This window comes from Armatimonadota bacterium (assembly GCA_016869025.1).
GTDB lineage: Bacteria > Sysuimicrobiota > Sysuimicrobiia > Sysuimicrobiales > Humicultoraceae > VGFA01.
In genome coordinates, this window is sequence record VGFA01000017.1 from 1 (window position 1) to 55,385 (window position 55,385).

Here is a 55,385-nt window from a genome sequence, read left to right on the forward strand (position 1 = left end):
AGATACAGGTGAAGGCCGGCGAGGTCGTCAACCTGAGTCTGGTCAACAAGGATGACGATTCCGTGCACGACATCGTGGTACCGGGCCTGCGCGTCCGGCTCCTGGCGCCGCCCGGTCAGAAGGTTACAGGCGCCATCCGAGCCACCCGTCCGGGCACGTATGAGTTCTTCTGCAGCATCCCCGGCCACCGCGAATCCGGCATGGTCGGGCGGATCATCGTGACGCCGTAGGGCGTACTGGAAACGCACGGGAGGGGTCTGCGCGAAGATGAGCCGCCGCACGATCCTCGTCGTGGACGACGAGCCCGAGATCACGGACGTCGTCCGCAAGTATCTCGATCGTGACGGCTACCACGTCGTGAGCGCCGCCGACGGCCGGGCGGCGCTTGCGGCCTTCAACCGCGAGAAACCCAATCTCGTGATCCTCGACCTGATGCTGCCCGAGGTGGACGGCTGGGAGGTCGCCCGCCAGATCCGCGCGGCCGGGGGCACGCCGATCATCATGCTCACCGCGCGCGGAGAAGAGGTGCACCGGCTGATCGGCCTGGGGCTCGGAGCAGATGACTACATCACGAAGCCCTTCAGCCCGCGGGAGGTCGTCGCCAGGGTGCGGGCCGTGCTGCGACGCGCCGGCGGCGAGCCGTCCTCCGACGTCTTGACAGTGGGCGACCTGGAGATTGACCAGGGGCGCATGGAGGTCCGGCGGGGCGGCACGGTCGTGACGCTTACGCCGACCGAGTTCAAGCTGCTGGCAGCACTCGCGCGCGCGCCCGGCCGGGTCTTCACCCGGCTGCAGCTGATTGACCTGACTCAGGGCCACGCCTTCGAGGGCTACGAGCGCACGATTGACGCCCATGTCAAGAACCTGCGGCACAAGCTCGAGCCGGATCCTCGGCGTCCCAGGTACGTGCTCACCGTGCACGGTGTCGGGTACCGGCTCGCGGAGCCCGATCGTGACTAGTCTCCAGGGGCGGTTGATCCTAGCTTTCGTGACCGTGGCCCTGGTTTCCGTTGCGGCGGCGGGCATAATCACGAGCGCAACGATCCGGGCCGAGTTCGACCACTACTTCCTGGGCGGCCCGATGATGCTGCCCCCGCCTGGCGCCGTTGGGCGACCCCGCATGCCCCACATGACCGACCCCGGAGAGATGCGCCGGATGATGCGGCGCATGATGGGGCCAGAGGAGTTGCACTTCCTCGCGCAGTTGCGCCGGACGACGTGGCTGGCTGCGCTGGCCGGAGGCCTGGCCGCGGTGCTGCTGGGGATACTCATGGCCCGCTACCTGACGACCCCGCTGCGCCGGATGTCGCACGCCGCGGCGCGCATAGGCCAGGGCGACCTGGCTCAAGAGGTGCCCGTGCCGTCCGACGACGATCTGGGCAACCTGGCGCGCGCGTTCAACACCATGGCCGTTGACCTGAGACGGTTGGAGGAGAGCCGGCGCAACCTCGTCGCCGACATCGCGCACGAACTGGGCACGCCTCTGTCGGTACTGCAGGCCAACCTGGAAGGCATGCTGGACGGCGTGGTAGAGTCCGCTCCTGACCGCCTGGCCGCGCTTCACACGCAGGTGCGCCTGCTGGCGCGGCTCGTCGAGGATCTGCGGGACCTATCGCTGGCGCAGGCCGGACGGCTACCGCTTCACCGCGCGCCGACCGACCTAGCCGCGCTGGTGGTTGACGCGGCCGCGGCGGTAGGCCCGCACGCCGCGGACAAGGCCGTCACCGTGCAGAGCCGGATAGCAACCGGGCTTCCGGCGGTCAGCGTGGACCGCGAGCGCATGATGCAGGTTGTTCACAACCTGCTCGACAACGCGATCCGCAACACGCCCGCGGGCGGAGCCGTGACCGTGGGGCTGGAAGCCGACCCGGCCGAGCTCCGGTTCTGGGTGTCCGACACCGGGCCGGGCATTCCTCCACAGGAGGCCGAGCGGATCTTCGACCGGTTCTATCGGCTGGACGCCTCGCGGTCTCGTGCAAGCGGCGGCTCAGGGCTTGGGCTCGCCATCGTGAAGTCGCTCGTCGAGGCGCACGGTGGGCGGGTGTGGGTGGAGAGCCAGGAGGGGGAGGGGAGTAGGTTCACGGTGGCGCTGCCGCTAGGCACTCGCGGGGTCGGTTGAGCCGGGATCACGGCGGCTCGCAGCGTACAAGGAGATCGTGCCGCTCATCGGCACCCTTCCCCCAAGGGATTCCCGCCCTGCCCGAAGAATCGGGAGGGAAGGCAGTCGCCTGCCAGGGGAGGCCGCGATTTCCTGTGCCGGAGCAGGGCGCAAGCGCCGTCAGCGACATACGCAGAGACCTCGCCAAGACATACTCCGAGGCCCTGCGAGAGAGCATCGGTGACTCTCTGGTTTCGGTTGTTCTCTTTGGCTCCGTCGCCAGGGGGGAGGCGACGGAGCACTCCGATATCGACCTGCTGGTCGTTGCCGAAGGCCTGCCCGTCTCCCGTCTTGTGCGCCAGGAGGTGCTGCGCGATGCGGATGCGCGGGTCGATGCTGATCTCCGCCGGCTCATGCGTGCGGGGGACCTTGTGGAGATTCGTCCCATCCTGAAGACACCGGAAGAGGCACAGCAAACGACGGCACTGTACCTGGACATGGTGGAAGACGCGCTCCTCCTGTTCGACCGTGACGGCTTCTTCGCGGGCGTCCTGGCGGGGCTCCGCCAATCTCTGGAGCGACTGGGAGCCCGGCGGATCCGGCGCGGCGCGCTCCGCTATTGGGACCTCAAGCCCGACTATCGGCCAGGCGATGTGTTCCACATATGACGAACCGGGAACTGGCCGAAGCGCACCTGCGTCAGGCTGAGGAGATCCTGATCGAGGCAGAAGGCCTGCTGGGCCGAGGGGCATGGAACCTAGTAGTTCGTCGGGCGCAAGAGGTTGTGGAGATCGCCCTGAAGTCGGCCCTGCGCGTGGTCGGGGTCGAGGTGCCCAGGGTGCACGACGTGGGTGTCATTCTGATTGATTGCGCAGCGCGCTTTCCGGAAGCACTGCGAGGCGAGAGCGACCGGATGGCCTCGATCTCCCGGCGGCTGAGCCGGGAGCGGGAGTTGAGCTTCTATGGGGATGAACGGACGGGCATGGCGCCTCAACGCTTGTATGCGCATGAAGACGCACAGCAGGCCCTGGCGGATGCGCAGACCGTCCTCGGATGGACCCGAAGCTTGCTATCCGCCGAACGGTAGGTCTCCGTCCCGGCCTCGGCCCCTGTACGAGACCTCGTTCACATCGAGGGAGCGAGGAGGGCGGACTGGGGGGGGTATCACAACTGCGCCTCGCGTCTACCCCGCAAGAGCCACGCCGTTGACATCCGTTACCAGCGCCACGACGCTCCCGCCGAAGCCGGCTCCGGTCAGGCGCGCGCCCAGCGCCCCGTGCTCCATTGCCAGCTCCACGAGACGGTCCAGCTCAGGGGTAGACACTTCGTAGTCTTCCACCAGTGACCGGTGGGACCCGACCATCAACCGCCCGAACGTCCGTGCATCTCCCGCCCGAAGCGCCTCGACACCAGCCAGCACACGCGCGTTCTCTGTGACCACATGCCTGGCCCGCCGGTTGAGCGGCTCAGGCAATCGGGCAATCCGCTCCATATCGCCGGGAGTGAGGTCGCGCAGCGCCCGGGCGCCCAGGCGCGCTGCCGCCTCCTCGCACTCGGCGCGCCGCCGGTTGTAGCCGGCCTCGGCGAGCTTGCGGGGGTGGCCGGAGTCCACGATCTTGAACCGATACCCCGCGGGGATGGGTACCCACTCACACTGTAGACTGCGCGTGTCCAGGAACAGGGCCTGACCTGCTCTGCCCAGCGAAGCGACGATCTGGTCCATCACGCCGCAGCGCACGCCGACATACTCCACCTCGGCCCGGTGGGCGATCAGCGCAAGCCGCAGGTCGTCCAGCGGGATCTCGTACAAGGCCCGCAGCGCGCGCAGGACCGCGACCTCGAGAGCGGCCGAGCTGGCCAGCCCGGCTCCGGGCGGCACCCCGCGCTGGATGCGGAACCTTGCGCCTGGCACCTCGATCCCTTCCTGGGCGAGCGCCCACACGCAGCCGGCGATGTAGTCCAGCCAGGTGCCATCACGCGGCCCTCCGAGCTTCCGCGCCATCCGCTCATCGAAGATCTCGGCATGCGCTTCCACCACGCCGTCGGCCCGCGCGGCGAAGACGCGGGTGACCTGCGAAAGCGGCATCGGCAGAACGAACCCCTCGTTGTAGTCGGTGTGCTCGCCCAGCAGGTTGACGCGTCCCGGGGCCTGCGCGCAGACCCCGTACGATCCGGCGGCCCCGGAAGGCTCGCTCACGGCTGGATGCGCCGCAACGCGCGCGCCGCGTCCTCCGGCAGGATGTCCGCTGTAAACGTACCGGCTCCGAGCTCGGTTCCTGCCAGATACTTCAGCCGGTCCGGGCCGCGCATGACGGGATAGAACTCCACATGGAAGTGGAAGTGGGCCTCCTCGCCCTTCGGCGCGGCGTGGAGCACCATCACATAGGGGAAGGGCCGCGCGAATAGCGCGTCGTACCGCGACACGACTCTTCCCAGCGCGTGCGCCAAGGCGCTAACCTCGGTGTTGTCGAGGGTCCACGGCCCTGGTTGAGCGCGCTTCGGGATCGCCCAGGTTTCGTACGGGAAGCGGGCGAACGGCGGGACGATCACCGCCGCGGCATCGTCCTCCTCCACGATGCACCTGTTGCCAGCCCTCGCCAGGAGATTCCGCAATACCGGCTCCCGGCGGAACGCGGCGGCCTCTACCTGAAGCACGGGCGGGACGAAGGGATACGCGTAGATCTGCCCGTGCGGATGATGGAGCGTGACGCCCACGGCCTCACCGCGGTTCTCGAAGGGCATCACAAACCGGACGTCCTCCCGCTCGTACAGGTCGTGATACCGCTGGGCCCACACTCGCACCAGCAGTTCGCGCCGTTCCTGGCCCAACGTGCCGAGACTCCCGATGTGCTCCGGTGTGTAGACGACGACCTCGCACGCCCCCAGGGCAGGCGCGGTTTCCACAGGCTCCGCATGGATCTCCGGCAGCGGGCCCGGCTGGTCCGCGAACGCGGGAAACCGGTTCTCGAAGACCGCGATCTCGAAATCCTCGAATGGGATCTCCGTCGGCGGTCCTCCAGGATGCGTGGGGCAGAGCGGGCAGAACTCCGCGGGCGGCAGGAAGGTACGCTCCTGGCGGCCGGCGGCATAGGCCACCCACTCCTCCCGCAGCGGATGCCAGCGTAGGTGAGAAGGATTCTCACTTGCGCTCGACCCCTCGGACTGCTGCCGGAGCGTGTGGGCGGCAGTACCGTAGAGTATCAGGCGGCGGCCGTCGGCCTTGCGGAAGGCCCGCGTGTGCACGGTCAGTCCAGGTCCAGGTGATCCCGAATGGCCTGCTGCACTCGGTGACGCAACGTAGGATCTCGCAGGTACCCTGTTAGCCCCTTCAACCGCGCCTTGGAAATGGTCCTCATCTGATGGGCCATAATGATGGAATCCTGGGACTGCCCTGCCTCGCCGCCAGGAAGGAGGACTTCAGCCGGGTATAGGCGCCGGTGCGTTGAGGTCAGCGGGAGAACGGTCACATTGGGCATCGCCTGGTTGAAAGCCTCGCTGCTCACGATGAGCACCGGGCGTGTCCCCCGCTGTCCTGATCCGCGCGCAGGATTGAGATCGGCTTCTGCGACTGCCCACTGAAGCGGGCTGATCACGCATTCCCCCCGGAGGTTTCGGCGTCGGCATCTATGAATGCATCCTCAATCTCTCCCAGGTCTCGCATGAACAGGGGGTCTTGCGCGGCCTCTCTCCAGGAAGCCGCCAATAACTGCCGCTGCAGTTCCTTGAGCTCCCTTCTCAGCGCCCTATCCACCAGGGCGTTCTTGCTCGGAGTGGCACCGCGCGCAACCACCTCGGCCAATGCCGCGAGCACGTCCTCATGGAGATTGAAAGTGGCCTTTCTGGACTTCCCTGCCATGGGATCACCCACCAGTGAAAGGTTGCCTTCCTTTATGGTAAATCAGACTTCCATAGGAAGCAACCGTTTCACCCCACCCGGAACCGCTCCACCGCCTCCCGGTTCAACTCGACGCCCAAGCCCGGCGCCTCGGGGACCCGTACGCAGCCGTCGGCTTCCACTCGGATCGGCTCGACCAGTAGCGCCTGGAACGCCTCCGTGGTGAAGTGCGGGGGATCGTAAGGGAACTCCAGGTAGCCGCAGTTCGGCACCGAGGCCGCCAGCTGCAGGTTCGCGGCCATTCCGATGCCGTCGGCCCAGGTGTGCGGGATGAACCGCAGCCCGTGCGCCTCGGCCATTCCGGCGATCTTGCGCAGCTGGAAGAGTCCTTCCGACAGAGTGGCGTCGGGCTGCAGGATGTCGTAGCAGCGTCGCTCTATCAGCCACCGGAACTCGTGCAGGCCGGCGTTGGCCTCACCGCCGGCGATGGGGATGTCCACCTCGGCGGACAGGCGCGCGATGCCGTCGAAGTCAAATCGCGGCAGCGGCTCTTCCAGCCAGACGACGCCCATCTGTCCCAGCTCGCGCGCCACGAAGCGCGCGGTCTCGTACGACCAGCGCGGTCCCATCGTGTGGTAGGGCAGAATCGTTCCCTGATTGGCGTCGGCCATGATCTCGACCTCGCCGCCGCCGGCGGCCACCGCTGCCTCCACAACGCGGAGATCGTCCCGAGGGTCGTCGTGGTGCAGCCGTAGCTTGACCGCGCGGAAGCCGTCGTCGCGGTAGCGGCGGACGTCGTCGGCCCGCCGCGCAGGGGGCCGGACCTCGGCGGTGCTGGCGTACGCCTTGACCCGGTCGGTGTACCCACCCCACAGCCGGTACAGCGGCAACCCTGCGGCCTTGCCGATGATGTCCCAGAGTGCGATATCCACCAGCCACGGCTTGGCGCCGAACATGCCGGCGGTCCGCAAAAGGTGGATGTGGCGCTCGACCGCAAATGGGTCCTTGCCGACAAGGTAGGGCTTCACCATGTGCTCGACGGTCTCGATCATCTCGCGGCGGCCGTGGGCAAAGGCGGTGCCGACGCCGGTGATTCCGGCGTCCGTGTCAATCTCGAGGACGGTGGCCAGCGTGCCTTCCTGGACGCCGCCGGCGCGCCAGGCCGGGTAGACCGGGCCCGGGAACGGAACGAAGACCGGCGCCATGCGGAGATCCGTGATCTTCACAGCGACGCGCCCGTGCCGGATGGCGATGCGCCCGCAACTGGCGGCGTCCCGCTGCCAGATGCCTGAGGTGGCTCCAGCACGATGACCCGGTCGGCGATGGCGTCGCATTCGGGCGAGCAGGTGAACAGGACCACCTGACGGTCCTTCGCCGCCGCAACCAGCAGCGTGAGCATGGCACGACGCCGCTCCGCATCGAGGTGGGCGAACGGCTCGTCCAGGAACACCGGGGGCCGGCGATCCTCGGTGATGACGTCGAGCAGTGCCAGGCGCAGGCAGAGGTAGAGCTGATCGCTCATTCCCTGGCTGAGGTCGCCCGCCTCTTTCCAGTCACCGGCCGAGGGCGCCCACACCTGCGTCCGGAGCGTGCGCTCGTCAATCGCCACCCGGTTGTACGCTCCGCCGGTGGCCGTTGAGAGGTACTGCCCGGCCCGGCGCTCCAGCAGTTCCCGTGCCGGGTACACGCTCTGCGATCGGGCCTCCTCGAGCATCCGCGCGGTCAGGGCGATCACTTCCGCAGACTGCGCGGCCCGCGCGGCCCGCGCCTGCAGGCCGGCGACCTCTTCGGTCAGGCGAGGGCCCTCGCCGCCATGATGGCGCAGCTCTTCCAGGACGCCTTCCAGGCGTGCGCGCCGCACACGCAAATCCTCCAGCACGCCCGCGGCCTCCCGACCCTCCCGTTCGAGTTGCTCCACACCCCCGGCCGGCAGCCGCCTGGCGCCCCTGGGCAGCGTGCCGATGGTGGCGCGCACGCTGGAGAGCTCCTCTGCGATCTCGCGCAGCCGGCCTTCCAGCGCCGCCCTTGGATCGCTACCGCGGATCTGCCGCAGCGATGCCCGAATCTCCTCGCGCTCGCGCAGGAGGTCCATGTAGCTTGAGAATCGGCGCTCGACCTCCTCGATCTCCGTGCTTCCTACGGCGCGAAGACGGTCCGCCACCAATTCCCCGGCCTGGGCCAACTGGCGCTGCAGCATCTCAAGGCGGCGGCGCAGCTCCAGCACCCGCTGCTCTTGCGCCCGGTAGACGGCCCCGGCCTCGGTGGTCCGGCCACGGTAGCGCAGCGCGGCGATCGCTATGCCCGCGCCGGAGGCCAGCAGCACCCCGCCGATCCAGTGCTGCAGGAGCGCCGCGATGAGCGCGCCTCCTGTGATGAGGATCCCGCTGCTGCCGGCCAGCGTCCACCCCATGGCGCTCACCCTCGCCGTGTTGTGGTGGCGCGTGGCCAGGTGCTCCAGCAGACGCTCTTCGCGGACGGCCTGCTCGCGCGCATCGCTGAGACCGGACTCCGCCAGGAGGTACTGACGGCGGGCCTGGAACAGCTCGGCAATCAGCGCTTCCTGCTGCGACGAGAACTCCGCCAGCCCTGCCTCGATCTCAGCCAGGCGGTTCAGCAACCCCTCCGCGCGTTTGAGGTGCTCGCTGGTCGCGGCTTCTTCTTCGATGAGCGCCTGCTCCCGGCGATGAAGATCGGTCACCCACCGCGCAACGCGCGCGAGTTCGGCCCGCTCGGCGGCCTCGCGCTCCACCCCCTCCAGTTTCTGCGCGACCTCGCGTAGCTCCAGACGGTGGAGCTGCGCGCGCTCCTCGCGCTGCCGCAGCGCGGCCTGCCGCTCCAGCAACTCGGAGGCACGATCGGATGCGCCCCCTCCGCCCGGAAGATCCGCAACAAGCCGGGGACGCTGCTCCGCCAGCCACCGCAGCGCGCCCTGGACGCCCTCGGAACCGGCGCCGCTGAGGATGCGCGATAGGTGTGTGCTGAGCAGGCGGCGGTCCTCGCCAACGCGCGCGATGTCGCCCTGCGCAACGAACGCCGTGGCCCGGTAGGCGCCCTCGGTGGCCAGGCCGATCCACTCCAGCAGACGCCGCTGGACTTCGCGCAGGGACTCGACGCGGTCTCCGCCGCCTTCCCGCTGGAGGAGGATCGTACCGGCCTCCAGGTCCTTTCTCAGCAGGTAACAACCGCCTCCGACCCGCATCCCGACCGTGATCTCGCCCAGGCGCGACTCGCCCCAGGAACGCAGCCGCGCGACGGCCTCACCGCGTGCCGGGTTGCCGAACAGCCCCTCGAAGATCGCTTCCATGAGTGTGGTCTTGCCGGCTTCGTTGGGGCCTCGCACGACGGTCAGCCCGGGTCCGAAGTCCGCCTGCCAGTCGGTGAACCGCTTGAACCGGCGCAGCCGGATCCGTGTGATCGTCATGAGGGACGCCGTCCTTCGAGTAGCCAGAGCCCCAGGCGCAGCGCGGCGCCCACACGGCGCTTCACCTCCGGGTCCGAGGCCCGTGCCATCTCAGCCCGCGCTACCCCAACGAACCTGCCGGCCACCGAAAGATCTGGATATGTGGCCGCTTCCAGGTCTGCGGGAGACGGCAGCGAATCGTCCACGATCTCCAGCGAGAGGAAGCCGCCGGCCAGGCGGTTGCGCAGATCGTCCACATCAATGAACTGGTTGATGCGGGAGGTCCCACGCAGATGGATGATGGCGGCATGGTTGGGATCGGCCAGCGCCTGGATCGCTTCGACCAGTTCCTCGGTCGAGTTGAACGCCGCCGGCTCGAAGACGTACCGCACGAACCGCCGCTTCGTCACCGGGACGGGCTGCACCACCGGGACGGGCTGCACCGCGGTCCCCTCTTCGAACCGCACGAGCAGGGGCGAGCCCTCGCCCTCCTCTGGCACCACCATCTCCGGGGCTCCCGGACACCAGGCCGTGACAGCTTCGGTCGAGAGGTCGCGCCGGACCGGCGATCCTCCCAGGGCCAGGTAGCCGGCTCCCGATGCCGCGATCTGGCGGCGCAGGGCTCGTAGGCCCTCTTCGGACTCGGGGATCTCCATGTGCAGCGCGCCCACCAGATAGCGCTGGCGCCTGTGGACGCTGATGGCCGCAAGTGCCTCGGCGTGCACCGGCGCCGCGCCCCAGGACACGCCCACGACGGTCAGGTCGAGGTCGCGCATCTCCACGGCCCTAGGCGTCTCCGGGAAGACAATGACGCGATCGAGATCGGAGAACGCACCTTGGGCGTAGACCTTCTCGTAGCAGGCGTCAAGCGGCCCGGCCGCTATGAGCACCGGTATGCCGCGCTTTGAGAAGCGCTCGATCTGCGAACACGCGAACTCCGCCAGATCCCGCGGGGGAAACGGCGTCCCAAATAGGTTCCCGGTGATCAGCACCAGAGCGGGGGCAAGATCCAGGCCTTGATCCACGGCCCGCACGAAGGTATCGCGCACCTGAAGGCGGTGGGCGGAACCCGCATCCCCCAGGAACGGGAATGCGCCCCCCAGGCGAACGTCGGCCAGGTGGTAGATCGCCGGCCCGCCTCCGGGCTGGATCTCTGCCGGTTCGGTGATGGCCATGGTCTCTAGAGTCATTCTTCCCGACATTGCCCTGCCTCAGGCGCCCTGCTTCAGCCGCCCTGCTTCAGGCCGCCTGCCTACCGCGGCCGGATACTAGCCAGTGATGCCGAAGATCCGCCGCGCGTTTCCGGCCAGGATCAGGGCCCGCTCGTCATCGCCCAGGCCTAGCTGCTCCAGGATCGCAACCTGTTCGTTCACGAGTTCCTGCCGGTAGCCACTGAAGTAGGTCGAGTCGGTGCCGAACAAGATGCGCGACGGCCCGAAGGTACGCAGCGCATCCCTGAAGACCTGCTCGAGAGACGGCTCGCCGGGGACGTAGGTGCGCCAGTTGTTGGTGCCGGAGGTGTCCACGCAGATGTTCTCCGTGTGATAGGCAAGCAGGAGCATCTCGCGCAGGAAGCCGGCACCGAAGTGGGCCACGATGAAGGTGACCTCGGGGAACTCCCGCCCCGGGCCCGACAGCGCCAGCGGATTGGCGAAGGTCAGGTCGTAGAACATCCCAACCGTGATGCCAAAGTGGATGATTATCGGCAGGTTGCACTCGGCGGCCGCCTCGTATACCGGATAGACCAGGCGGTCGTTGAGCGCTACCCGGTAGGCCGGTGCGTAGAGTTTGAGCGCGCGGATCCCCATCGAGGGGAACTGCCGTACGGTCCTCGCCGCGTCCGGGTGCGTGGGGTCCATGAGCGAGCCGCAGCCGTAGAGCCGATCGGGCCGCAGCCTGACGAACTCGGCCAGGTCGTCGTGGGCCTCGCCCATGGCGATGAAGACCCCAGAGGAGACTCCCGCCTTGTCGAAACCGTCCAGCCACATCTGCGCCTGCTGTTCCAGCGTGACCCCTTCGAGATGAGCAATCCGCTCCTGGAAGGTCTGCCCGCGGGATCGGGCACGCTCCCGTGCGACCGCGCGGTTCGACGATGCCCGGTCACGCTGGCGCCTGTACATCGCGGCCGTGGTGAGGTGCAGGTGGGCGTCAATGATCTCCGTGGGTTTCCGTTGCATGCCTACTGGTGCAGGATCTTGGACAGGAAAATCCTGGTGCGCTCCTCCTTTGGGTTTGTGAAGAAGTGCTCGGGCGTGCCGTCCTCGACGATTGCGCCTTCGTCCATGAAGACCAGTCGGTCGGCGACCTCGCGGGCGAACCCCATCTCGTGGGTGACCACGATCATCGTCATCCCGCCACGCGCCAGGTCGCGCATGACGTCCAGCACCTCCTGAATCATCTCCGGGTCGAGCGCCGAGGTGGGCTCGTCGAAGAGCATGATCTTGGGCTGCATCGCCAGCGCCCGCGCGATGGCCACCCGCTGCTGCTGGCCGCCCGAGAGGTGTGAAGGGTGGGAATCGGCCTTCTCCGGAATGCCGACGCGGACCAGCAGATCGTGGGCGATCTTCTCGGCCCGCTCGCGCGGCCACCTTCTCGCCTGGATGGGCGCCAGCGTGATGTTCTGCAGCGCCGTCAGGTGCGGGAACAGATTGAACGACTGAAAGACCATGCCTACCTCACTGCGCACGGCGTCCACGTTGCGCAGGTCATCCGTCAGCTCGGTCCCGTCCACCACGATGCGTCCCTGGCTGTGAGCCTCGAGGCGGTTGATGCAGCGGATCATGGTGGACTTCCCGGATCCCGACGGTCCGGCAACCACGACTACCTCGCCGGCGCCCACGGCCAGGTTGATGCCGCGCAGGACGTGCAGCTTCCCGAACCACTTGTGGACGTCCTCCAGGATGATGATCGGCTGCCCATTCGCCACAACCAGCATCTTTCGGCATGTTCGCCGGGCTTCCTGTCCGGAGGACTCCAGGCGCGATCTACGAACCATTCAGGCATGCTTCTACTCCTGCTCGTTGCCGCGGCCGCCGCGGTCTACTCCTCGGTGGGCCACGGCGGGGCCTCCGCGTATCTCGGCATGCTGAGTCTCTACGGCGTGCCCCCCCGCGAGATGTCCACCAGCGCGCTGCTGCTCAACGTGCTGGTGGCCGGGATCGCGACGGTCACCTACGCGCGCGCCGGCCATCTCTCGGCCCGACTGGCATGGCCGTTCATGGTTACCTCGGTTCCGTTGGCGTACCTGGGCGGGCTGCTGCACGTCGCCCCGCGCGCCTATACTCTGCTTCTGGGTGTTGCGCTGCTGGGGGCGGCCCTGCGGCTGTGGTGGACTCCGTCAGAGCGGCCTCCGAAAACGCTTGCCCTTCCTGTGGCGCTTGTCTCCGGCGCCGGCATCGGGATCTTGTCGGGGATCGTCGGGGTCGGAGGCGGCATCTTCCTGAGCCCGTTGATGATCCTCGCGGGATGGGCCGGCGCAAAGCAGACCGCGGCGGTCTCGGCCGCGTTCATCGTGGTCAACTCGATCGCAGGACTGGCCGGCCGCGCGGCGCGCGGCGCCCTGGTCGTCGGCGATCTGGGGCCGCTCGTTATCGCGGCGTTCCTGGGCGGCCTGGTCGGTTCCCGGCTCGGCGCGCACCGGCTTCTGCCAGTTCACATCCGTCGCGTGCTGGCGGTGACCCTGCTCTTCGTCGCGTTCAAGAATCTCTGGATCTGGCTGGGGAGCCTGTAGCGCCGGGCCGGAATCAGGCCCTGTCTACAGCTCCAGCCAGGTCCCAATCCCGCGCTCGACCGCGCGGCGGTAGACGATGGGCGCGGTGGCCACGTCGTCCAGGGCCAGCCCCAGGTTGCAGGTCATGGTGCGCTCCAAGGGGTCTTGGCGCCCGGGCTTCTTCCCTGCCACCAGCTCCCCAACCGTGGCATGTACCGGCGGAATGTCCTGGAAGTACCCGACCCCGCGATAGTGCTCAAGTTGAGGAATGTCGTCCGTGCAGAACTTGTCCGTCTCTTTCATGGCCGGGCCGTCCCAGTAAGTGTCGAAATCTACGAGCGACGCGAACGCGCCTTTGTTCAGCCAGCCGGCCTTGATCGTCGCGTGCGGCCTGCGCAGAATCGGTCCCGCGGTGACGACCATATCGCAGCCGTCAACGGCCTCCCGGGGCTGTTTCGCCTTGACGACCCGCAGGCCCCAGCGCTCCTCCACCTCGGCGGCGAACCGGTCGGTCTGCTCGGGCACGATATCGTACGCGGTCACGCGCTCGAGCGGGAACAACACCTTGAGGGCTTCCAGGTTGCTGCGCCCCTGGACACCGCAGCCAAGGATCCCGACGGTGCTGGAGTCGGGCCGGGCCAGGCGCTTGGCCGCAACCGCGGTGGCCGCGCCGGTTCGCATCGCTGTTATCCACGCGCAATCCATGACCGAGAGCGGCATGCCCGTATCATCGTCGTTGAGGATTACCAGGCCGCTGATGTACGGCAGCCCGCGGCCCTGGTTCTCCGGATACCCGCTCACCCATTTCATTCCGACCGCCCGCAGCGCGGGAACGTACGCTGGCATCGCGTGAATGAACGCGTCGGGCCGCGTGTGCACGCCCGGCTTGGGCGGCATCTCGACGCGGCCCTCGCCGTGCTCGCGGAATGCCACTTCCAGGGCTTCTATGATCTCTTTCATCGTGACGCCGGTAGACGCAACGTCCGACTGCGAGAGGTAGAGGATCCTCTGTTCAGGCATGGCCTCTCTCCTTGATGCTAACTTGAGGGATACCCGGCCTCGCCGTGGGGAGGCCTGGCTCCGCGGGTAGGATTCGAACCTACAACCCTCCGGTTAACAGCCGGACGCTCTACCATTGAGCTACCGCGGAACGCGGGACGAGCAGGACCAGCGCACTCATTCTAGGAAACGCTCACAGGGGCGTCAAGCCGCGGCACCGGCCCAGGCGCGGGCGAGGTGAACCGCGAATCCTCCTAGAAGCTGCCTGACCGTGGCATCTTCACCTGACCGCGAGGGGGTGGCCGCGCTGGCAACTCGTTCCGAACTGGTCATCAATACGTCCATCGTCGTCCTCACGGTGCTCGCCGTCGTGGGCGCCGTCCGCCTGCTCCTCGAGGTCGGCGAGATCCTTGTCGTGGTTCTCATCGCCGCGATACTGGCAACCGGACTCAGCCCGGTGGTGGAGAGGCTGGCCCACCGTACCTGGACCCGGCGCCGGCGGCGCCTGCCGCGTTCGGCTGCGATCGCCTTGGTGTACCTGGGCGTACTGGTGGCGCTGGTGCTCGCCGGCGGCCTGCTTATCACGCCGATCGTGGCGGAGTCGCGGCAGTTCGTGGAGACGGCGCCCGAGTTCTACCAGGGGTTGCGGGCGATGCTGGCGGGGTTCCAGCAGCGCTACGCCTGGCTTCCGGATCTGACCGCCCTGCTGGATCGCCTTCCCCACGAAGCCGGCCGCCTCACCGCGTATGTCGGCGCGGCTACCGGCGTGGCGTTCCGCGTCTTCGGCGTCGTCGTTTCAGCCATCACGGCCCTGATCCTCAGCATCTACATGCTGCTGGAGGGGCCGACGATCAAGCAGGGCTTCCTTTGGCTCTTCCCACGGCAGCGCAGGGGGCAGATCGAGGCGGTGCTGGGGCATGTCGGACTGAAGTTCGGCGGCTGGCTGCGCGGTCAGCTCCTGCTCGGTCTCATCATCGGCGCGGCCGCCGGCCTGGGCACCTGGGCGATCGGGCTCCCTTATCCGCTCCTGCTGGGGCTGGCCGCCGGTGTCACCGAGTTGATCCCCATGATCGGGCCGGTGCTGGGCGCGGTCCCCGCGGTGCTGGTGGCGCTGTTCGGGTCAACCTGGCAGGTGGTGGCTGTGGTCGTCTTCTTCACGGTGATCCAGCAGATCGAGGGCAACATCCTGGTGCCGCGCGTGATGAAGAAGGCCGTGGGGCTCTCACCGCTGCTGACGATCGTGGCGATCATGATCGGCGCCAAACTCATGGGGGTTCTCGGCGCGTTGCTGGCGGTCCCGGTGGCGGCGGCGTTGCAGGTTATGGCCGGAGAGGTGATTCGGACCTTGCGCGGGCCGGATTAGGGCTCGTCCGCCTCGATGGCGGAAAGCGCCAGTGACAGTGCCGCGGTGAAGAAGGCGGTGGCCTCGTGCTCGCAGAGATCGTTGAAACCCCGACGATCGAGGAACGACCGGAGGGGCGGAATCAGTTTCGAGAGCTTGCGCGAAGTATAGGAGAACAGGTCCCAGTACGCTTCCTCCGCTGCCGGATGGCCCATGCCGGTGCGCTCGGTCAGCGAGAGATACCTGCTGTGCAGATCGCGATACTGCGCGTCCTCCTCGTGCTCGGCCTGGGTCCGGTCCAGTAGCCGCGACACCTCGGGGTCGTCCAATGCCTCCTGCGCCAGGAAGCTCATGTCCAACAGAAGCTCGGCCAACTCCTCGGTCGGATGACCCAGGTAGAGATCCTGCTTGTGGCTCTCGGCGCCGATCAGGCGCCGCAGCTCGCGACTCATCTCGTCGTCGGCCTTGGGAAGGCGCGGGGGCTTCAGCGAGGGGCCGTTCACGCGCTCGCGAATCGTGATCCGTTCGAGCAGGTCGGGACCAAACCGCTCGGTGAGAAATGCCTCGATCAGCACCCGGCCCGGCGCGTGTGTGTGCGCCAGGGTAACGGTCTCTCCCTTGAAGGCGGTGTATCGCCATCCGGAACCGGCCAGGGCGTCGAGCACGCCGGCTATGCGGCTCAGAAGAGGACCGGACCCGCCGACCTCGCGCCGTAGCGCCGCCGACAGCGCGCGCAGCGACCGGCCGCGAAATGCGAACGCGCGCGGGCGGTCGAAGATCTGGATGTCTATCTCGGTGATGGTCCTGGATTTGGGCATGCGTGGAAGAGTTCCATCCTCCGGCTCGTCCCTATCGTCGGGGATGCGCCGGTGGTTGTCAACCTGTAAGGGCCCGAGGCGTGGGCTCCCCTGCTACGGCTGCTCGCGCCAGGAGGTCAGGGTGTTGAACGCCCCGCCGCCGATCGCGAAGCCGGTGGTGTTGTAGCTGAACTGCGTGTCCTGGTCGAACTGGACCGTCCTCGACTGGATGGCGCCGTTGGAGAGGCTCGCCTGGTCAAGCTGCACCCTGCCGTTGGGCGCCAGGATGATGGCGTTGATCCCCCCGGTCTGGTGGAACTCCACCGCGTAGATGTCGGGTGCCACGTCGCTGGCGCAACTCTGGAGCACGAAGCGGCCCGGGTTGATGTTGGCATTCGCTTCGTCCACTCCAAAGAACGTTCCCTGGCCTATCTCCATGCGCCCGGCCATGTGGAGGACGACCTTCCCGGGACCGGTGACCCTCACCCGGCTGGTCTTCCCGACGATCAACGTGTTCAGATGTACCGTGAGGATCTCGCTGGCGCTGGTGGTGGCGAAGGTCAGGGTCGAGTTCGCCTCCATCTCCACGTTGCGGAGGACCGTGTTGGCGTTGGCAGCGCTGATGGTGAGATTGGACTGGTTGAGACGGTCACCTGATGCTCCGGCCGCCGGGCTGCATGTGAAAGCCGGCAGCACCGGGCAGACCTGCCCGCCCGGGTAGTTGCTGGTGGTCACCCCGGCCACCTGGCTGTAAGGCGGCCCGCACGAACCCGAACAGGTCACGGTGCCGCCGGCAGTGGCATTGCCAGGCTGGCCGCCGTAAGCGGCGGTGCGGGCGAGCGAGCCCGGCGTCTTGGGCGGCCCGAAGAGCGCGATGTTCTGGTTGCTGCCCACATTGCCGCGCGTGATCGTGTCGCGGTCGAGCGTGACCCCATCACGGCCGCAGACCGCGAAGTCCAGGTCCGTCAGCATCGCCTGGCGCAACACGATGACCACGGTACGCCGGCCAAGAGACCGCGTGCTGTCCGGGACAAACCCGGTGGCCGTTACGATGCGTTCGTTCGGTCGGGGCGCGACGGCGCAGGGATCAGGACTGCCTGGCACCGTGCCGTCCGAGCACCGGACGGCCACATCGAATACACCCAGGACGCCCTGGGTAGGGTGCACCATCTGCCTGTTGCTCTCGCCCGGGTAGGTCCCGCCGGTCTCGTTGACCCTGGCGACCGCATAGTGGATGCCTGCCTCGGCCACAGCCAGTGCCTGCACGCCGTGGCGGTAGGAGAACCCGCCCTGAATCTCTCCGAGCAGGCTGCTGAGCAGGCCGACCGAGAGTACTCCGGCCGAGATGAGAAAAAGCAGGATCATCAGCAGGACGTTGCCGCGCTCGTTACCGCAGGCGCCGGTCCTCCGCTGTCGCCCCCGTGGATCCTGCGGGACAGGCGGGTTCACAGCGTGCGCGGGTCTGGATTCCTGAGGTTTACCAGAACCGTCCATGTCTGCTCCCTCGATCCCAGTGCGCCTGCCGCCGCCCGCTCGACCATCGTGACGCGGACCATGCGGATTGATCGTATGTCGTCAGGAGTTGTCGGGTTGACAATGACGACGCCGCTTGAGTCGTAGTACTCAAACGTGAGAGAGGCGATCGCCACCGAGGTGGGGTCGGTGATACTGGCCACCCGTTCCATCGCGCCGCTCACGCAGTTGGTGACCAATTCCTGCACCACGTTCACGGAGGTCCCGCCGACGATTTCCGTGCCCAGGCCGAACCCGATCGTTTGCGTAGGGTTGCCTACGCCTGCGCCGTCCAGGTCCGTGTTGAAGTAGAGGCGCGTCGCCGTCGGCGTCAGCGCGCCGTCCTCGGCCACGATCGCGTCGCGGCACCTGGGGATCGTGCTGGCCGGGCTGACCGCGTAGCCGGCCTGTCGCAGGCGGTCGGCGATCCACTGGATGACAAGGCGCCCGTGCTGCTGGTTGTGGACGGTGCTCTCCACGAGCAGGCGCGCTCGGATCGCGGTGCCCAGCGCAAGGTAGATCGTGGCCATCACCAGCGACCCGATGGCCAGGGCGGCAAGCACCTCGACCAGCGTCATTCCACGCTCTGCGTGCTTCATCACGGGAACCTGATGTCGGTGAAATACGTGGACAGTGCGAGGAACGGTGCCACAACGCCTTTGCGGTAGAGCGTGACGTTGACCTGTTTGAGGAGTGGTACGGCCGTGTCCGCCACCGCGATCTCCGCGCGGCTGAACACAATGGGAAGGCAGGGCTCCGGCGATGCGCAGGTCGCCGCTGTTTCCGTCCAGGAGCCGCTGACCCCGGCATAGCCGGTATTGCGCAGGTGATCCACCATGGCCTGCATCCAGGCGGCCCCGGTCGAGTGATCGCCGATCTCCCCGGCCCGGCTGATCGCGGCCATGTATCCCTGGCTGAGCATTATGACGATCGCCGAGATGAGCAGCATGCCGACCATGACCTCAAGCAGTGTGAACCCCTGCTGGCCGCCCCGGCAGCCGCGTCCCCTCACCCTCGCCGTGGCAACGGATGCCATCAGTCAATCCTCACGCGGCCGGTTGCGGCCGCGACCGAGATCTGCCGCGTCCGGTTGGTCACCTGGTTGCGCAGCGTGATCGTGCTGGCGGCTGCCGTCGTCCCCAGGGTCTCGAAGATGACCGTCTGTGGAGTGTCGGTGACAGTGATATCGGGAGGCAGGTGGCCCGTCTTTATCACTGCGCTCTCGGCAGTGATGGTGTAGAGGTTACTGTCGAACACGGCCACGACAGTCCGGCGCTGAGAGACGCTTACCTGCTGGCCGGCCCGCAGGTCGGTGGCGATCGTTTCCGCCCAGGTGTGAAGGCGCTGGTTGCTCACGAACTCCTGGTACTGGCCCAGCGAAGCCGCGACGAGCACCGCCGCGACGGCGCCGACGATCACGAGTTCTATGAGCGTGAAACCAGATTGAGATCTGTGGTACATCAACGATACGCCTCCAGACCCATCCGGCGTGGGAAGTGGCCCGTGGCGCTCCAGACCCCTGGTATAGGCTCCATACCCATCATGCCTCCTGGCTAGACCCCGATCATACGACGGGCGGTCGCAGCAGCGCCTCCCGCGTCGCCCGGGCCAGGGCCCGCAGATCAGGCATGGGAAGATTCTCGATCTGCATCAGCACCTCCCCCGCCTGCAGGATGGTGCGCTGCAGGTCGCCTTCCTCGGCCTCGGCCGCGGCCACCAGTCGGGTCCACTCCGCGCCCCGCGCCCACGCCTCGGTAGCATCGGCACGGCGCTCGGCCGGCGACGGCACAAGCCGCCGGCGCGTGCGGTGCCACTCCGCCTTGAACTCTCCGGCCACAGGGTCGGGTTCGAGCCCGAACTGCCGTTCCAGGCGCGCGATCTCGTCCACGATGTGTGCGACCGCCGCCAGGCGCGCCTTGCCCCCGCCGCCACGGGGTGGCCGTTCCGTGCCCAAGGCGGCTGCGACCGCGGCCAGCCGCGGGCCGGTAGGGGGGACCTGCTTGCGCCGCACGAGTTCTGCGAGGATCAGCAGGCGTGCGTGCCGCAGCCGCATCGCCCACCTGCCGTTCTCAGTCAGGCAGGCGTTGCGGTCAAGGTATCCCAACGACTGCAGCACGCCGGCCCGCAGCAGGAACTCGGTGCTCAAGCCGTCGCGCGCCCGGGCGGCCGCCTCCGCGATCTCTCCATCGGGCAGCTTTCGCGGCTGCCGCATCCGGCGGCCCAGCAGGCCCTGGTAGGCGGCGAACGACCTGCCGATCTCGGCGAGCGCGGTGCGGAGATCCCTCCGCGACAGCAGGTTCAGCACCTGCGAGTAGGTGGGGGTGAACGCGGAGGTCACCGGCTCTGCCTCTGCTCCGGATAGGGCCAGGCCGAGCTGGGCCTCGGCCCGATCAGAAGCCGGGACAACCACCACGCCGACGCGGTCGCGACCCCTGCGGCCGGCCCGTCCAGACATCTGTTGGAACTCGGTTGCCGAGAGCGAGACCGGCCCTTCCGGGCTGTTGCGTACGAGCGTTGACAGCGCCACGGTGCGCGCGGGCACGTCCAGCCCGCTCGCCAGCGTCGTCGTGGCCGCGACCGCGCGCACCAGGCCGAGGGACAGCAGGTCCTCAACCGCAAGGCGCCAAGCCATCAGGTGGCCTGCGTGGTGGGGCGCGATCCCGCACTGGATCAACGTGTGCCGGTAGGCGTGGCCCAGCAGCGTGGGGTACTCCGACTCCCACCTGCCGAGCGCCCTGGCTCGCTCCTCCGCCCCGGGCAGCCGAAGCGCGGATAGCTCGCGGACCGCCACGTCGCACTCGCGGCGTGAGGGGAAGAAGAGGATCGCGGGCAGCAGGTTGCCGGCATCCAGCTGGCGCACCAGTTCGGTCAGCCAGCCCCGGCGACGCTCCTCGCGCCGCACCTTTCCGGCCAGAGACGGCGGCAGGAGGCCGCCGCCGCCGTCGGCCAGGAGCAGCCGCAGTGGAACCGGACGCCGATCCTCCAGCACTACCGCCGGTGGCCGGCCGCGGATCTCGGTCATCCACCCCGCCAGTTCGTCCACGTTGGGAATCGAGGCGGACAGCAGCAGGAGCCGCGCATTGGAGGGTGAGAGGAGCAGGATCTCCTCCCAGGCCGTGCCGCGCTCCGTATCTCCGATGTAGTGCGCTTCGTCGAGGACGATGAACGCGATGCCGGCGCCCCCGGCATAGAGGATGTTGCGAAGGATCTCGGTGGTGCCCACGATGACCGGCGCGCGGGGGTTGATGCGCCGCTCCCCGGTCACCAGGCCGACCGCTTCTTCCCCAAACAGCCGCTGGAACTGGCGGAACTTCTGGTTCGAGAGCGCCTTCAGCGGCGTGGTGTACCAGCTCTGGCCTCCGGCCGTCAGCCAGGCGCGGATCGCCTCCTGCGCGATCCAGGTCTTGCCGCTGCCGGTCGGCGCCGAGACCAGGACGTCTCTCGATCCCAGAGCGGCCAGGGCCTCCTGCTGGAACCGGGCCGGGATGAACTCGCCGGGGGGCGCCTCGCCCACCTCGGCCAGGGTGGGGCGGATGCCCGGATGCAGGGTGACCTGGCTCACCGTGTCAGTATAGCGCAGTCAGCATGGCGCAGGATGCCGCAGGGTTTCCCGCCGAACTCCCAGTCCACAATGCGCACGCGGGCGACCAGGGTTCTGGATGAGCTGGGCATCCACTACGACCTGTTGGAGTTTGAGGCCGAGGAGCACACGGCTGCGGAGGCCGTCGAGCGTCTTGGAATCGCGCCGGGGCAGCTCTTCAAGACGCTGGTCGTGCGCTCCAGCGAGGGCGCGGTCCTGTTGGCGTGCGTCCCGGCCAGTCACGAGCTGGACCTCCGGGCGCTGGCGCGGTGCGCGGGTGCCCGCCGCGCCGAGCTGGTGGACGCGGGCGAGTTGATGCGGCTGGTCGGCTACGTCAAAGGGGGCGTATCGCCCCTGGCGACACGGCGGCCCTGCCTGACGTTCATTGACGCCTCAGCCCTTCAACACCCCCGGATAAGCATCAGCGCGGGCGTGCGGGGGCTGCAGATCTGGATTGACCCGCGCGACCTTGTGCGCGCTACGGATGCCCGGGTGGAACAAATGCACGGCAAGATCGGTTGAAGGAAGAGTGGAGGCGCCGGGGGGTTCCCCGGACATCCTCCGGGAACTGACTGAGACACTGATTGAAAGGGGGTCCTAGTCATGAGTGCGGGCTGCTGCGGTCTGAGGGTTGGGCAGAATGTGCCGGATTTCCGACTCGAAACCTTTGAGCCGTCCAAGAGCGATTTCGGAGAGGTTAGTCTCGCGGCGCTGCGCGCCGGCGGAAAGTGGACGGTCCTGTTCTTCTACCCTGCCGATTTCACCTTTGTCTGAGCAACCGAGTTCGCTGCTCTGGCAGAGCAGCATGAGGCGTTCAGTCGGCTCGGAGCCGAGGTCGTAACCATCAGCACGGACACGAAGTACGTCCACCTAGCATGGCAACGGAACGAGAAGATGCTGAGAGACGTCAGGTATACGATGGCGGCGGACCCTACCGGCAACGTCTCTAGGCTGTTCGGCGTCTACGATGAGGACACAGGGCTCGCGTTGAGGGGGACGTTCATCATCAGTCCCAGCGGGACGCTCCTGAACTCAGAGGTCAACCACTACAACCTGGGCAGGAACGTCGAAGAGCTGCTCCGGAAGCTCAAGGCCAACCTGCGCCTGGCCAGACACGCCGGCGAGGGCACTCCCGCGAAGTGGAAGGATGAGGGGGACAAGACCCTCAAGCCATCGGCGAAGATGGTGGGCAGGGTGTACGAGGAGTACGCCGATGAGGGGCGCGGAGGGCAGGCCTGAGGGCCGCGTGCTGGCTGGGATTGGGTCGGGCTGGTGGAGACGAGGGGATTCGAACCCCTGACCCCCTGCGTGCAAAGCAGGTGCTCTCCCGCTGAGCTACGTCCCCGCGTGGGTTGCGCCTCCCATGATAGCGGTTCTTGCGGGGTGGTCGCAACCGGTACCCCCTGCCTTCCGCGCAACCCCTGCGACTCCCCTTTGCGCGGCAGGCCCCAGGACAACAAGGAAGCGAGCCGGGGGGCCTCCCCGGCTCGCGCCTCCGTGACAACCTCGCCTTCGCCCTTACGGCATGGCAATGTTCAGCCCGACGTACCAGCCGCCCCACTTGACGCCGCAGCTGGTCGACCCTCCGCACATGATCGTGGGGTCGTACCGCCAGTCTATGGCCCTGTATCCTGCCTCGGCACCCACCGTTGGGCTGAAGTTGTACCCCAACGCGACCTTGTAGTCCAGTAGCGAAGCAGGCGCCTGCACGACACCCCCGAGGTTCCAGTTCAACTGAGAGCCGGTCTGTCGCGGGGTGTACCCCAGGTCGCCCGTGAGGTACCAGTTCCCGCCGAAGTTGACCCTTGCATCTGCTCCGAAGCGGAAGCCGTTCAGCCGGACGTACCAGGGAAAGGCCGGGTCCTCAAACGCGCTGCCGCCGTACCCCGCGTAGAAACCCGCCCGGCCGTTAGCCATGGGGAAGTTCCGGTGCACGTTGAGGTTCCAGAAGCGGTTGAACGATCCGGGATCACCGCCACCGCCCGTCCAGTTGTTCACCGAGCCGGAATCAAAGTTGAAGCTGAGGGCCCAGGCCCCACCCATGACGTCCCGGCGCAGCGAGAAGCCGAGCAACGGTGAACTCCAAGTGTTCCCTGACTCGTAGCTGCTGTTGCTGGTGGACCAGTACCGCAACTGAATCCACGTCTGTCTGGTGGCCATTCGCGGGATTCAGCCCGATTCCTGCATGCCCCGGCCCGGTCCCAGGGCCAGGTGCCCGGCGGTAACAGGCAGCGATGTGGGCCGCACACCCGTCGCGTCCGCGATGGCGTTCACGATCGCCGCCGCGCCTGGTATCACCGGCGGTTCGCCCACGCCCTTGGCGCCGAACGGCCCCTCGTCCGAGGGGACCTCGATCAGCACCACGTCCACCGGCGGCACCGCTGGTGCTCTGGGCAGCGCGTAGTCGGCGAGGGTTCCGGTCAGCAGGCCGCCGTTCTCGTCGTAGACAACCTGCTCCAACAGGGCCCAACCGATTCCCTGCGCCACGGCCCCGTGGACCTGTCCTTCCACTTCAGGCGGGTTGATCGCGAACCCGACGTCCTGCGCGACCACGTAGTCCAGGATCTCCACCGCGCCGGTCTCGCGGTCCACACGCACGCGCACGAGATGCCCAGCGAAGCCCGGAGCCTGCCGGGTGATCGCGGTGGAGCCCTGCCCGAACACCGGAGGGTACCTGGCGCCGAACTTCATGCTCAACGTGGCGATCTCAGCCAGCGACAGGGCTGCCGTGGGCGAGCCCTTGACCCGCACCCGGCCCTCCTCGACCACCAAGTCTTCCAGGCGGGCCTCCAGGTGGTCGGAGGCGATCGCCAGGATCTGTCGGCGCGCGTCCAGGGCAGCGCGCCGGACAGCGGCCCCGACCGTGTGCGTGATCTTGCTGCCGCCCGACATCCCGGCATAGGGCGCCTGATTGGTGTCGGCCGTGATCACCTGCACCTTGCCTGGCTCGACTCCCAGGATCTCCGCGGCGATCAGGCCCATGGTGGTGGCCGTGCCGGTGATATCCACCGCGCCCGTGACGATCTGGAACGTGCCGTCGGTGTTCGCGCGCACGCATGCGGTCGCCGATTCGAGCCCGCCGGGCCAGCCCCCGATCGCCACGCCGATCCCCTCGTCCGCCCGCCGGGGGCGACGGCGTACCGGGTGGGTGTCCAGCGCCTCGAGCACCTGCCGGAGCCCCATGTTGGGCCACGGCCGTCCGTGGGGCATCGGGTCGCCCGGACCTGAGGCGTGGCGCAACCGAAATGCGATAGGATCCACACCCAGCAGTGAGGCCAGTTCGCTCATAGCCGACTCGATGGCAAAGGTTGCCTGCGGCACACCCGGCGCGCGATAGGCGCCTGCCGCGGGCTTGTTGGTGAGCACGTCCACGGCTTCCACCGCCAGGTTGGGGATGCGGTAGTATCCCCCCAGCATGAGACTGGCGACCGTGAGGGGCGCGCCGGGTTCGCACCCGGAGTCGAACTCGATCCTGGCCCGCAGGGCGGTCAGGGCGCCTTCCCGTGTTGCCCCCAGCTCGACCGTGATGCGGCTGGCCGGGGCAGGCTCAGTTGCCAGGAAGTCCTCGTGTCGAGTGAGGACGATGCGCACCGGCCGGCGCGTGAGCATCGCCAGCGCGGCAGCCAGGGGCTGGAAGTTCACGATCTTGCCGCCGAACGCCCCGCCCACGGTCATCGGCACGATCCTAACCTGCTGCTGGGACAGGCCGAGCCGCTTCGCGGTCTCCGCGCGCAGGTAGAACTGGCCCTGCGTGGAGGTGTAGATCGTTACCCCGCCGGCTACCGGATCCACGGCGGCAACCGCGGCCTGTGGCTCCAGATAGCCCTGGTGGATGCGCGAGGTGGTGTAGGCACGGCGCAGGATCACATCGGCCTGCCGCAGGCCGTCCTCGATGCTGCCGCGCGTGAACGCCACCCGGTTGGCCACGTTGCTGGGGCGCTCGGCCCTCTTCTCCTGCAGGACCACCGTCGCGTGCGCCTCGGCGTCATCCTCCTCGGTCTCGGCCGACTCGCGCACCAGGGGGGCGTCCTCGCGCAACGCTTCGTCCATGGTCAGCACCGCGGTCAGCGGCTCGAACTCCACCGACGCACGGAGTGCATCGAGCCCGTCGGATGCGGCGGTCTCGCTTTCGCCCAGCACCACCGCGACCGGCTCGCCCGTGTACCTGATCAGGGATCCGGCCAGCAGGCGGGAGGCGCCCTCCCCGAGCCCGGCCAGGTCGTCCGCGGTCACCACGGCAACGACGCCTGGAGTCGCCAGCGCAGGGCCGCGGTCCAGCCGCACGATGCGCGCCCGCGGAAAAGGGCAGAGCAGCAGCCGCGTGTGCAGCATCCCGGGCAGGCGCAGGTCCTCGGTGTATCCGGCCGCACCCGTGACCTTCTCGAGGCCGTCGGTGCGCCTGTGGGCCTTCCCGATTACCGGCATTCTCGTCCCTCCGTTGTTGTTGCGGTGCTCTTCGTCACCACGCGCCCGGATGCCTTGCGCGCGGGTGGCGTTGCCGGCTGCGCTGCCTTGCGGCCTGGGAGCCGCCGCGCGTATGATGCTGGCCAGGGAGGAGGGTTCCATGGATCAAGAGGGTTACGAGCGCATCAACCCCGCTTTGCTGGAGACCTTCCCCTACGAGTACCCCGGCAGCGACGCCGTCGTGGAGATAGCGACCGACGAGTTCACGGCGGTCTGCCCGTGGTCCGGCCTGCCCGACTTCGGCCGGCTGACCGTGCGCTACGTTCCACGCGAGCGCGTGCTGGAGCTGAAGTCGTTCAAGTACTACCTTCACTCCTACCGCAACGTCGGTATCTACCAGGAGCACGCAGCCAACCGCATTCTGGCCGACCTGGTGACCGCAGCCGCGCCGAAGTGGATGGAGCTGGTGCTCGACTACAACGTCCGCGGCGGGGTCCACACGACCGTCCGGGCCCGCTGGCCGCAGGAGTAGTCCGGGTGGCATCGCACCGCGGCAGCCAGCGGATCCTCGCCGAGGTTTGCGTCATCGCCGCCGCGTACGCGGCGCTGACCGTGGCGTTCGGCCCGATCAGCTACGGTCCGGTTCAATTTCGGATTCCCGAGGCGCTGAAGTCGCTGGTCATCTGGCGGCCGCATCTCGTGGCGGCGTTCGTGCTCGGCAACTTCCTCAGCAACATCACCAGCCCGCAGGCAGGCATCTGGGAGCTCGGGTTCATGCCGCTGGCCAACCTGGCCGGCGCGTGGCTGTGCATTGTGATCGGCCGGCGGTCGGCTTGGGCCGGGGCCGCGGTCTACGCCGTGGTGATCGCCGCGGCCGTGGCCCTGATGCTATCGGTGCTGCTGGGTGTGCCGTTTGTTGTGCTGTTCCCGCCGCTCCTGCTGAGCGAGGTCGTACTCATCGTCGGCGGTGTTCCAATCATGGCCCGCATACACAGGGCGGTCGAGGATCGCGAGCGGCGCGCAGGACCCCTACCGTAGCGTGCTGGCCCAGCCGCATGCCCCGCCGTCGAGCCACCGGGGCAGGACGTCGCAGAGCACCCAGGGTCGCAGGTTCCCGGCGGCGAGCCGGTCCGTGGGCTGCCAGACGAACTCGAGGTGCGGTTCCGCCGATCGAACCGGGGCCGGTCCGTCCAGCCCGGGCCAGGTGACCTCGAACACCAGGTTCAACTCGTGGCTCCGCCCCTGCGGATCGTCCCACGCGTGCTCGACCGCCCCCAGGAACCTGCCGATCTCCACGGCGATCCCAAGCTCCTCCTGAAGCTCCCGGGCCAGCGCGGCCTCGGCCGGCTCGCCGAGCTCCACGTGCCCTCCGGGCAGGAAGGTGTGCGCGGCACCCTTCTTGCGGGCAAGCAGGAGGTGCCGCTCTGCGGTGATCGCGGCCCTGGCGATGATCTCGATCGCTGCGGTCATCAGCGCTTCCCAGGGCACCGCCCGCGGCTCTAGCGCCCCAGCCGCTTCACCGCCTCCTGCTGGAAACGCCGATCCACCATCTGCTCGATCGGAATCGCCGTCGCATAGTCTGCCAGCCCGGCTTCGCGGAAGGCCTTCTCCATGTCCACAATGGTGGTCGCAACGATTCGCATGTCGGGGTAGTAGAGCAGCGGCGGCTCTCCGCGCAGCACCTCGTCGCGCACGCCGGTGTACTTCTTGTAGGCAGCGACGTTGTCAGGGTCGAGGTACCCCTCGCCCTGCATGGCGCGCGCCGCGGTCATCAGCGCCATCAGGAAGCGAGTGGCGACCTCGGGCCGGGTGCGCATGAACCCTCCCGAGAACGCGAACACCGTCGTAGAGGTGCCCGGAGCGAAGTTCTCGAGCAGCGGCCGCGCCAGGAATTGGGCCAGCGCTGCCGAGGAGAACGGCGAGCCGGTCAGGGAGGCGTCCACGCGGCCGGCCCGCAGTGCCGGGCCGTGGTCCGGGTTGGGCAGGTTCACCAGCTCGAAGTCGCGCGGCCCGATGCCCCCGCGCCGCGCGCCGATGAGGAAGAGGTAGTGCCCGGCCGACCCCGCGCCTCCGGCGACTGCCACGCGCCGCCCCCGCAGGTCGCGCACCGAGCGTATCTCGCCCGAGTCGAAGAGGTCCAGGCGCGCCAGGATCCGCGTGCCGTGGCGCTGTCCCCAGGAAGAGGTGGACGCGACGACGCGCATCTCCAGGCCGCGGTTGAAGGCGTTGAAGATCGAGGCCGCCAGGCCGATCGCGCCTACGTCGAGGCGGTCCTGGGCCAGGAAGGCCACCGCCTCGGTGCCCGAGGCCACCCGCTGCAGCTCGACCTCGATCCCCTGATCGCGCATGAAGCCGCGCTCTATCGCCACGTAGAGCGTGGCGAAGTTGATCAGCGGCACGTGCGCCACCACGACCCTCTCGACGCGCGGTGCGGCAGGAGCCGCGGCGACTACGCCCGTCGCGGTGGCTACGACCATCGCGACGGCGGCCATCCCAGCCCAAAGCCGGTTAGGGTTACCCATGATCTATTCTCCCTCCTCGTGGACGATCGTCCTCCATCCAAGGCATCACCCGGTGGCCGATCCGGCGTACTGCCTCGTACGACAGCACTCCCAGTGCACCGATGACGATGAAGCCCGCGAACATCTCCTCGGGCCGCAGCGTGTTCCAGGCGAACCATATGAAATAGCCGATGCCGTCCTTGGCCGCGACGAACTCGGCGGCGATGATCACTATCAGCGCCGTGCCCAGCGCCAGGCGCATGCCGGTGAAGATCGCCGGCAGCGCGCCGGGCAGGATGATGTGGGCGAACATCTGCAGTCTCCGCGCGCCAAACGCCCTGCCCGCCTCGATGTAGAGCGGCTCAACGCCGACCACAGCGGCGGTCGTGTTGATGACTACGATGAAGAAGGTGGCGATGGCGATGATGGCTATCTTCGAGGCCTCGCCGAGGCCGAAGATCAGCATGACCAGCGGCAGGATCGCGACCTTCGGTATCACGTAGAGCGCCGAAATGGTCGGTTCGAGCGCCACGCGCAGCGAGCGGACCGTGCCCATCGCCAGGCCGGCCACCAGTCCTGCCGCGGCGCCGATCGCGAAGCCCGCCAGCACGCGCGTGACGCTGGCCGCGGTGTGCGCCGCCAGGGTTCCGTCGGCGAGCAGGCGCCAGAACGTGAGGACGACCAGCGACGGCGGCGGGAAGAAGCGCGCGTCGAGCACGCCGGTTTGGATCGCCACTTCCCACAGACCGACCAGGAAGACAGGCGCGCCCAGCGCCAGCATGCGGTCGCGGCGCGGGTCACTCATGCCCTTGTCCCCATCGCCGCGATCGCCTCATCCCGCAGCGCCTCCCATATCTGGTAGGACAGGCCGGCGAACGCCGGATCGCCCATCACCTCTATGCCACGCGGCCGGGCGAACGGCACAGTGAACGCGGCCTTCAGTCTTCCAGGCCGGGCGGTCATGAGCACGACACGGTCGCCCAGCAGGACCGCCTCCTCGATGTCGTGCGTGACGTACACAACGGTCTTGCGGTCGGCTTCCCAAAGGCGAAGCAGTTCGTCCATGAGAATCAGCCGGGTCTGCGCGTCGAGCGCGCCCAGCGGCTCGTCCATCAGCAGGACCTCGGGATCGTTGGCGAAGGCCCGCGCGATGCCGACCCGCTGGCGCATCCCCCCTGAAAGCTGGCGTGGATAGGCCTCGGCGAACTCGCCTAGGCCCACCCGGTCGATCCACTCGCGGGCCGTGGCCTCGCGCTCGGACCGGGCCACGCCCCGCATCTGCAGTCCGAAGGCCACGTTCTGCAGCACCGTCTTCCAGGGGAAGATCGCGTACTCTTGAAACACCAGACTGTGTAGCGGCTTGCCCCGGCCGCCTCCGGCGATCGCCGCCGTCCCGGAGGAGCAGGGAACGAGGTCCGCCAGGATGCGCAGCAGCGTGGACTTCCCGCAGCCCGAGGGTCCCACGATGCAGACGAACTCCCCCTCCGACACCTGGAGAGAGACCCGATCGAGCGCCACCACGGGGCGGCCCAGCCCTGGGTAGATCTTGGTCACGTCGGACACGAGGATCTTCACAGACATTGGAGTGTGGCATTCTACGTGTGTACGGCGCACTCCTCGGAGGACACGTATCACGGAGGACGCGTAACACTGCAGGACGGGCTCAAGCTGCCAGAGAAGCATCCTGGCGGGGAAAGGACAAGGAGGCGAGGACCGTGAGAAGAACGATTGCACTCGTCGGCATCGTGCTGCTGTCCGCGATGATTCCCGGCGGCCTCTCGGCAGCGCAGGTCTGGCCGGAAGCCCGGCCGGTGAGCATCGTGGTGCCCTTCACCGCCGGCGGAGGGACCGACATCATAGCCCGCCAGATTCAGCGGGCAATACAGCGGTTCACTGAAGCACCGATTGTTATCCGGAACATGCCCGGAGCAGGCAGCGGCATTGGGACAAACGAGGTGCTGCGCGCCAGGCCTGACGGCCACACGTTGCTGCTGTCCGGGACGCACACCGTCACGGCGACGCTGCAGGGCCTGACCGCCGGAACGATCATCCAGCTCGACCACATCGCCAGCCTGAACTGGGATCCTTTCGTGATCGCTGTTCTGGAAGCGGCTCCCTACAAGACCCTCCAGGAATTGATTGATGCGGGCAAGCAGGCCCCGGGTAAGATCACGATCGGTCATGCCGGCGTCGGCGCGTTGACTCACCTGACCGCTGAGGCCCTCAACAAGGCGGCCGGAGGACCCTGGACCGTGGTGCCCTTCGAAGGCGGCGCCCGCCTGATCGCAGGCGTGTTGGGGAACGTCGTGACCAGCGGCGTGTTCTCGCAGTCCGAGGTGCAGGCGCAGGCCGGGCGGCTCCGGCCGCTCGCGGTCACGAGCCTGCGGCGGACCACGCTGTTTCCGGCAGTGCCCACGACGACCGAGCTGGGGTACAAGAACATCCCCCAGGGCAGCTTCCGCGCGATCAGCGGGCCGAAGGGGATTCCCATGGAGGTGCGCAGGGCAATCGCATCCTCCGTGGCGCGTGCAATGAACGATCCCCACTGGATACAGTTCGCCCGCGAGAGCGGACTGGTCAAGACATACATGGCCAACGAGGAGCTGGAACGGTACTTCGCGGTGCTCACGCTGGACCTGTCGAAGTTGCTGCGCCAGGTCGGCCTGATGAAGTGAGGAGATGACGCGGACTTCGCGGCTGGCCGTCGCCGCGTCCCTGGCCGCCTTCGCGCTCCTGGCCCTCCTGCTGGCCGGCCAGATCTCCAGCCGGCACGTCAAGGGAGATCCAGGGCCCCAGGCCCTTCCAATCGCGGTCGCTGCCCTAGTTCTGGTCGGGGCAGCGGCCGCCTTGATCGGGGAGACGCGCCGCGGTTCTTCCGGCGCGGAGCCATGGCAGCAGGCCCTTGGAATCGGCGCAGGCACGGTTGCGTTCCTGCTGCTCTTGCCGGTTATGGGCTTCGTGATCTCCGCCGCGCTCTTCCTGATAGCCGCCTCGCTCTACCTTGACAGCCGGCGGCGCATCGGACCGGTAACGCGGCTCCTGACCGGGGTGGGGTTTCCCCTGGCCCTCTGGTGGATCTTCAGCCGGCTGCTCGACGTTTCCCTCCCACGCGGGCTCCTGGGATTCTAACGCATGGAACCCCTGCTGAAGGGCCTGGCCTTCGTCCTCCAGCCGACCACGCTGTTGTGGATTGTCGTGGGCGACATCGTCGGGATCTTCATCGGCGCACTTCCCGGCCTGACGGCCACGATGGGGCTCGCGCTGTTTCTGCCCGTTACGATTCACCTCGACAGTCTCACCGCCGTCAGCCTGCTGCTGGGGCTCTACTTTGGGGCGGTGACCGGGGCGTCCATACCCGCGGTGCTCTTCGGGATCCCGGGCAACCCCAACGCCATTGCCACCGTGTTCGACGGCCTGCCCATGGCGCGCAAGGGGCAGGCCGGGGTCGCGCTCGGCGGCGCGGTGATAGCGTCGTTCATCGGCGGGCTGATCAGCACCGCGGCGCTGCTCGCGGCCTCCCCGGCGCTGGCCCGCTTCTCGCTGCTGTTTGGGCCCGCGGAGTACTTCTCCCTGGCGGTTGCCAGCCTGACGATCATAGCCAGCGTCTCGGGTCCCTCGCTCCTGCGGGGCGTGGTGATGGGTGCGATGGGCGTGTTGCTCGCGACCGTTGGGATAGACACCATGACCGGCGTCCGACGGTTCACCTTCGACAACCCCTTCCTGGCCAGCGGCATCGGGCTCGTTCCCGTGCTGATAGGCATGTTTGGCATCACGCAGGCGCTCGACGATGCCGCCCACAGCCGAGAGCTGCGCCAGATGGTCACGCAGCAGCTCGGCCGGCTATTCCCAAGCATTCGGCAGCTTCGCGGCATGTGGCGCATCATTCTGGAGTCGAGCTGGATCGGGACCTTCATCGGCCTGCTGCCCGGGGCCGGCGCCAGCGTGGCCGTGGTCCTGGCTTACGAGCGGGCGAAGCAGATCTCCCCGCGCCCCGAGGAGTTCGGCACCGGCCGGCTCGAAGGGGTCATCGCGCCGGAGGTGGCCAACAACGCCTGCATCGGCGGTGGGCTGATACCCACCTTCACGCTTGCGCTGCCCGCGGAGGCGGCCGCAGTTCCCATCCTTGCTGCGCTGGTCATCCACGGCGTCACGCCCGGCCCGTTGCTGTTTACCTTCCAGCCGCACTTCATCTACGCTATTGTCTTCGCAATGATCGTGGCGAATCTGACCACCTGCGTCTTCCAGCTCGGCGGCATCCGTGTGTTCATCAAGGCGCTGAGCGTGCCGCCGGCGTTGATGCCTCCTTTGGTGATCTTGCTGTCGGTGCTGGGCGCGTACGCCCTCAACGGCTGGATGTACGACGCCGTCGTGGCAGTGGTGGCCGGGATCCTGGGGTTTGTCCTCAAGCGCGCCGGATACCCGCTGATCCCGCTGATCCTGGGACTGGTCCTGGGGCCGATGATGGAGTCGGAGTTCCGGAGGATGATGATCATCACCGGCGGGGACATGACGGTTTTCGTCACGAGGCCGCTGAGCCTGCTGCTGCTGGCAGCCGGCGCCGGGTCGCTGATTCGCCAGCTCGCCCATCAGAAGCGGCTGGCCCGGAAGGGAGCAGTATCGGCATGAGCAGTTTGGCTGAGAGCCAACACATCCCCGCCGTCATGAACCCTCCGGCGCACTTTCTGGTGGCGTCGGCCGCGAGCAGCCCGCTGACGCACCTGGAATTCGCGCTTGTCACCCTGGCCGGTGGTGGGGCGCCCTTCTCCTGGGAGTCCGGCGACCGCGAGGCCGTCATATACGTGATCGAAGGCGGCTGCGTGGTCAACGTCTCCGGAAGTGCGGGGACGCTTTCCGGGACCCTCGGCCCGCGCGCATCGGTCTTCGATGATCCGCCGTCCGCGGTGTTCGTGCCCGCGGGCTCTCGCGTAGACCTGGTCGGCCTTGCGGACGGAGCACATCTGGCGCTCTTCTCCGCGCCTCCGGCCGCCACACGCTCTCCCCGGATCATCGGCCTGGATCAGATCACCGTCAGGAACGTGGGCGCCGAGAACTGGTCGCGCCGCGTCATCAGCGTTGCCGACCAGAGCGTGACCAGCCGGATGCTCGTGGGCGAGACCCACAACCCCCCTGGCCACTGGTCGAGCTATCCGCCGCACAAACACGACACGCGCCGCGCCATCGCCGAAGGTCGAGGCGAGGCCCCGATGGAGGAGGTCTACCACTACTTTGTGCGGCCGCCGGACGGGTTCGGGCTGCAGATGGTCTACACGCCTCCAGACGCCCCTGCGCCGTTCGAGAGGATCTACAGGGTGCGCGACGGCGACACCGTTGTGATACCGCGCGGCTACCACCCGATCGTGGCAGCCGGGGGCTACGATCTGGTCTACCTCTGGGCGATCTCGGGCGAGCAGGTGGAGTACGCCGCCTGGGCGGACGATCCGGCGCATGCCTGGATCAACCGTCCGCGGTAGAGCCGGAAATGCGCCCTGTTATCGTCTTCGACTTCGACGGCACACTGGTGGACGCGTACGAAATCAAGCGCGAGTCGTACTGGCGGGCGGTATCCGAGGTGCTGGGACTGGACCCCGGGCACCGGGCCACGGTGGACGCCTCCTATGCCCGCACCAGCGGCGCCCACCGGTTCGTTCAACTGGCCGATACCGCTGCCGCCCTGGGCCGCACGGTGTCCGACGCGGACCGCGAGGAGTTCTCGCGGCGCTACTCCGGCTACAACGAGCAGGAGAAGGATCGGATGCGTCAGTTCCCCTCGGCGAGGGCGATGCTGGAGGCACTTCGGGAGGACCACGACCTGGTGTTGTCCAGCGGCCTGCCGCACGCCAACCTCGTGGCCGAGGCCGCGCGCCATGGCCTGGCGGAGTTCTTCGTCGAGATTGAGGGCGGCGACAAGGGCCGTACGCTGGACCGGCTGCGCGCCGCAGGGCGCACCGTCGTGGTCTTCGTCGGCGACACCCCGCACGACGAGGAGGTGGCCGCCTCTCGTGGTGTCCCGTTCTACAGGGTTGGCGGCGACGCAGAACTGGCACGGCTCCCGGAGGTGCTCTCGTGAGCGCATCGTTGGTGGTCCTGGGATCCAGCGGCGCGGTGCAGACCGCGCACCGCGACAACGCGGCGCTGGCCTTCCGCATGGAGGAGTCGTCGGTCCTGGTTGACTGTCCGGGCAGCGTCTTCCTCAAGCTGCGGAAGGCAGGGCTCGATCCGATGCTCCTGCGGGCAGTTGTGATCACGCACGCGCATCCCGACCACATCTACGGGCTGCCGTCTCTGGTGCACCATCTCTGGATGCTTGCCCGCCAGGAACCACTGCCCCTGTTCGCGCCGGAGCCGGAGATAGGCAAGCTGCGGGGCCTTCTGGACGTGTTCGACCTGGGCCGGCGCGCGGAGTTTCTTGAGATGCACCCTCTGGCCGCCGGTGCAACCTCACCGACAGGCGACGCGGCTGGCCCATTCTGGGAGCACGCCGGAGGACGGCTCTCTGCGCTGCCGTCGGACCACGGCCCGCCCGCTTTCGCGATCCGCTGGGATACCCCTGCGGGCGCGAGGGTCGTCTACTCCTCTGACACGCGGCCGGTGGAGGCAATGGCTTCGTTCGGGCGCGATGCCGCGCTGTTTGTTCACGAGGCCACCTTCCTCGAGTCCGAGGCAATACGGGCGGCGGAGGGGGGTCACTCGACGGCTGCGCAGGCCGCCCGCCTGGCGGCGCTCGCCGGCGCTCGCCGGCTTCTTCTCGTGCACCTGGACTACCGGGCAGATGCGGCGCAATGGGTGGAGGAGGCCAGGAGCGAGTTCGTCGGGCCGGTGGAGGTGCCGGACGACGGCGCGATCTACGCTGTGGAGTGATCCCGGCGGCGCAGTGTGATTCCGTCGGCGTGATCTAGGTAGTGGCGCGGCCGGCGCCGGTGGTCCCGCCGTCTACCGCTATCGTCTGACCGGTGATGTACCCTGCCCCGCGGCCGGCCAGGAACACCACGAGGGCCGCCACCTCTTCGGCCGTGCCCATCCGGCCCATCGGAATCACCTCGAGCAACTTCCGGCGAAGCTCCTCGGGCATGGCCGCCACGATGCCCGCGTCAATCGCACCCGGCGCTACCGCGTTCACGGTGACACCGCGCGGAGCCAGTTCCCGGGCAAGCACCTCGGTCAGCCCGATCAGGCCGGCCTTGGCAGCCGAATAGTTGGCCTGGCCGGCGCCGCCGGCGACCCCTGCTATGGAGGACATGTTGATGATTCGACCCCGGCTGCTTGCCAGCAAGTGGGGCAGCGCGTGGCGGCAGCAGCGTACAGCGCCGGACAGGTTGGTGTCCAGCACCGCGTTCCAGTCGGACGGCTGCATGCGCACCACAAGCGCGTCGCGCGTGATGCCGGCGTTGTTGACCAGGATGTCGAGGCCCCCGAACCGCGCCACAGTCTCGGATATGCACCTCGCCGCGTCGGCGTCGGAGTCCACGTCGGCCTGGATTGCGAGAACCTCGGCAGGCGGAGACAGTTCACGGACCAGCGCCTCGGCGCCGGCCGCGTTGGAGCGGTAGGTGAACGCGACGCGCGCCCCGGCTCGGGAAAGCGCGACCACAATGGCTCGTCCGAGGCCGGACGATCCGCCGGTGACCAGCGTGGAAGCTGAATCGAGCATCAGGGGCGCCGGGCGACCACCTGCATCCAGATCCGCGGGACCGTCTGAAGCTTGAGGTCCCCAAAGGTCTGGCGGGCGCCGGCCTTGAGCGCTTCCATGCCGATCTCGAGAGGGACGCCGGGCAGCGCGCCCTCGATGAACATCGAGAACTCGCTGATGTCCTCCCAGGCCTGGCAGGGGAGCTGCTTCTCCTGGAACTCGACCTCGGTCTCGGCAAACCCGCTATCATCAAGCAGGCGGCGATACTCCGCCGGGGTCAGCCACTGCATCGCGGTGGCCTTGGCGTCGCGGACAACGGCATGTCCCCTCTCGCGCAGCAGGCGCATCGCCCGCAGCCCCCAGTGCTTGTAGAACCGCAGGCTGTCCCCGGCGTAGGCGCCCTCGAAGAAGGTGGTGTTGAACGCCAACACGCCGCCGGGGCGCAGCACCTTGCTGATCCCGGCGATCACCTGGGCCTTGTCCGGGACGAGGTGGATGGCGTTGCAGAAGACCACCGTGTCCACCTGCGGCACCAGGCTGCCCAGGCGCTCCGCGGTCCCCTGGATGAACCGCACGATGGCAGACTGGATTCGCTGCGCCGCCAGCACCAGCGCGGAAGCGGAGGGGTCTATGGCGAAGACGCGGCCCAGCGGCGGCACGCCCATCCGCTGCAGGATCAGCTCGGTGATGGCGCCCGGGCCGCATCCCAGGTCAACCACGTCGGCGCCCGGCCTGATGCCTGCGCGCGCCACCAGCCAGGCGTTGACTTCCCTGAAGAACGGATGCGCCGCGAACCTGGCAAACGAGAACCGCTCTTCCGGGGTCTCCATGGCCTGGGTCTCCATAAGATGGATTATACCTCATGCGCAAGCGCCATCCTCATGCGCTAGCGCCACCCATCGCGGTGGACTACCTCATGGGCCAGTCCGCGGGAGCGGGCGGCTCCCTCTCCCGCGGGCGAGACCAGCAGGGTGCCACCACGTCCCTCGACCCGTCCTTCGGCGAGCACGACGCGCCCTCCGGCCACAGACCACGTGGCACGCCCTGCTTCGAGATCCACGACCGTTACGTCGGCGTCGGCGCCCACACCGAGGTGTCCTTTGGTCGGAAGGTTCAACATGCGGGCAGGGTTCAGGCTGGCCTTGACGACGAAGTCCCGGAGGGTCCAGGCGCCCATCTGGACCAGCATGAGCCCGTGCCGGACCAGGAAGTTGCGCGGAATTGCGCCGCCGTCGGTGCTGAGGCCGCCGATCACGAAGGCACCGTCGCGCCGCGCGGTCGCCAGCAGGATCGCGGACGGGATGTGGTTGACCGGGAACGAGACGCCTGCGTCGGTCTCCAGGGTGCGCCATGTTTCTAGCCCGTCCGCCGGTGATGCCAGGATGATCTCGCCGCCCTTCTGGATGTGGATGCGCGCGTAGCCGGAGCGGATCGCGGCCTCCAGCCCTCTCTCGCTCTGCTCGTAGCCCCCCAGCCGGAGGCAAGTCTTCGTGACCGCGCTTGCCGGGGCGCCGCTGCGGCACCGTGCCGACGTGCCGTTGTATACAGACAGGTACGACTCGCTGACCGCGGAGGGGTGTGCGGTCAGGAGTTCGAGCGCGCGCTGCGCCTCCACGACCGGATCGCCCATCAGCTGGCCGCGGCAGTACGAGTTCACGTGGGCGATGTGGATGGGGCGGCCCGTGGCCAGGTCGAGTGCCTCTTCGAGCCCGCGGATGTCCGAGCCCGTTGCGGTTGTTCCCACATGGAAGGCGACGTAGCACCGGCACCTGGCCGCTTCCTCCACGGCCTGTGCAGTGGCCTCTGGTGTTAGAGGGTAGTGGCCGCCCAGCAGCTTGATCCCGATCGCGCCACTGGTCAGCGCCCGGTCAACCGCGCCGGCGATCTCGTTCCCAGTGGGATCGAGCGACGGCAGCGTTGCTCCGGGAACCAGCGGGTGGAGGTAGGCGATGTTGAGCCCGGCGCCTCCGCCTGTCAGGTCCCGCGCCAGGTCCTCGATCTCACCGGCCATGTCGAGCGCGGTCACGACACCCGTCGCGGCCACCATGCGGTGTCCCTCGGCCGAGCCGAAGTGGCGCGAGAGGTGGGTGTGGCTGTCAATCACTCCTGGGATCACGTGGCGCCCGGCGACATCCACGGTTCTCCGCGCGCCGGTGGTTACCCGGCCCACCTCGCTGATCCGCCCGTCGCGTATGGCCAGCTCGGCAGGCCCGTCCATGTTGTTGGCGGGATCGAGCAGGTGCCCGCCCGTCAATACGAGATCGTGCACTCGGCATCATTCCTTTCTGCTGGCCCTTCTTTCAGGAGGTTGGCCGAAAAGCACGGATTCCCTTTGCTATAATCATCGCCGGAGAGGTGGCTGAGCCTGGCCGAAGGCGGCGGACTTGAAATCCGTTAGGGTGAAAGCCCTCGTGGGTTCGAATCCCACCCTCTCCGCCAGTCGGCGACTGCAAGAACCCCAACCCACGGAGGCCGCGCGATGTACGGATGGACCGGGAACATCCTGAGGGTCGATCTGACGACAAGGACGTATGGACGAGAAGCGTTCTCCGAGGAGTTCACGCATACGTGGGTAGGCGGCCGGGGATTCGCCTTGAAGACTCTCTGGGACGAACTCGAGCCGGGAATTGATCCCCTGGGACCTAAGAACAAGTTCATCGTCGCCCTCGGTCCGATCGCCGGCATCCCCGCGCCCAACACCGGTAAAACCGTCGTGGCGGCCAAGTCGCCCCTGACCGGCGGCTACGGAGACGGCAACCTCGGCACCCAGGTCACGGAACAACTCCGGAAGGCCGGGTACGACATGCTCATCGTCGAGGGAGTTGCCGCCGAACCGACCCTGCTCTACATCGAGGACGACCGGGTAGAGTTTCTGTCCGCCGCCGAGGTCTGGGGCAAGGGGACTTACGCGACAAACGACTGGATCTACGGACGTTACGGAAAGAGAGTCGGGGTTCTCAACATCGGGCAGGGAGGGGAAAACCTCAATCTCTATGCGACGGTCCGGAGCCTCGAGGGACGCTCCGGCGGGCGGCCTGGAATGGGCGCCGTAATGGGATCGAAGAAACTGAAGGCCATCGTGGTCAAGGGGAGCAAACCCATCCCCCAGGCCGATCCCGAAGCGATGAGGAAGCTCGGTACGGCCGACCTGCGCGCAGTCCACGAAATGGACAAGGAATCCGGCTGGTCCATCCAGAGTACGACGGGCATTCTCGCCTGGTGCAACGAGGTGGCCGCGCTTCCGGTCCGGAACATGAGGAAGACCCGGCATTCCGACGCCTGGAAGATCGACGGCGAACGGCTGAATGCCGCGCGGGTGGCGACCTACGGCTGTCCGACCTGCCCCATGCGCTGCGGCATCACCATCCACGACCGCGAGGGCCGGGAGTCCGAACTCGACTACGAGAACATCGGCATGCTGGGCAGCAACCTGGAGGTCTTCGAACTCGACCAGGTCGGATCCCTGAACTACCTCTGCGATGACTACGGCCTGGACACGATCTCCGCGGGAGGCGTCCTCGGGTTCTACGCCGACGCGATAGATCGGGGGGATATCGCCGGCGATTTCCGATTCGGCGACATCGAGGGGGCCAAGGAACTCCTTCGGCTCGCCGCCCTCAGGGAAGGGAACCTGGGAAACATGCTCGCCGACGGGACGATGCGCATGGCCCGGAAGATCGGCCGGGGTTCCGAGGCCTACGCCATGCACGTCAAGGGCCTGGAGGTTTCCGCATACAACTGCAAACTCTGTCCCGGCATGGCGCTTTCTTTCGGAACGAGCCCCATCGGCGCCCATCACAAGGAAGCCTGGGTCATCACCTTTGAGCTCAACCAGACGGTCCGCGATTCCTACGGACGGGACAAGGCGCAGAAGGTCATCGAACTGCAGAGGATCCGGGGAGGACTGTTCGAGTACATAATCGCCTGCCGGTTCCCATGGGTCGAACTCGGCTGGCAACTTGAGCACTACCCGATCTACTTCAACACCATCACCGGCCTCCACTGGACCCTGGACGACTTCTGGAAGGTCGGCGACAGGATCTACGCGCTCATGAAGTTCTTCTGGCTTAGGGAAATGCCGGATTGGAACCGGAAGATGGACTACCCGCCCATGGTCTGGTTCGATTCTGCCAACGCCGACACCGACGGCCCGATCGCGGGCAAGGTCCTCGATCTCGAGAAGTACGACGGTCTTCTTGACCATTACTACGACCTCCGCGGCTGGGACAAGAGAGGCATACCCACAAGGAAGACGGCCGCCGCCCTGGGCCTAGAGGACGAAGCCCGCCAGGCCGAGGCCTTCGGCAAGTTGGAGGACTAGCCCGGAGGACCAACCCGGAGGGCCTTGCGATGAAGGTCACGGTCAAGATGATCGGGTCTTTCGTCTATTCCGCTGGATTCAGCGAGAAGACCCTTGATCTCTCCCCCGGAACGACGACCGATGAGCTCCTGGAAACGTTGAAGATCGAGAAGTCCCGGCCGATGATCGTAGCGCGCAACGGCCAGGCCGTCGTCCCGGGAGAGAGACTCGAGGACGGCGACCGGGTCGTCATCGCTCCCATCTTTTCGGGCGGATAGGCAGCGCCGGAAGGCGAGCAGGTACGGGCCGGAGCGGGGCGGCTAGTAAAGCCGCTCTCGGTCGAAGACGTTCAGCAGGGGTTCGCCGCGCAGGTACCGCCGGAGGTTCTCGCAGAACAGGTCGGTGAGCCGTGCATTCTCGGTCTCCACGGTGCTGGCCGAGTGCGGGCTGATCAGGACGTTTGGCATATCCCACAGGGCGTTATCGGCCGCCGGGGGCTCTGCCGCCAGCACATCCAGCGCGGCCCCGCCGAGGCGGCCGTCACGCAGCGCCTCGATTATGGCCGGCTCGTCCACGACGGCCCCCCGCGCCACGTTGATGAGCACTGCTCCCGGCTTCACGGCGGCGAGTTCTTTCCGTCCGATCAACTCCTCGGTCTGCCGGGTATGAGGGGTGGCCAGGACGACGTAGTCCGCCGCTCCTAGCAGCGAGGGCAGTTCGGCCATCGGCACCAGCCCGTCAACCTCCACGTCCCGGTCGCCTGGCTCGACAATCCGCCGGGTGGCAATGACCCGCATGCCAACCCCGCGGCACATCCTCGCGACTTCACGGCCGATCGTTCCAAGACCGATGACGCCAACCGTGGCGCCCCGGAGATCGCGGCCGCAGTACCGCAACCACCGGTGCGCCGCTTTATCGCGCACCATTCGGAATCCGTCCTTGGCGAACCAGAGGATCGCCATGAGTACGAAATCGGCCAGCGGCTTCGCGTGGATCCCTTTTGCGGTCGTGAAAACAATCGGGCTATCGAGAAGGCCGGTCCGCAGCAGGAGCTGTCCGATTCCTGTGCTGGTGCCTTGAATCCACCGCACCCGAGGGATGAGGGTCTTCAGGACGTCGGCGTTGGGATAGTCGAAGTCGAAGAGAACCTCGGCTTCGGCCAGGTAGCCGCGCCACTGCCGCTCGTCATCCTCGGTGCGCTGCAGCGGGCGCCCGAAGTGATCGCACGGGTACCGCGGCTCCGGGAGCAGGGCCGGCTCATAGATGACCCGCACTTCGCCGGCGCCGCGGATGCGCTCGACGAAGTGCGGCTCAAGATAGGAAGCTATTAGGACAACTACGGGCGAGGCGCGTCTCCCGGCAGCCCCCACTCTATGCTGCGTACTTCTTCGCCCAGTCGCTGACGATCGGGATTGCGAACTCCTTGCCGTTGTACGTCTGGACCGCGTAGTAGATCGAAAGGATCAGCCAGACGATCCACAGGATCGGGCCGGCGACCAGGAACAGGAGCCAGCCCAGGAACGGGATGTTCCCCAGGATCATCAGCGCCACGTACAGCACGAACCACGCGATCCCCCAGAACAGCGCGGTCCATCCGTGGCGCTTCATGAACGGGTCCTTCTTCATGTCGGTAAGGATTATGACGAGGGCGATTATCCAAATCGGGTACGCGAGCGCGGCGAGCAGCCGGTTCGACTGGTCCGCCGGGGCGGGCTCTGTGCTCATCTAGCACCTCCCTAGTCGCTGCTGGTTGCCTATGAGTTCAGGGCGCCGGAGGGGGTTTCCTGCCGTCGCGTCCCGATAAGTCCACGCCCGTCTATAATGGACCTGTCATGCGCATCCCGACGGCGGGGTCCGGCCTGGCCGGGGGCCTCATCAATGAGATCCGCGAGGTAGCCGCGGGCGCGCCGGTTGCGGTGGCGTTCAGCGGCGGGCTGGACTCGTCCGTTGTCGCGGCGCTCGCCCGCGATGCGCTGGGCCCGGCCAACGTACTGCTGGTCACGGTCAACATGGGCCAGTACGCCTATCGCCGCGGCAACGCCATTGTGCTGGAGATGGCGGAGCAACTCGGCCTGCAGCAGCGCTGCCTGCTGGGCCAGGCAAGGCAGCACGCGGTCCAGCGGGGCGGCCCCGCATGCAACCGATGCACCCGCGAGATCAAGCTGGGCATGGTCAAGGCCGCGGCACAGGGCCGGCCGGTGCTCACCGGTTCCAACCGCAGCGACACCTGGGGGCAGAGGGGCCTGCGGATCCACGACGGTTACTACTCGCCTCTCCTGGACCTAGACAAGCCCCAGATCCGGGAGATGGCCGGCGATCTGGGCCTGGAGATCCCGCGCATCGGCGAACACTGGGGACGCGAGGGGTGCAAGCTCAAGCACCTGCTGAAGCCGCTGATCAACCCCGACTACCACGGACGGGCCGTAGCAGAGGCGAACGAGGCTCTGCTGGAAGTGCTGGCCGGGATGGGTTTCGACGCGGAGCTGGCCAATGTCAAGATCGTCGGTCCCCTGCGGCGGAACGTCGGTCTGGTGAACGTCCGGCCCGAGCCGCCCTCCGCGCTCAGGGCCGCCGTCCTTCGGGCGCTGGGCAATCTGGCAGGCCTCGACGAGGTGCGGTTCGTCGAGGGGCCGGTGCGGCTCGTGGTGAAGGCCGGTCCTGCTCTGGCAGGGGACGCGGCGGGTCGCTACTGGGTGGAGCACGGACGTCTGGCGCCCGACTTCGCCCATCCGATAGAGGCGGAGTGGAGGCCCAGCCCGGACGGACGGCTCCACACGTTCCATGTCCTCGACGCGGTCCCGCTCTGATTCGGGGCGCCGGGAACGCGCCTCCGGCAGGATTCGCATCGTGGGCGCCCGAACCAGCGTGGCGATGATCCGGCGGCTTCTCGTGTTGGTTCTCGCACTCGTATGCGCGCTGGCCCTGGCGCTGTTCCCCGCCCAGGTCCGCGGCGGGCCCTCTGTTACGCTCGAGTTCTGGACGATCTCGCTCCAGCCGTTCTTCAACGACTACGTCAACGGACTCATCGCCTCCTACGAGCGGGCGAACCCCGGGGTGCGGGTCCGCTGGGTGGACGTGCAGTTCGCGGCGGTCGAGCAGAAGCTGCTGGCCGCGTTGGCCGGAGGCGTGCCGCCGGACGTCGTCAACCTCAATACCGAGACCACCGCCCGGCTGGCCGAGCGCAACGCGCTGGTGGACATGGACGAGGCCGTCCCTGCCCAGGTCCGTGCCCGCTACTTTGAGGGCCTCTGGCGCTCCGGAGCGGTGCGCGGCCGGACCTACGCGCTGCCGTGGTACGTCGTGCCCAACGTGATCGCGTACAACACGGCCATCTACCGGCGTGCCGGCCTCAACCCCTCGGAACCGCCGCAGACCGAGGAGGAGATGATCCAGCACGCGCGCACCATCAAGGACCGCGCAAAGGTCTACGGTTTCATGCCCAACCTGGACGGTGTACGCCTGCTGCACCGGTTCCAGGAGAACGGCCTGCCGATCCTGAGCGCCGACGGGAAGCGGGCCGTGTTCAACTCGTCCGAGCACGTGCGCTACCTGGCCCGCTACGTGGACCTCCTCAAGGATGACTACTTCCCCGAGGATACGTTGCGCCGTGGATACCTGGGCGCCACCGAGCGGTACAGCGCCGGGCAGCTGGGGATGCTGATCACCGGCCCACAGTTCCTGCTCAGGGTGAAGAGCGACAATCCCGAGGTATACGCGCAGACGTTCGTGGCGGCCTACCCCAGGGGAAAGGGCAACACCCTGCACCTGGCCACCATGACCATGGCGGTGCCCAGGTCGAGCCGCAACGCCGCATCTGCCGTGGACTTCGCTCTTTTCGTTACCAACGACGAGAACCAGCTCGAGTTCAGCCGGCAGGTTGTCGTCTTCCCTTCGACCCGGCGGGCAGCGGCGGATCCGTTCTTCCGCCGGGGCGGCGCCGGACCCGAGGACGTCGCCCGCAAGGTGGCCGCAGCCGACCTGCCCTACGCGCGCGACCTAAGCGTGATCGTTCCCAACGCCGGTGACCTCTTCCGCGTCTTCCGGGAGGCCGTGGAGAGCGCGTTCTACGGCAAGCGGACGCCGAAGGACGCGCTCGACTGGGCGGTCAGGCAGTGGAATGCGCGGCTCTGAAGGTGCGACCCTCCGGCTGAGCCGTTGGCCGAACCGTCGGAGGCGAGCCCTTCCGGGGCTGCTTGCCGCGGCCCTTGGGATTATCATCGCGGCCCAGCCCGCGCCCTCGCAGCCCTGGGCGGCCGGCGCGTGGCCCGACGCCTACATCACGCCGCCCCGCGACGCCCGAATAATCCCGCTCCCGAAGTCGCTGCGGTGGTTGGACGCGCCCTTTGAGATCACCCCGGCGACCCGGATCGTTGTCGGCGATGCCGCGGGCCCAGAGGATCTGTACGCCGCGCGGGAACTGAACGAGGAGATCGCGGCATGGGGCGCGCCGCCGCTGGCGATCGTGCGGGGCTCCGGCGGGTGGGGCTCCGGCGGCGCCATCCTCCTCGGTGAGCCCTCGCTCAATCCCCTGGTAGATGCGGCGCTCGCGGAGCACCGGATCAGCGTGGATTTGCGGGACCCCGGGCCTGAGGGCTACGCGCTGCGCGTGGGGCCGGGTGGGGTCGTCGCCAGCGGCGCCGACCGCCGCGGCACCTTCTATGCCGTCCAGACCCTGCGCCAGCTGGTCGAACGGGACCCACGCAACCCAGGCCGCCTGATCATCCGCGGGGCCGAGGTCCGCGATTGGCCCGATCATCCCATCCGCGCGGTGCACGTGGTGCTGGACAGCCACTCGGACGTCTTCCACACCGCATTGATAGACCGCATCTTCAGCCGCTACAAGTTCAACGTGCTGATTGCGGAATCCCAGTATGTCCGGTGGGAGAGCGCGCCCAACATCTGGCATACCGGAGGCGCCACCAAGGCCCAGGCGGCCGCGGTGATCGCCGCGGCGCGCGAGCACCTGATCGAACCGATCCCGCTCATTCAGACGCTCGGGCATGTCGGGTGGCTGTTCCACAATGATCAGAACCTCGACCTGATGGAGATGCCGCCGGAACTGGTACCTGCGCGATTCGTCTACGACCCGCTCAACCCGCGGGTCTACGAGGTGGTGCTGCCGGTGCTGGACGAAGCGATCGCGCTGTTCCGGCCGCGCTTCCTGCACATCGGGCACGACGAGGTCCGCAACGTGGTGCCGTTCCCATGGTCGGAGGAGGGCCGGCGCCTGGGGTTCGGCGAGCTGTTTGTGCGCGATACCCTGCGCCTGTACGATCACCTGAAGGCCCGGGGCGTCGGCACGATGATGTGGGGCGACGTGCTGCTTACCCACGAGTTCGCCCCTGAGATGGCGCGGCTGCCGCGCGACATCGTCATGGTGGACTGGCAGTATCACGCCGCGGCGCGCTACCCGAGTCTGGACCACTTCCGCGCATGGGGATTCCCGGTGCTGGCCGCGACCTGGGACCGCTACGACAACATCGCCTCACTGTCACGCGACGCCAGGCGCGCCACGGCATCCGGCATGGTCCGGACCACCTGGACCGGGTACTTCGGCAACCGGGGCGCGCTTGTCTCGTCCTACCAGCAGATCTATAGCTACCTGCCGGCAGCGGACCATTTCTGGACGACCGACCGGCCGAGCCCATCGCCGTCCCTGGATGCGGTGGAGGCCGCCGCGCGGTTCCGAGAGGACTGGCGCGCGCCGCGCGATGAGCCGCAGACCATCCCAGGCCGGGCGCTCGACATCCGCTCCGTCGCCAACCGCAGCCACATTGACGGCGGCCCAGACGACGGCGGCGCCGGATGGCTGGGGAAGGGACCGGACTACGATCTCCGGAATCTCCCGGTGGGGCAGGCGCGCTTCGCCGGCGTGCTGTTCAACGTGCTGGATCCCGCAGAGCGTGGCGGCCGCAGCATCGTGATGCTACGCGGGGCCCGCGAGCCCGCTCTAGCGATGCCCGAACGCGTCATGGTCGGCGCCGGGTTTGCCGCGGGCGCGCTGTGCTTTCTGCACGCTCTTCCCTACCCTGGCTCGCGCTTCGGCGAGACGGTGGCTACCTACCGCGTGCGGTTCGGCGACGGCGGCGCCGCGGAGATCCCGATCCGGTACCGGGTGAACATCGGGACATGGCTGGATGAACCCATCTCGTTCGAACACGAGATCGGCTGGGCCGGCCGCACCCGGTCAGGGGTGGACGTGCGGATCTCGCTGTTCTGCTGGACCAATCCCGACGCAGGGCGCCCGATCGTGGCCGTTGACCTGCAGGCCGCCGGCGCCGCGACCGCGCCTGCCGTATTCGCCATCACGGCACTCGACCACGCCCGCGGGGTGGCGGTCAGGTAGGGAGGAACCACCATGGCCCTGAACGGCCGCGTCACAATCGAGCAGGTGGAAAGCCGGGCGCTGCTCGGCAATCCCCTGGGCGATCCCAACATCCGGGAAATCCCGGTCTACCTGCCGCCCGGCTACGATGGAGCGACCGCGCCGTATCCGGTGATCTACTGGCTGCACGGTTTCACCGGGATCGGTCTCTCGGCGACCAATGCCGGGCCGTGGGTGTCGTCGCTCCCCGAGTGCATGGACCGCGTGATCGCCGCGGGCGCGCCTCCGGCGATTCTGGTCATGGCGGACGGGTTCACGCGGTTCGGCGGCAGCCAGTATCTCAACTCCGAGGCCACGGGTCGCTACGAGGATTTCACTGTTTCGGAGCTGGTCGCCCACACCGATCGCCGTTTCCGTACCCTGGCGTCGCCGGCCCACCGCGGCATCGTTGGGAAGTCCAGCGGAGGCTACGGTGCGCTCGTGCTGGCGATGCGCCATCCCGATGTCTTCGGCGCGGCCGCGTCCCACAGCGGGGACATGTACTTCGAGGTCTGCTACCAGAGCGACTTCTGGAAGTTCTGCAACATCGTGGCCAAGTACGGCGGGGTCGAGCCTTTTCTGCGGGCGTTTCTCGAGATGCCGAAGAAGACCAACGACGCGATCACCGCGGTGAACATCGCGGCGATGGCGATGGCCTACTCGCCGAACCCCTCGCGGCCGCCGTGGTACTTCGATCTGCCGTTCGACCCGTACACCGGCGAGATGGACGAGGGCACTTGGGCCCGGTGGCTCGCCTGGGATCCGGTCCGGATGGCAGGGGGGCATGCCGAGGCCCTGCGGTCGCTCCGGCTGCTCTACTTCGAGTGCGGTTCCCGCGACCAGTTCAACCTGCACCTGGGCGCGCGCCTGTTCCACAGCCGGCTCGAGGCGCTGGGCGTCCGGCACGAGCATCAGGAGTTCGACGACGATCACACGGGCATCAACTACCGGTATGTCGAGTCCCTCCGGCGGCTCTGCGAGGCGCTGGCCGGCCCGCATGGCGGCTAACCTCTTCGGGCTCAGCCGCCGGCGGTGGCGGGCGACCATCACCGCCTACCTGTTTCTAGGCCCGGCGCTGCTTCTGTTGGGCACCTTCACATTCTATCCCGTGGCGTTTGGGACCGCGCTCAGCCTGTTCGATTACGATGTGATCTCCCCGCCGCGCTTCGTGGGACTGGAGCACTTCCGGCAGTTGTGGGAGGATCGCTTCCTCTGGATCGCCCTCGCCAACTCGACGAAGTTCCTCCTGGTGGTGCCGGTGCTGCAGGCGCTCTCGATCGGGCTGGCGGTAGCGGTCAACGTGCCCCTGCGGGGCATCCGGTGGTTCCGCGCCGCCTACTACCTGCCGGTGGTTACCTCGATGGTCGTGGTTGGCCTTATGTGGCGGTGGCTGCTGGAGCAGGATGGGGTGGTGAACTACGCGCTTCGGACGGCCGGGCTGCTCGACCGGCCGATCGCCTGGTTGGGACACCCCGACCTGGCGCTCTTCGCGGTGATGTTCGTGACGCTCTGGAAGGGTCTGGGCTACTACATGGTGATCTACCTGGCCGGATTGCAGGCGATATCACCCGAGTACGAGGAGGCCGCGATTACCGATGGCGCCTCGCGGTGGCAGGTGTTCCGCTGGGTGACGCTCCCGCTGCTACGCCCCTCGATCCTGCTGGCGTCCACGATCTCGGCGATCGCCGCGCTGAAGGTCTTCGAGGAGGTCTACGTCATGACCGGCGGAGGCCCGATGTTCCGAACCTACACGATGTTCTTCTACATCTTTGACAAGGGCTTCCAGCAGCTCGACCTCGGATACGCCGCGGCCCTGGCAGTGGTGCTGGCCGTCCTGGTGATGGCGCTCTCGGCGGCCAACTTCCTGGTGTTCAGGCAGGGAGGGTGGAGCTATTACTAACGTGGCGCGGTATGCCGGGCTAGGAGCCCTGGCGCTGTTCACAACCTTCCCGCTGCTCTGGTTGCTCTCGATAGCACTACGCACAACCGGAGGCGTCTTCGGGTTTCCCCCACAACTGCTGCCCTGGCCCGCGTCTCTAGGCAACTTCATCACCGTCTGGCAGACGATGCCGCTCCCGCGGTTCTTCCTCAACACGATCGTGCTGGCTGGCGCCGCGGTGGCGCTCAACCTGGTGCTGTGCTCGCTGGCAGCGTACCCCCTGGCCCGCATGGAGTTTCCGGGCCGGCGGGTGGTGTTCGCGCTGCTGCTCTCCACGCTGATGCTGCCCGGGCACGTGGGCCTGATAGTCAACTTCGTAACGCTGCTGCGGCTGCGCCTGATTGACACCTACCCGGGCGTGCTGCTGCCCGGAGCGGTCAGCGTGTTTGGGATCTTCCTCCTGCGGCAGGCGTTCCTGACCGTGCCCCGGGAGATGGAAGATGCCGCGCGCATGGACGGCGCCTCTGAATGGACGATCTGGTGGCGGGTCATGCTGCCGGTGATCTCGCCGGCGCTGGGGGTGCTGGCGCTCTTCGAGTTCGTGGCGGTGTGGAACTCCTTCCTGTGGCCGCTGATCGTGCTCAAGACCCCTGATAAGTACCCGCTGGCGGTCGGGCTGCTCTACCTCTCGGGCCTGTTCGCGCACAACACCCGCGCGGTCGCGGCCGGCGCGGTGATGATGACCGTGCCCATTATCGCCGTCTTCCTGTTCACGCAGCGTTTCTTCATGCGCGGCCTGACCGTCGGGGCGATTCGGTGAAACGCCTCCTGTTCGTGCCGCTCGACGACCGGCCCGCCACGCGGGAGACGGTGCTGGACCTACTGCCGCTGCTGGGCGCGGGATGGGCCACGCCGCCCCGGGACCTGCTCGGCCACCGTCGCAGGCCGGCCGACCTGGACGCGCTGTTCCGGTGGGTGGAGCGCGAGGCGGTTACAGCCGACGCGATGATTGCCTCGGCCGAGGTCCTCCTCCACGGCGGCCTGGTGGCCTCTCGCCTGAGCGCCGACCCTATGGAGGCACTCTGGCGCCGGCTGGATCGGCTGGCGCGGCTGGCGGCCCGCGTACCGACGTACCTCAGCGCGATTACACCCCGGATTCCCTCTGAAGGCTCCAGCGAGGAGCCCTCGTACTGGGGACCGTACGGCGATCTGCTGCGGACGTACTCGACCTGCCTGGACGCCGGCGAGCTGACCGGCAACGAGATCAGGTTCCGCCGGGCAATGGAAGCGCTGGAAAGCGTTCCGACCGCCGTGGTGGACGACCTGCTGCGCCGGCGCCGCCGCCATCTCCTGGTGAACCTGGAACTGCTGCTCCTTGCCGCGCAGGGCGGGCTCAGGGCGCTTCTGATCGGGCAGGACGACGCCGAGCCGCACGGTCTTGCCCGCGCCGACCTGGCGGTGCTGCGCCGGTTCTGCTGGCGCATGGGCGGGGGCCGCGCCTATGTCTCGATCGGCGCCGACGAGCTCGGCGCCCGGTTGCTGGCCCGCCTCGCCAACGACGCGGCCGGCCGCGCTCCCCGCGTCTGCGTCCGGTACACTTTTCCCGAGGCACGGCGCAGCGTGCCGCGTTACGAACCCGCGCCGCTGGAGGAGACAGTCGCTGAGCACCTTACCGCATCCGGCTGCGCGGTTGTTGACAACGAGCCCGAGGTGCTGCTGTGGGTGCACAACTTCTCGGGCGCGCAGCAGCGAGAGGCGGTTGACCAGCGGGGTGCACCTCCGGCGCCGGTCCGCACGGTGACCGCAGCGCTGGCCGAGGCATCGGCGCGCGGCATCGTCTGCGGCTGCGCCGACGTGCGCTTCGCCAACGGCGCAGACGAGACGCTGGTACGCTCGCTCCTGGCGCGCGAGGACCTGGCCGGCCTGGCCGGCTACGCCGGTTGGAATACCTGCAGCAACAGTCTGGGCACCGCAATCGCGCAGACCGTGCTGTTCCATCACGCCCGGGGGCAGCTCAGCGAGGCGCGCCTGCGACAGATAAGGAGGCGATACCTGGTCCGGCGGCTCCTGGACGACTGGGGATATCAGGCGATCGTGCGCCCTTACCTTGCGCGCGAGGTGGTCCCTAGGTTGGGCGCGGACTCCTCCGCCCTGGGCCCGCACGCGGCTGCGGTGCAGGAGGCGGCGCTTCAGCGGATGCGGGAGGAGATACTGCCGCCGGTGGTCCGCGCCCTGGGCCCCTTCGTGCTCGAGGGGATCGCGTTCCCCTGGGATCGGCTGTTCGAGGTAGAGGTGAAGCTGCCGGATGAGGCGCAGGGCATCTAACCGGCGAGGCGCGAGGGAACCTGACCTATGAGGCGCGAGGCATTTGATGTTGCGGTGATAGGCGGCGGGCCCGCGGGCACGGTGGCGGCCGTGGCCGCGGCGCGCGAAGGCGCGCGCGTCGCCCTTGTCGAGCGATACGGCTTCCTGGGCGGCTCCCTGACCGCGGCGATGGTCGCGCCGATGATGGGATTCCATGCGGGCGGGCGTCAGGTGGTCGCCGGTATCCCCGAGGAGGTCGTGGCGCGCCTGCGGGCGATCGGCGCATCGCCGGGCCACGTGCCTGATCCGATTGACTTCTGCCACACCGTGACGCCGTTCGATCACGAAGGGCTCAAGCGCGTGCTGCTGGAGATGGCCACGGAGGCCGGCGTCGAGTTGTGGCTACACACCGTGTTCCTCGACGCCCGGGCCGCCGGTGGCGTAGTGCGCGCCGCGCGGGTCTGGCAGAAGGACGGCATCAAGGAGCTGCGCGCGCCGGTCTACGTGGACGCCTCGGGTGACGGCGACCTCTCGGTGGCCGCCGGGGCCTCTTCTGAGATCGGGCGCGCAGCAGACGGCCGCACGCAGCCGATGACGCTGGTATTCCGGCTCGGTGGGGTGGACTGGTCGGCCGTGATGGAGCACCTGGAACGCCATCCGGACGAGATACAGCACGGCCAGGGAGTCCACGACCGCATTGACATCGGGTGGCTGAAGGGATTGCCCTGTCGAGGCTTCGCGGGCTTCGGCGCCGAGGTGCGGCACGCCCGCGAGAGCGGGGAGTGGGCGGTCCCACGCGACCGGCTGCTCGTGTTCGAGGGTGTGCGTCCCACCGAGGCAATCGTCAACACGACGCGCGTGCTCGACCGGCTCGGGACCTCTGGCGGGGATCTCTCGCGCGCCGAGGTCGAAGGGCGGCGTCAGGCATACGCGGTCGCGGAGCTCCTGCGGCGCAGGATCCCCGGGTTCGCCGGCGCGTACCTGCTCGAGACGCCGGCGCAGATCGGCGTGCGCGAGACGCGGCGCATCACCGGCGACTACATCCTGACCGCGGAGGACATTCTCTCCGCGCGCAAGTTCGACGACGCGATCGCCTGCGGGGCGTATCCGGTGGACATTCACGACCCGACGTCGGATCGCCTCGTGGTGCGGCGCCTGCCCGAGGGCGAGTTCTACACGATTCCATACCGATGCCTGCTGCCACGCGGCGGAGGGAACTGGCTGGTGGCGGGCCGGTGCATCTCCGCGACGCACGAGGCGTTCGCGGCGTTCCGTGTCTCGGCGATCGTGATGGCGATCGCGCAGGCGGCAGGTACCGCCGCGGCGATGGCCGCGCGGGAGGGGATCTCGCCACGTGAGGTGGACCCCCAGGCCCTGCGGCGCGTCCTGCGCGAGAGGGGGGCGTTCGTGTGACTGACCCGCTCTCTCGGTGGGGCCTCCTGATCGTCAGCCTGCCGCGCAACGACGGCGCGCTGGCGCGGGCGGCCGCGGATGCGGGCGCCGACCTGCTCAAGGCCCACGTCAACGTGCACCACCGCGCCTCGGGCACGCACTTCGGGTCGCTCGACGAAGAGGAGGAGGGACTGGCCGCGGTGCTGGGTGCCGGCCTGCCCACCGGGCTGGTGCCCGGCGAGGAAGTCATGGTCGCGCGCGAGCAACTCCCGCGCCTGCGCCGGTTCGCGTTCCTCGACGCCTACGTGACGCGGCTGCCGCTGTATCTCTACGATGCGGGAGTGCCGGTGATCCCGGCGGTGCCCCACGACTATCCGCCCGAGCTGCTGGGTTCGCTGGGCGCGCTGCCCGGCGACTGGCTGGAGGCGGCGCTGGTCCCGCCGCTGTGCTACGGCCTGGATCCCGTGGCCGACGACCTCGTGGCGCTGGCCCGCCTGGGAGCGCTGACGCGCCGGCGGCTGATAGTTCCCAGCCAGCGACGCATCCGGCCCGAGGACCTCGGCCGCTACTTCGCCATCCCGCAGGTGTGGGCGGTGATGATCGGTGCTGTCGTGACAGGCCGAACCGCGCGCAGCATTGGCCAGGCCACCGAGGCGTTCCGCCGCGCGATGGACGCGCTGTTCCGATGATCGTCGAGGCGTCGGCGCCGACCCGCGTGGACCTGGCCGGCGGCACGCTGGACATCCACCCGCTCTACCTGATGGAGGAGGATGTCTGGACGGTCAACGCGGCGGTCGAGATCCCGGTTAGGGTGCGCCTCGCGCCTGCCCGCCGCGGATTCGTGATCGTCTCGCAGGACCTGCGCGAGCGCGTCGAGTCCGACGACCTCGACGGCCTGCCCTCGGGCGGACCGCTGGATCTGGCCTGCAGGGCGCTGCGCCTGTCTGCGCCGCGCCACGGGCTGGCCGTCGCGCTGAAATCGGCGGCCCCGCCCGGGTCCGGGCTGGGCGCATCCTCTACGCTGCTGCTGGCGTTGCTCGCGGCGCTGGACCGGTGGACTCGGCGCAGGCGCTCCCGCGACGACCTTCTCGCAACGGCCTGGCGACTGGAGGCGCAGTCGCTACGCACGCTGACCGGCCGGCAGGACTACCTGGCGGCCCTGCACGGCGGCGTCAACGCGATACGGTTCGGCGCCGACGGGGACCACGTCGAGCCGCTACTGCGGAGTGCGGCAGCGCACCGCGCGCTGCAGGACCGGCTGGTTATCGCGTACACAGGCCTGCCGCACCGCTCCGGCCCCACCAACTGGGGGGTCGTGCGCGCGTATCTGGAGGGGACCCCCGAGACGGTTCGACACCTCCGCGCGATTGCGCAGGTGGCGCGCGCCATGCGCGACGCGCTGCGCGCCCGCGACCTCGACGCGGCCGGCGCGCTTGTAGCGCTGGAGTGGAAGCACCGGCGCGAGTTGGGGCCTGGTGTGTCCACGCCACAGATCGAAGAGGCACTCGCGGTCGCCAGGCGGGCCGGCGCGGTCGGAGGCAAAGCGTGCGGCGCAGGAGGAGGCGGGTCGGTCCTGATACTGACGCGCGAGGGGGCGGGGCCGTCGTGCCGGCGCGCGCTGCGCGCCGCCGGATTCGCGGTGCTGCCTGCCTGGATCGCGGCGAAGGGTCTGCAGGTGCGCACCGTGCTGTAAGGATCCCCGGGTGCGCGCCGTGCTATAGTGGGGGCGATATGGCCCTGCGCACCGATCGTACGCTGCGGCTGCTCTTCACATCACTCTTCTTCTGGATGTTCGGAATCGGGCTCTACGAACAGCTCGTGCCGATCTACGCGCGGCAGCTGGGCGCGTCTGCCGTGCAGCTCGGGACGCTGTTCACGGTGCGCCACCTGGCGCTGGCCGGCGGCTTCCTGATCGGCTGGGTTGTGGTGGACCGGTGGAGCAGCCGCGCTGCGATCGTCACCTCCTGGCTGGCCGCCGTCCCGGTGCCGCTGCTGCTCGCCGCGGCACCGACCTACGCGTGGCTCGTGCCTGGGCTGCTGCTCTACGAGGTCACCTACTTTGGCGTGCCCGCGTTGAACGCGTTCGTGGCACGGCGTGTGCCTGCCTCTGAGCTGGCCTCGACGTTCGGCGCCATGGGAACGATCACCTCGCTGGGTTTCCTGATCTCGCCCACGGTCGGAGGGATGATCGCGGACCGCCTGGGCATCCGCGCCACGCTGGTCATCGCGGCGGCATTCTACGTTATCTCGGCAATGCTGATCCTGCGGATCCGGTGGGATGAGGGCAACGCGCCTGCACACGGGGTGTCCCGCAGACTGTCATGGGATCAGATGCGCGGCCTGATGCCCGTGATGTGGATCTTCTCCGGAACAATACTTGTGGTGCTAATCACGGTCCCCTTTGCGACGCCCTTCCTGCGCGAGGTGCGGGGGCTTTCGCTGTCCGAGATCGGGTTCCTCGGCTCAATGGTAGCGTTGGGCGCCGTGCTGCTCACGCCGGTGGCCGGACGGCTCGGCGACCGTATTGGTCCTATCACCACTCTGGCCGGGGGACTGGTGGTGTTCGCCTTCGGCGTGCTCCTCACGGTGTACGGGCCCGCGGCTCTCCTGCCGGTCGCGGCCATGATCCGGTGCCGGTCGCCCCTGAACACACTGGGTCACGCGCTGGTTGCTTCGAAGGCCCCTCCGGCCGTGCTCGGGCGGGCCTTTGCGCTGGCAGGGATCCTGATGGCCATCCTCGGAGCCGTGGGATCGTTTGCCGGAGGGTACGCCTACCGCCTCGACCCGGCGCTGCCGCTGCTGGTCTCGGTGGGCATGTCGGTCGCGATCGCCGGGGCGCTTGTATGGTGGCGGTACCGCACCGTCGCAGGAAGCCCGGCCGGTTCTGCGTGACGCAGAAGCGTGACCCTGGAACCATGACCCTGCAAGCATGACGCTGGAAGAGCGGATCAAGTCCCACGGCCGCGAGCTGGGTTTCGACCTGATCGGCATCACCGCGGCTGCCGGCCCGAGTGATCTGCTCCCCGGATGGGTGGAGCGTGGCGGCCGGGGCAGGAGTGCCGGCCGGCGCGGGGGCGCCGGCGATCCCGGGCGCGTATTCGAGGGCGCCCGCTCTATCGTTGCGGTCGCGATGAACCACTACACGGTCGGGCCGGGTGCGCCGCCTTCTGGCGATCGGTCGCCCGACGGCGATCTGCCGTCCGACGGCTACCTAGCGCGTGACGGCGGTTTGCGGGGGCGCATCGCGCGCTTCGCCCAGGGTGATGACTACCATCTGGTGATGAAGGCGCGGCTCCGGCCACTTTCCGGATTCCTCAAGGACCAAGGCGCGAACCTGGCGCG

General features: G+C 68.1%; 58 protein-coding genes and 3 tRNA genes. 32 read left to right on the forward strand and 29 right to left on the reverse strand.

Annotation, left to right across the window (positions count from 1 at the left end; translation table 11 throughout):
* The 5 genes from FJX73_09240 to FJX73_09260 form a co-directional block, all read left to right on the forward strand.
* The coding region (locus FJX73_09240; protein MBM3470960.1) for a nitrite reductase, copper-containing at window positions 1-230 on the forward strand (230 nt) is incomplete at its 5' end.
* A 37-nt stretch (window positions 231-267) separates the two neighbouring features.
* Window positions 268-960, forward strand: a complete 693-nt coding sequence (locus FJX73_09245; protein MBM3470961.1) for a response regulator transcription factor — start codon at window positions 268-270, stop codon at window positions 958-960.
* Window positions 854-2,119, forward strand: coding sequence for a HAMP domain-containing protein (locus FJX73_09250; protein MBM3470962.1), 1,266 nt, complete (start codon window positions 854-856; stop codon window positions 2,117-2,119). The genes FJX73_09245 and FJX73_09250 overlap by 107 nt, the downstream gene beginning before the upstream one ends.
* The gene (locus tag FJX73_09255; GenBank protein ID MBM3470963.1) at window positions 2,116-2,766 is read left to right on the forward strand and encodes a nucleotidyltransferase domain-containing protein; all 651 of its coding nucleotides are present in this window, start codon (window positions 2,116-2,118) and stop codon (window positions 2,764-2,766) included. The genes FJX73_09250 and FJX73_09255 overlap by 4 nt, the downstream gene beginning before the upstream one ends.
* The gene (locus tag FJX73_09260; protein MBM3470964.1) at window positions 2,763-3,185 is read left to right on the forward strand and encodes a HEPN domain-containing protein; all 423 of its coding nucleotides are present in this window, start codon (window positions 2,763-2,765) and stop codon (window positions 3,183-3,185) included. The genes FJX73_09255 and FJX73_09260 overlap by 4 nt, the downstream gene beginning before the upstream one ends.
* A gap of 96 nt (window positions 3,186-3,281) precedes the next feature.
* On the opposite strand, the gene galK is transcribed toward FJX73_09260, so the two are convergent.
* The 9 genes from galK to FJX73_09305 all read right to left on the reverse strand — a co-directional run bounded on the left by galK (window position 3,282) and on the right by FJX73_09305 (window position 12,268).
* Entirely contained in the window at window positions 3,282-4,295 is a 1,014-nt protein-coding gene (gene galK / locus FJX73_09265; protein MBM3470965.1) for a galactokinase, read from the reverse strand.
* Entirely contained in the window at window positions 4,292-5,341 is a 1,050-nt protein-coding gene (gene galT / locus FJX73_09270; protein MBM3470966.1) for a galactose-1-phosphate uridylyltransferase, read from the reverse strand. Before galT ends, galK begins: the two co-directional genes overlap by 4 nt.
* Before the next feature lie 2 nt (window positions 5,342-5,343).
* On the reverse strand, window positions 5,344-5,730 hold the full coding sequence (locus tag FJX73_09275) for a type II toxin-antitoxin system PemK/MazF family toxin (protein MBM3470967.1): 387 nt from the start codon (window positions 5,728-5,730) through the stop codon (window positions 5,344-5,346).
* Window positions 5,688-5,966, reverse strand: a complete 279-nt coding sequence (locus FJX73_09280; protein ID MBM3470968.1) for a hypothetical protein — start codon at window positions 5,964-5,966, stop codon at window positions 5,688-5,690. Before FJX73_09280 ends, FJX73_09275 begins: the two co-directional genes overlap by 43 nt.
* 56 nt (window positions 5,967-6,022) lie before the next feature.
* Window positions 6,023-7,267, reverse strand: a complete 1,245-nt coding sequence (locus FJX73_09285) for a mandelate racemase/muconate lactonizing enzyme family protein (protein ID MBM3470969.1) — start codon at window positions 7,265-7,267, stop codon at window positions 6,023-6,025.
* Window positions 7,156-9,354, reverse strand: coding sequence for a hypothetical protein (locus FJX73_09290; protein ID MBM3470970.1), 2,199 nt, complete (start codon window positions 9,352-9,354; stop codon window positions 7,156-7,158). The genes FJX73_09285 and FJX73_09290 overlap by 112 nt, the downstream gene beginning before the upstream one ends.
* Window positions 9,351-10,508 (reverse strand): hypothetical protein, encoded by a 1,158-nt coding sequence (locus FJX73_09295; protein ID MBM3470971.1) that lies wholly within the window; start codon window positions 10,506-10,508, stop codon window positions 9,351-9,353. The genes FJX73_09290 and FJX73_09295 overlap by 4 nt, the downstream gene beginning before the upstream one ends.
* A gap of 93 nt (window positions 10,509-10,601) precedes the next feature.
* Window positions 10,602-11,510, reverse strand: coding sequence for an amidohydrolase (locus tag FJX73_09300; protein MBM3470972.1), 909 nt, complete (start codon window positions 11,508-11,510; stop codon window positions 10,602-10,604).
* 2 nt (window positions 11,511-11,512) lie between these two features.
* The gene (locus tag FJX73_09305) at window positions 11,513-12,268 is read right to left on the reverse strand and encodes an amino acid ABC transporter ATP-binding protein (protein ID MBM3470973.1); all 756 of its coding nucleotides are present in this window, start codon (window positions 12,266-12,268) and stop codon (window positions 11,513-11,515) included.
* A gap of 66 nt (window positions 12,269-12,334) precedes the next feature.
* Between FJX73_09305 and FJX73_09310 the strand changes: the two genes are divergently transcribed.
* The gene (locus FJX73_09310) at window positions 12,335-13,063 is read left to right on the forward strand and encodes a sulfite exporter TauE/SafE family protein (protein ID MBM3470974.1); all 729 of its coding nucleotides are present in this window, start codon (window positions 12,335-12,337) and stop codon (window positions 13,061-13,063) included.
* Between the two features lie 24 nt (window positions 13,064-13,087).
* On the opposite strand, the gene FJX73_09315 is transcribed toward FJX73_09310, so the two are convergent.
* Both FJX73_09315 and FJX73_09320 read right to left on the reverse strand, forming a co-directional pair.
* Complete coding sequence (locus FJX73_09315) at window positions 13,088-14,062, reverse strand: ornithine cyclodeaminase family protein (protein MBM3470975.1); 975 nt, start codon at window positions 14,060-14,062, stop codon at window positions 13,088-13,090.
* Between the two features lie 55 nt (window positions 14,063-14,117).
* Window positions 14,118-14,192: transfer RNA gene (locus tag FJX73_09320), tRNA-Asn, on the reverse strand.
* Window positions 14,193-14,306: 114 nt separating this feature from the next.
* On the opposite strand from FJX73_09320, the gene FJX73_09325 reads away from it, so the two are divergent.
* Window positions 14,307-15,404, forward strand: a complete 1,098-nt coding sequence (locus FJX73_09325; protein ID MBM3470976.1) for an AI-2E family transporter — start codon at window positions 14,307-14,309, stop codon at window positions 15,402-15,404.
* Here FJX73_09325 and FJX73_09330 read toward each other — a convergent pair.
* The 6 genes from FJX73_09330 to FJX73_09355 all read right to left on the reverse strand — a co-directional run bounded on the left by FJX73_09330 (window position 15,401) and on the right by FJX73_09355 (window position 21,254).
* Window positions 15,401-16,201, reverse strand: a complete 801-nt coding sequence (locus FJX73_09330) for a hypothetical protein (GenBank protein ID MBM3470977.1) — start codon at window positions 16,199-16,201, stop codon at window positions 15,401-15,403. The genes FJX73_09325 and FJX73_09330 overlap by 4 nt on opposite strands.
* A 93-nt stretch (window positions 16,202-16,294) precedes the next feature.
* Window positions 16,295-17,545, reverse strand: coding sequence for a hypothetical protein (locus FJX73_09335; protein ID MBM3470978.1), 1,251 nt, complete (start codon window positions 17,543-17,545; stop codon window positions 16,295-16,297).
* Window positions 17,546-17,625: 80 nt separating this feature from the next.
* A complete protein-coding gene (locus FJX73_09340) occupies window positions 17,626-18,291 on the reverse strand; it encodes a prepilin-type N-terminal cleavage/methylation domain-containing protein (protein MBM3470979.1) in 666 nt (221 codons plus the stop codon).
* Entirely contained in the window at window positions 18,291-18,728 is a 438-nt protein-coding gene (locus FJX73_09345; protein MBM3470980.1) for a prepilin-type N-terminal cleavage/methylation domain-containing protein, read from the reverse strand. The genes FJX73_09340 and FJX73_09345 overlap by 1 nt, the downstream gene beginning before the upstream one ends.
* Window positions 18,728-19,153: a prepilin-type N-terminal cleavage/methylation domain-containing protein gene (locus FJX73_09350; GenBank protein ID MBM3470981.1), complete on the reverse strand. Its 426-nt coding sequence runs from the start codon at window positions 19,151-19,153 to the stop codon at window positions 18,728-18,730. Before FJX73_09350 ends, FJX73_09345 begins: the two co-directional genes overlap by 1 nt.
* A gap of 103 nt (window positions 19,154-19,256) precedes the next feature.
* Complete coding sequence (locus FJX73_09355) at window positions 19,257-21,254, reverse strand: DEAD/DEAH box helicase (protein ID MBM3470982.1); 1,998 nt, start codon at window positions 21,252-21,254, stop codon at window positions 19,257-19,259.
* Between the two features lie 69 nt (window positions 21,255-21,323).
* Between FJX73_09355 and FJX73_09360 the strand changes: the two genes are divergently transcribed.
* Both FJX73_09360 and FJX73_09365 read left to right on the forward strand, forming a co-directional pair.
* Window positions 21,324-21,794 carry a Cys-tRNA(Pro) deacylase gene (locus tag FJX73_09360; protein ID MBM3470983.1) on the forward strand — a complete coding sequence of 157 codons (471 nt, stop codon included), beginning with the start codon at window positions 21,324-21,326 and terminating at the stop codon, window positions 21,792-21,794.
* A gap of 81 nt (window positions 21,795-21,875) precedes the next feature.
* Window positions 21,876-22,511 (forward strand): peroxiredoxin, encoded by a 636-nt coding sequence (locus tag FJX73_09365; GenBank protein ID MBM3470984.1) that lies wholly within the window; start codon window positions 21,876-21,878, stop codon window positions 22,509-22,511.
* Between the two features lie 31 nt (window positions 22,512-22,542).
* On the opposite strand, the gene FJX73_09370 is transcribed toward FJX73_09365, so the two are convergent.
* The 3 genes from FJX73_09370 to FJX73_09380 all read right to left on the reverse strand — a co-directional run bounded on the left by FJX73_09370 (window position 22,543) and on the right by FJX73_09380 (window position 25,697).
* Window positions 22,543-22,617: transfer RNA gene (locus FJX73_09370), tRNA-Ala, on the reverse strand.
* 173 nt (window positions 22,618-22,790) lie between these two features.
* Window positions 22,791-23,432, reverse strand: coding sequence for a hypothetical protein (locus tag FJX73_09375; protein ID MBM3470985.1), 642 nt, complete (start codon window positions 23,430-23,432; stop codon window positions 22,791-22,793).
* A 9-nt stretch (window positions 23,433-23,441) separates the two neighbouring features.
* Window positions 23,442-25,697 carry a xanthine dehydrogenase family protein molybdopterin-binding subunit gene (locus tag FJX73_09380; GenBank protein MBM3470986.1) on the reverse strand — a complete coding sequence of 752 codons (2,256 nt, stop codon included), beginning with the start codon at window positions 25,695-25,697 and terminating at the stop codon, window positions 23,442-23,444.
* A gap of 112 nt (window positions 25,698-25,809) precedes the next feature.
* Between FJX73_09380 and queF the strand changes: the two genes are divergently transcribed.
* Together queF and FJX73_09390 are read left to right on the forward strand one after the other, a co-directional pair.
* Window positions 25,810-26,208, forward strand: coding sequence for an NADPH-dependent 7-cyano-7-deazaguanine reductase QueF (queF, locus tag FJX73_09385; GenBank protein MBM3470987.1), 399 nt, complete (start codon window positions 25,810-25,812; stop codon window positions 26,206-26,208).
* A complete protein-coding gene (locus FJX73_09390) occupies window positions 26,130-26,714 on the forward strand; it encodes a QueT transporter family protein (GenBank protein ID MBM3470988.1) in 585 nt (194 codons plus the stop codon). The genes queF and FJX73_09390 overlap by 79 nt, the downstream gene beginning before the upstream one ends.
* On the opposite strand, the gene FJX73_09395 is transcribed toward FJX73_09390, so the two are convergent.
* Genes FJX73_09395 through FJX73_09410 form a run of 4 tightly spaced genes read right to left on the reverse strand, consistent with a single transcriptional unit; the run spans window position 26,706 to window position 29,758 of the window.
* Complete coding sequence (locus tag FJX73_09395; GenBank protein MBM3470989.1) at window positions 26,706-27,146, reverse strand: NUDIX domain-containing protein; 441 nt, start codon at window positions 27,144-27,146, stop codon at window positions 26,706-26,708. The two genes, FJX73_09390 and FJX73_09395, sit on opposite strands and share 9 nt — an antisense overlap.
* A 29-nt stretch (window positions 27,147-27,175) precedes the next feature.
* Window positions 27,176-28,198, reverse strand: a complete 1,023-nt coding sequence (locus FJX73_09400) for a hypothetical protein (protein MBM3470990.1) — start codon at window positions 28,196-28,198, stop codon at window positions 27,176-27,178.
* Window positions 28,191-28,982, reverse strand: coding sequence for an ABC transporter permease (locus tag FJX73_09405; protein ID MBM3470991.1), 792 nt, complete (start codon window positions 28,980-28,982; stop codon window positions 28,191-28,193). Before FJX73_09405 ends, FJX73_09400 begins: the two co-directional genes overlap by 8 nt.
* Window positions 28,979-29,758: an ABC transporter ATP-binding protein gene (locus FJX73_09410; GenBank protein MBM3470992.1), complete on the reverse strand. Its 780-nt coding sequence runs from the start codon at window positions 29,756-29,758 to the stop codon at window positions 28,979-28,981. Before FJX73_09410 ends, FJX73_09405 begins: the two co-directional genes overlap by 4 nt.
* Window positions 29,759-29,892: 134 nt before the next feature.
* On the opposite strand from FJX73_09410, the gene FJX73_09415 reads away from it, so the two are divergent.
* The 6 genes from FJX73_09415 to FJX73_09440 are packed head-to-tail and all read left to right on the forward strand — an operon-like array spanning window position 29,893 to window position 35,035.
* A complete protein-coding gene (locus FJX73_09415) occupies window positions 29,893-30,852 on the forward strand; it encodes a tripartite tricarboxylate transporter substrate binding protein (protein MBM3470993.1) in 960 nt (319 codons plus the stop codon).
* Between the two features lie 4 nt (window positions 30,853-30,856).
* Entirely contained in the window at window positions 30,857-31,306 is a 450-nt protein-coding gene (locus FJX73_09420) for a tripartite tricarboxylate transporter TctB family protein (GenBank protein ID MBM3470994.1), read from the forward strand.
* A gap of 3 nt (window positions 31,307-31,309) precedes the next feature.
* A complete protein-coding gene (locus FJX73_09425) occupies window positions 31,310-32,803 on the forward strand; it encodes a hypothetical protein (protein MBM3470995.1) in 1,494 nt (497 codons plus the stop codon).
* Complete coding sequence (locus FJX73_09430) at window positions 32,800-33,648, forward strand: 5-deoxy-glucuronate isomerase (GenBank protein MBM3470996.1); 849 nt, start codon at window positions 32,800-32,802, stop codon at window positions 33,646-33,648. The genes FJX73_09425 and FJX73_09430 overlap by 4 nt, the downstream gene beginning before the upstream one ends.
* An 8-nt stretch (window positions 33,649-33,656) precedes the next feature.
* Window positions 33,657-34,244 carry an HAD family hydrolase gene (locus FJX73_09435; GenBank protein MBM3470997.1) on the forward strand — a complete coding sequence of 196 codons (588 nt, stop codon included), beginning with the start codon at window positions 33,657-33,659 and terminating at the stop codon, window positions 34,242-34,244.
* Complete coding sequence (locus FJX73_09440; protein MBM3470998.1) at window positions 34,241-35,035, forward strand: MBL fold metallo-hydrolase; 795 nt, start codon at window positions 34,241-34,243, stop codon at window positions 35,033-35,035. The genes FJX73_09435 and FJX73_09440 overlap by 4 nt, the downstream gene beginning before the upstream one ends.
* Window positions 35,036-35,069: 34 nt before the next feature.
* Here the strand turns inward: FJX73_09440 and FJX73_09445 are convergent, their stop codons facing one another.
* From FJX73_09445 to FJX73_09455, 3 genes are read right to left on the reverse strand one after another with little or no spacing between them, the layout of a single operon-like run.
* Window positions 35,070-35,828, reverse strand: coding sequence for an SDR family oxidoreductase (locus FJX73_09445; protein ID MBM3470999.1), 759 nt, complete (start codon window positions 35,826-35,828; stop codon window positions 35,070-35,072).
* Window positions 35,825-36,649, reverse strand: coding sequence for a methyltransferase domain-containing protein (locus FJX73_09450; protein ID MBM3471000.1), 825 nt, complete (start codon window positions 36,647-36,649; stop codon window positions 35,825-35,827). Before FJX73_09450 ends, FJX73_09445 begins: the two co-directional genes overlap by 4 nt.
* Before the next feature lie 41 nt (window positions 36,650-36,690).
* Window positions 36,691-38,073, reverse strand: a complete 1,383-nt coding sequence (locus tag FJX73_09455; GenBank protein ID MBM3471001.1) for an amidohydrolase family protein — start codon at window positions 38,071-38,073, stop codon at window positions 36,691-36,693.
* Window positions 38,074-38,153: 80 nt separating this feature from the next.
* Here FJX73_09455 and FJX73_09460 point away from each other — a divergent pair.
* From FJX73_09460 to FJX73_09470, 3 genes are all read left to right on the forward strand, one after another.
* A tRNA-Ser gene (locus FJX73_09460) sits at window positions 38,154-38,243 on the forward strand.
* A gap of 40 nt (window positions 38,244-38,283) precedes the next feature.
* Complete coding sequence (locus tag FJX73_09465) at window positions 38,284-40,125, forward strand: aldehyde ferredoxin oxidoreductase family protein (protein ID MBM3471002.1); 1,842 nt, start codon at window positions 38,284-38,286, stop codon at window positions 40,123-40,125.
* A gap of 29 nt (window positions 40,126-40,154) precedes the next feature.
* Window positions 40,155-40,382 carry a MoaD/ThiS family protein gene (locus tag FJX73_09470; GenBank protein MBM3471003.1) on the forward strand — a complete coding sequence of 76 codons (228 nt, stop codon included), beginning with the start codon at window positions 40,155-40,157 and terminating at the stop codon, window positions 40,380-40,382.
* Between the two features lie 42 nt (window positions 40,383-40,424).
* On the opposite strand, the gene FJX73_09475 is transcribed toward FJX73_09470, so the two are convergent.
* Together FJX73_09475 and FJX73_09480 are read right to left on the reverse strand one after the other, a co-directional pair.
* Complete coding sequence (locus FJX73_09475; GenBank protein ID MBM3471004.1) at window positions 40,425-41,474, reverse strand: D-2-hydroxyacid dehydrogenase; 1,050 nt, start codon at window positions 41,472-41,474, stop codon at window positions 40,425-40,427.
* A 1-nt stretch (window position 41,475) separates the two neighbouring features.
* On the reverse strand, window positions 41,476-41,829 hold the full coding sequence (locus tag FJX73_09480; GenBank protein ID MBM3471005.1) for a DUF4870 domain-containing protein: 354 nt from the start codon (window positions 41,827-41,829) through the stop codon (window positions 41,476-41,478).
* Window positions 41,830-41,936: 107 nt separating this feature from the next.
* Here FJX73_09480 and FJX73_09485 point away from each other — a divergent pair, with 107 nt between their 5' ends.
* From FJX73_09485 to FJX73_09540, 12 genes are all read left to right on the forward strand, one after another.
* Window positions 41,937-42,911: an ExsB family protein gene (locus FJX73_09485; protein ID MBM3471006.1), complete on the forward strand. Its 975-nt coding sequence runs from the start codon at window positions 41,937-41,939 to the stop codon at window positions 42,909-42,911.
* Complete coding sequence (locus FJX73_09490) at window positions 42,886-44,235, forward strand: sugar ABC transporter substrate-binding protein (GenBank protein MBM3471007.1); 1,350 nt, start codon at window positions 42,886-42,888, stop codon at window positions 44,233-44,235. Before FJX73_09485 ends, FJX73_09490 begins: the two co-directional genes overlap by 26 nt.
* Window positions 44,222-46,450 carry a hypothetical protein gene (locus tag FJX73_09495; GenBank protein ID MBM3471008.1) on the forward strand — a complete coding sequence of 743 codons (2,229 nt, stop codon included), beginning with the start codon at window positions 44,222-44,224 and terminating at the stop codon, window positions 46,448-46,450. Before FJX73_09490 ends, FJX73_09495 begins: the two co-directional genes overlap by 14 nt.
* 12 nt (window positions 46,451-46,462) lie before the next feature.
* A complete protein-coding gene (locus FJX73_09500) occupies window positions 46,463-47,476 on the forward strand; it encodes an esterase (GenBank protein MBM3471009.1) in 1,014 nt (337 codons plus the stop codon).
* A complete protein-coding gene (locus tag FJX73_09505; GenBank protein MBM3471010.1) occupies window positions 47,421-48,368 on the forward strand; it encodes a sugar ABC transporter permease in 948 nt (315 codons plus the stop codon). The genes FJX73_09500 and FJX73_09505 overlap by 56 nt, the downstream gene beginning before the upstream one ends.
* A complete protein-coding gene (locus FJX73_09510) occupies window positions 48,361-49,167 on the forward strand; it encodes a carbohydrate ABC transporter permease (protein ID MBM3471011.1) in 807 nt (268 codons plus the stop codon). The genes FJX73_09505 and FJX73_09510 overlap by 8 nt, the downstream gene beginning before the upstream one ends.
* Window positions 49,164-50,672, forward strand: coding sequence for a DUF4127 family protein (locus FJX73_09515; GenBank protein ID MBM3471012.1), 1,509 nt, complete (start codon window positions 49,164-49,166; stop codon window positions 50,670-50,672). Before FJX73_09510 ends, FJX73_09515 begins: the two co-directional genes overlap by 4 nt.
* A gap of 27 nt (window positions 50,673-50,699) precedes the next feature.
* A complete protein-coding gene (locus FJX73_09520) occupies window positions 50,700-52,064 on the forward strand; it encodes an FAD-dependent oxidoreductase (GenBank protein MBM3471013.1) in 1,365 nt (454 codons plus the stop codon).
* Window positions 52,061-52,732 (forward strand): hypothetical protein, encoded by a 672-nt coding sequence (locus FJX73_09525; GenBank protein ID MBM3471014.1) that lies wholly within the window; start codon window positions 52,061-52,063, stop codon window positions 52,730-52,732. Before FJX73_09520 ends, FJX73_09525 begins: the two co-directional genes overlap by 4 nt.
* Window positions 52,729-53,736: a hypothetical protein gene (locus FJX73_09530; protein ID MBM3471015.1), complete on the forward strand. Its 1,008-nt coding sequence runs from the start codon at window positions 52,729-52,731 to the stop codon at window positions 53,734-53,736. The genes FJX73_09525 and FJX73_09530 overlap by 4 nt, the downstream gene beginning before the upstream one ends.
* A gap of 38 nt (window positions 53,737-53,774) precedes the next feature.
* The gene (locus FJX73_09535; protein ID MBM3471016.1) at window positions 53,775-54,935 is read left to right on the forward strand and encodes an MFS transporter; all 1,161 of its coding nucleotides are present in this window, start codon (window positions 53,775-53,777) and stop codon (window positions 54,933-54,935) included.
* Window positions 54,936-54,972: 37 nt separating this feature from the next.
* On the forward strand, window positions 54,973-55,385 hold a 413-nt coding region (locus FJX73_09540), incomplete at its 3' end, for a DUF1730 domain-containing protein (protein ID MBM3471017.1).

Bases quoted from the DNA above. Each gene is read 5' to 3' on its own strand.
- FJX73_09245 (MBM3470961.1), top strand. From the start codon at position 268: ATGAGCCGCCGCACGATCCTCGTCGTGGACGACGAGCCCGAGATCACG.
- FJX73_09250 (MBM3470962.1), top strand. From the start codon at position 854: ATGTCAAGAACCTGCGGCACAAGCTCGAGCCGGATCCTCGGCGTCCCA.
- FJX73_09260 (MBM3470964.1), top strand. From the start codon at position 2,763: ATGACGAACCGGGAACTGGCCGAAGCGCACCTGCGTCAGGCTGAGGAG.
- FJX73_09285 (MBM3470969.1), bottom strand. From the start codon at position 7,267: ATGCGACGCCATCGCCGACCGGGTCATCGTGCTGGAGCCACCTCAGGC.
- FJX73_09290 (MBM3470970.1), bottom strand. From the start codon at position 9,354: ATGACGATCACACGGATCCGGCTGCGCCGGTTCAAGCGGTTCACCGAC.
- FJX73_09295 (MBM3470971.1), bottom strand. From the start codon at position 10,508: ATGGCCATCACCGAACCGGCAGAGATCCAGCCCGGAGGCGGGCCGGCG.
- FJX73_09300 (MBM3470972.1), bottom strand. From the start codon at position 11,510: ATGCAACGGAAACCCACGGAGATCATTGACGCCCACCTGCACCTCACC.
- FJX73_09305 (MBM3470973.1), bottom strand. From the start codon at position 12,268: ATGCTGGTTGTGGCGAATGGGCAGCCGATCATCATCCTGGAGGACGTC.
- FJX73_09310 (MBM3470974.1), top strand. From the start codon at position 12,335: ATGCTTCTACTCCTGCTCGTTGCCGCGGCCGCCGCGGTCTACTCCTCG.
- FJX73_09315 (MBM3470975.1), bottom strand. From the start codon at position 14,062: ATGCCTGAACAGAGGATCCTCTACCTCTCGCAGTCGGACGTTGCGTCT.
- FJX73_09330 (MBM3470977.1), bottom strand. From the start codon at position 16,201: ATGCCCAAATCCAGGACCATCACCGAGATAGACATCCAGATCTTCGAC.
- FJX73_09335 (MBM3470978.1), bottom strand. From the start codon at position 17,545: ATGATCCTGCTTTTTCTCATCTCGGCCGGAGTACTCTCGGTCGGCCTG.
- FJX73_09340 (MBM3470979.1), bottom strand. From the start codon at position 18,291: ATGAAGCACGCAGAGCGTGGAATGACGCTGGTCGAGGTGCTTGCCGCC.
- FJX73_09345 (MBM3470980.1), bottom strand. From the start codon at position 18,728: ATGGCATCCGTTGCCACGGCGAGGGTGAGGGGACGCGGCTGCCGGGGC.
- FJX73_09350 (MBM3470981.1), bottom strand. From the start codon at position 19,153: ATGTACCACAGATCTCAATCTGGTTTCACGCTCATAGAACTCGTGATC.
- FJX73_09360 (MBM3470983.1), top strand. From the start codon at position 21,324: ATGCGCACGCGGGCGACCAGGGTTCTGGATGAGCTGGGCATCCACTAC.
- FJX73_09375 (MBM3470985.1), bottom strand. From the start codon at position 23,432: ATGGCCACCAGACAGACGTGGATTCAGTTGCGGTACTGGTCCACCAGC.
- FJX73_09380 (MBM3470986.1), bottom strand. From the start codon at position 25,697: ATGCCGGTAATCGGGAAGGCCCACAGGCGCACCGACGGCCTCGAGAAG.
- queF (MBM3470987.1), top strand. From the start codon at position 25,810: ATGATGCTGGCCAGGGAGGAGGGTTCCATGGATCAAGAGGGTTACGAG.
- FJX73_09395 (MBM3470989.1), bottom strand. From the start codon at position 27,146: ATGACCGCAGCGATCGAGATCATCGCCAGGGCCGCGATCACCGCAGAG.
- FJX73_09400 (MBM3470990.1), bottom strand. From the start codon at position 28,198: ATGGGTAACCCTAACCGGCTTTGGGCTGGGATGGCCGCCGTCGCGATG.
- FJX73_09405 (MBM3470991.1), bottom strand. From the start codon at position 28,982: ATGAGTGACCCGCGCCGCGACCGCATGCTGGCGCTGGGCGCGCCTGTC.
- FJX73_09410 (MBM3470992.1), bottom strand. From the start codon at position 29,758: ATGTCTGTGAAGATCCTCGTGTCCGACGTGACCAAGATCTACCCAGGG.
- FJX73_09420 (MBM3470994.1), top strand. From the start codon at position 30,857: ATGACGCGGACTTCGCGGCTGGCCGTCGCCGCGTCCCTGGCCGCCTTC.
- FJX73_09425 (MBM3470995.1), top strand. From the start codon at position 31,310: ATGGAACCCCTGCTGAAGGGCCTGGCCTTCGTCCTCCAGCCGACCACG.
- FJX73_09430 (MBM3470996.1), top strand. From the start codon at position 32,800: ATGAGCAGTTTGGCTGAGAGCCAACACATCCCCGCCGTCATGAACCCT.
- FJX73_09435 (MBM3470997.1), top strand. From the start codon at position 33,657: ATGCGCCCTGTTATCGTCTTCGACTTCGACGGCACACTGGTGGACGCG.
- FJX73_09450 (MBM3471000.1), bottom strand. From the start codon at position 36,649: ATGGAGACCCAGGCCATGGAGACCCCGGAAGAGCGGTTCTCGTTTGCC.
- FJX73_09465 (MBM3471002.1), top strand. From the start codon at position 38,284: ATGTACGGATGGACCGGGAACATCCTGAGGGTCGATCTGACGACAAGG.
- FJX73_09470 (MBM3471003.1), top strand. From the start codon at position 40,155: ATGAAGGTCACGGTCAAGATGATCGGGTCTTTCGTCTATTCCGCTGGA.
- FJX73_09480 (MBM3471005.1), bottom strand. From the start codon at position 41,829: ATGAGCACAGAGCCCGCCCCGGCGGACCAGTCGAACCGGCTGCTCGCC.
- FJX73_09485 (MBM3471006.1), top strand. From the start codon at position 41,937: ATGCGCATCCCGACGGCGGGGTCCGGCCTGGCCGGGGGCCTCATCAAT.
- FJX73_09490 (MBM3471007.1), top strand. From the start codon at position 42,886: ATGTCCTCGACGCGGTCCCGCTCTGATTCGGGGCGCCGGGAACGCGCC.
- FJX73_09495 (MBM3471008.1), top strand. From the start codon at position 44,222: ATGCGCGGCTCTGAAGGTGCGACCCTCCGGCTGAGCCGTTGGCCGAAC.
- FJX73_09500 (MBM3471009.1), top strand. From the start codon at position 46,463: ATGGCCCTGAACGGCCGCGTCACAATCGAGCAGGTGGAAAGCCGGGCG.
- FJX73_09505 (MBM3471010.1), top strand. From the start codon at position 47,421: ATGTCGAGTCCCTCCGGCGGCTCTGCGAGGCGCTGGCCGGCCCGCATG.
- FJX73_09520 (MBM3471013.1), top strand. From the start codon at position 50,700: ATGAGGCGCGAGGCATTTGATGTTGCGGTGATAGGCGGCGGGCCCGCG.
- FJX73_09530 (MBM3471015.1), top strand. From the start codon at position 52,729: ATGATCGTCGAGGCGTCGGCGCCGACCCGCGTGGACCTGGCCGGCGGC.
- FJX73_09535 (MBM3471016.1), top strand. From the start codon at position 53,775: ATGGCCCTGCGCACCGATCGTACGCTGCGGCTGCTCTTCACATCACTC.